Here is a 57,671-nt window from a genome sequence, read left to right as displayed (position 1 = left end):
ACCACCAACACCAATACCACCATTCATTTGCACCGTGAAGATATTGTATGCACCGGCAATGTTAGACTTATGGTTTACAGTAAACATGTACCCGTCACGATCATAGTTGCCTTCACCGACGTGCTCTTTAATGTCAGTATCGTCAACCACGACGGCATAGTTCACCCCAAGAGTTAAATTGCCGTTTAAAAAGTCGATCCCATGAACTCTAAACTCGGGCATCATTACTGCAGAGCGGCGAGTTTTGCTATCGTCTTGATAATCGGTGTACGCGACATTGTTGTACACCGTAGCAAAGTCGATCAGCACGTCACCAGCTTCGATGTCGCGTAAACCAAACCCACGACCACTATTATCCCAATATTTAAAATCCAACATGTCATCGGCAATATTTCGGGTGTAGCGCTGGCCGGCCCATAAACTGGTTTTCTCACCGCCCAGTATTCCGTACATTTGCCCCCAAGCCTGCATTATACTGAATGAGTTTGAACGTGTTTCTGGGTTATGCCATGTACCCATCATAAATCCAATCTCAGCGCGCTCAGTGCCCTCTTCATATAAGTCATGACGGACGCCCAGCTCAGTCCAATCGTCTTCATTACCTAAGCGGTATTTATTGGGTGCGCCCTCTGCTCTGATATAGCCAGGGTGACCATTACCTTTCGGACTATCGGGGGAAACATGGAGCCCTGCTCGGGCGTATCCAAAAAAATCTGTAGATGCGTGTGCTGAAAAAGTGCTGCCAATTGCTAAGGCTAATGCTGCTATGTTTATATTTTTAATTGTCATTATTTTTCCAATAATTATAGGTACAGAAATACTTACACCTTGATGGAAATTCAAGATGAAAACTGCTTTTTGTAGTAACTAAAATAAATCTAAATATCTTGGGGTTGTTTAATTTTCTATATACACCTCCTTATTTAACCACCAGTAATACAACCCTCACAATTACATTACTGATGGCTGGATTAACGTAACTAAATAATAAATGTTGATATTGAATTATTAGGCAACGATATATTGACTGCTTTTCCGTCCACCATTAATGTCATCTCAGCAATATGCCCTTCATTTTGAGCGACGATGACAATCTCACCATTGGGGTTTTTGTAGGCGACTGCAGAAACTGACTTAGCATTGGTTCTGGTTCCGGTACCACTGATCTCGACAGGCTTAGCCGTCGTTGTGGTTAAAACTCTTTTAGCACCTGTTTGGATATACTTAGAGAAGTGACCGATGTAGTAATAGGAGATGTTGTAGATCAGTTGCTGCTTTTTTCGATCATACATAATTGGTGCTTCACAGAAGTTACTGACGTGATTCGGCCCACCTTCTTCATTTAAGAACAAGTTCCAATCGATCCAGCCTCTCGACCAGTTATTGAAGTCGCCAATGATGTTGCGGCCATAATGCTCACCGTTTTCCCAAACAGGATCATTGCCATAAATCCCATACTCTACGCAGCCTTCGGTAAATAAAATGTGCTTCTCAGGGAATAGGTCGTGCAGTTTGCCCAATAACTCAAAGTCTTCACTGACATACCAATGATTACCCACCCCCCAAATGTATTTAGCCGCTTCGGGGTCAGAGTAAGCAGGGATAGCGCGCTCTAGGATAAGGTCTCGGTTGTGATCCCAAATCACGATGTTTTTATCCGCTTGATTGTTGATTTCAAGCGTTGGGCCTAAGTAGTCGCGAACAAAGTTTTTTTCTTCATTGGCGCTGTATTGGCATGAATCCCATGTTTGTGTGGCTGCGGGCTCGTTTTGTACGCTTACTCCCCATAAATTTATACCGCGATCTTGCATGCCATGAATAAATTTGGAGAAGTAGTTCGCCCAGGCTTGATGGTATTCAGGTAGGAGTTTTCCACCGTAGTTCATTTCATTGTTGTCTTTCATGAAAGCCGGGGGAGACCAAGGTGATGCGAGCAGAGTAAGTTCTTCACCGGCTATCTCTTGTGCCTCTTTGATCATTGGGATGATCAACTCATCGTCATGTGACATATCAAAAGTGTCGAGTGCTGCATCACCCTCTTCGATATAGGTGTAATTACCCAGTCCAAAGTCACAAGAATGAATGCTCAAGCGGCCAAGATTGTAGCCCAACCCTTCTGATTTAGAAAAATACGCGGTTAACGCTTCTCGGCGAATCGCTTCTGGCGCCTCAGATAGCGTTACCGCTGCAGCTTCAGTAAATGAACCACCGAATCCCATATGTTCTTGAAACTCTTTTGAAGAGTCTACTGCAATCAAATTTTGCGGCTTGAACTCAACTTCATTGAGATCTTTGAATATGACATCTGGCTGCGGAGTCCAAAACTCTTTACTCGCTTTTTTAGTTCTTACCAACTTAGCTTTCATCTTTCCACCTTAATAAACCTTGAACGTACTGACTCGAATATATAACGATGAAGATCGTTATTCTTCTATTACCCTACAACTTAATGATATATAAATAATTCAGTGATAATAAACACTGAGTTAATCAATGGCGTATTTTATTTGCTAACTCTAAAAGATCAGGGTAATTAGCTAGCATATGATTTTAAACACCAAAAAAAATGCTCAAAACAATATACAGCCAAGTGGTTACTTGGTTAAAAAGGGCCACCAGTGAGGATTTACACTGGTGGCATGGCAAATGGCCAATAATGTGAATATGTTGATGCTTGAGTTAGTACGACTCCTCGTCAAGCGGGTGAAGCACAGGGGGTTATTGAGACCAGCAACATCACTACTTATTGCTGGTCTTGTTGGTTAAACAAACAGATGGCAACGCGTAAAGTGATTAGGAGCCACTTCTACGGCATCTGGTAAATATTCGCTGCACTGTGCTTTCGCTTGTGGGCAGCGAGCCGCGTACGGGCAACCTTTTCTCTCGGGCGACCACATCGGTGTTTCCATCGAACGATGCGTGGGTAGCTTTTCGTGAATGCTGCGGCTTGGATCCGGAACGGCCGCCAGCAGCAATTGCGTGTAAGGGTGTTGCGGGTTTTGGGTGATCTCTTCAGTGGTTCCCCACTCCACCATATGCCCGCAATACAGCACGACGGTGTCTTCTGCGAAGTAACGAGCTGTGGCAATATCATGCGTGATATACATGAATGCCTTGCCCATCTCCTTCTTCATTTTGTTCATCAAGTTAAGCACGCCAATGCGAATAGAAACATCCAACATTGAGGTGGGTTCATCGGCCAAAATCACTTTTGCGCCAATGGCCAATGTTTTAGCAAGAAAGACACGCTGCCTTTGTCCGCCAGACAGTTGGTGAGGGAATTTACCTAGCACCTCTTTGGCAGGTGTAAGGCCGACCTCCGTGAGGATCTCAACCATTTTTTCGTCGGCTTCTGGTCCAGGCTTTAATCCATGATAAATCTGCAGCGGTCTCATCAAATGGTAACGGATCGTATGCAGTGGGTTTAATGAGCTGAACGGGTCTTGAAACACCATTTGAACGTCACGGCGATAGTCTGCAAGCTCTTCACCACCATCTATTTCATCAATGTTTTTACCACGGTAATAGATCGCGCCTTCTGTCGCTTTGTGAATTTTGGTCGCAATTTTTGCGCTGGTGCTTTTTCCACATCCAGATTCACCCACGACCGCTAAGCAGCGTCCTTCGCGCAGTTCAAAATCGAGGCCATTAACCGCTCGTAAGTATTGCTTAGGACCAAACCAGGAATCGCGTTTTTTTGAGAAATCGATGGTCAGGTTTTTCGCTTCTAAAACAACGGGATGCTGTTTATCAAAATCTTTTTCAGGAGTTGCTACAGACATTATACAGCCTCCAAAGTGGACGATGGTATTGACTCAATTGGCATTGGATCGTGACAAGCAACCCAGCGGTTGTCTCCCGCACCAACTAACTTAGGCTCTGTTTGGCGACACACTTGGGTCGCTTTGAAACAGCGCGGAGCAAATCGACAGCCCTGTGGAACGTTACTTAGATCCAATGGTGTGCCCGGTATGCCCTTCATCTCTTGAAGTTCGCCGTGCAGCGTCGGGAACGAGTCCCCTAAACCGTGCGCATAAGGGTGTTTAGGCTTACTCAAAATCTCTTTCGCTGGTGCCAACTCAACAAGTTGGCCCGAGTACATGATGCCGATTCGGTCACATAACTCGACCATCAAGCTTAAGTCGTGGGTAATGAACAGGATAGAGAACCCAAACTCTTCTTTAAGCTGATACACCTTTTGCAGAATTTCACGTTGAACCACAACGTCTAACGCCGTTGTTGGCTCATCCATGATCAATAACTTAGGTTTTAGCGCTAGCGCTAGTGCAATCACCACACGTTGGCGCATCCCACCCGAGAATTGGTGCGGATAGTCAAACAAACGCTCAGTAGGAATATCCACAATTCTCAGTAACTCTTTGGCTTTCTCTATCGATTCTTCTCGACTATTGACCACATTGTGAGCTTCAAAAATATCTCTAAACTGGTACTCAATCGTTTTCACGGGGTTAAGGCAGTTCATTGCACTTTGAAAAACCATCGAGGTATCTTTCCAGCGAAAGCTTCTTAGCTCTTCATCGTTCATGCCCAGCACGTCTTGACCTTCAAACAAGATCTCGCCGTCAGATATCATTGCTGGTGGACGGTGCAATCGCATCAGCGAGTAAGCTATGGTCGATTTACCACAGCCCGATTCGCCGGCTAAACCAAGGATTTCGCGCTCGCCAATGTGAAAGCTCACATCATTTACCGCGCGAACTCGGCCATCAAAGGTAATGTAGTCCACACACAGGTTTTTAACTTCGACTAGTTTTTTCATTACGCCTGCTCCGCGGTCTTAAGTTGTTCTTTTGCTGCTTGTTTAGCGGCTTTTTTCTCTTCTCGACGGAATCGAGCCATGATGCGCTGCGCTTTGAGTTTCGGGTTGGAAATCTCGTCAATCGAGAAGTTAATCAATGCTAAACCAATCGCAACCAGAGTCAGTGCCACACTTGGCGCTAGAATTTCCCACCATGCACCAATACGAATCGCAGAGGTTTGGCTCGCGTTGTATAACATGCCGCCCCAAGTCACACTGAGTGGGTCACCTAGACCGATGAACTCAAGAGTTGCTTGCGTCATCACGGCGTAGATAACGGTACCGATAAAGCTAGAAGCTAAAATCGACAGCATGTTTGGCATCACTTCAGCAAACAGCATGCGTTTTTTGGTTTCGCCCATCACTTCTGCCGCGTGAACAAAGTCTCTGTTGCGAATCGCCAATGTCTGCGAACGCAGTACCCTTGCGCCCCAAGGCCAAGAGGTAAGTCCAATGATCACGGCGATGACCGTCGGCGAAACCTGATTCAAGAATGCCGCGAGTACCAGCATCAAAGGCAAGCTTGGGATGACCATTACAATGTTGGTGATCAACGATAGGATGTTATCGACAATGCCACCAAAGTAACCGGCGGTAATGCCAACAATCATTGCCATAAGAATAACAAATGTACCGGCAATCAGCCCCACCATTAACGAAATACGACCTCCGTACAACACTTGTGCCCATACGTCTCGTCCCATACGTGTAGTCCCCATAATGTGGTCAGCACTTGGCGGCTGATGAGGACGACCTACACGGGCCGATGCTACATACTCGGTCAGTAGGGGTGCAAATGTGCACATCAATACCACGGTAAACACCAAGGCGATTCCGATGAATGCTTTTGGGTTATCCAGGAAAAACTGTTTTGCTATTTTTAGAAACTTCATTGTGTGTTTCTCCCAATTATTGTTCTAGTTCTGTACGAAGACGTGGGTCGAGGACAAACAGCAGACAGTCGGCAATAAAGTTAGCGCCAAGCACCATCGCTGTCATAATCAATAGGTATCCCTGCACAAGCGGGTAGTCACGAGCCAAAATGGCTTGATAAGTAATCTGTCCCAATCCTGGGTAGTTAAAAATGATTTCGATGATCAATGAGCCACCGAATATTCCACCAATAGACATCGCAAAGGTTGTGATCATCGGCAGTACAGCATTTCGCGCGCCATACTGAAGCATCACTTTGTCGTCTTTAACGCCTTTGGCCCAGCCCATTACGATGAAGTCTTCACCCAGCTGATTGATCATGTTAGAGCGCATTCCCATAACGTTACCCATGCCCAAGGCGACCATACAGGTCAGCGGCAAGGCGATATGGTGCATAACGCTACCGATAAACTCGAAGCTCAATGCTGGATCAAGTTGCGGATCGTAGGCATAGCCTGTTGGGAACCACTGTAAGTTTGATGCAAAAAGGAAATACATAGCTAACGCCATCACAACCGATGGTGTCGATGAAATAATGACCGAGCCTACCGTGATGACCGAGTCTGCCCACGTGCCACGTTTCCAAGCCACGTAAATGCCTAGTAGTGTGGTAATGGTGTACGACACGATAAGATAGACACCCACCAGTAGTAGAGTCCACAGCATGCCGCGACCTAGCACGTCAAATACGGGAGCAAAGAAACGTGTCGACATGCCCCATTCACCAGAGAATATTGCCCCAATGTAGGTAATAAACTGATTAAATAATGGAACATTGGTCGAGTAGCCATATAGAGCTTCCAACGAAGCGATCATTTCAGGGCTAACATTGCCACCGTTTTGCGCTAAGCGAGCCAAAAACGACTGTATCGGGTCACCCGGCATCATACGAGGCAGAAAGAAGTTAATCGTCACTGCCGCCATAAATGCGAGCATGTAGAAGCCAAAACGGCTCAGTATGTATTTCATAGATTGAATCCCTAAGATAAAGAGACCACCACAGATAGTGGTCTCTTAAACTGCATGGAGAACGGATTATTAGCTTCTTGGCTTGATATAGCGCACGTGCAGCAGTTTGTTTTCACTAAAGGTTGCAGGGTGTGCAACTGGATTATCGGCATTAAAGAAGCCCGTAAATCGGCTGTCGTTGTACGAGTACCACACCGCATTGAGATACAGAGGAATTTGCACAACGTTCTCGGCATAGTGTCGCTCGATTTCGCCAACGATCTCTTTTTGCTTGTCGCTGTCTAAGGTTTTGCTTAAGACCGCAATCGCTTCATCGATGTCCTGGTTGGCGTAGTTATGCATTGCCGTCGACCACCAGTTACCCGTTTTCGCGTAGCGAGAGTGCATGGTGTAGTCGTAAAACTTCCATACCGATGAGGCTGAGCTACCAGCGCCAATGTTGGCGTCAAAGTTGCCACCGTTCCAGTTTTTAGAGTAAGCAGAGGTTTCAGGGGTAATAAGATTGGCTTTAATACCTGCCTCGCGAAGGCCTTCAACCGCAATCGTCGCGTTGTTAACCATTGCGCCCCAACCACTTGGTACCTGGATCATAAACTCAAGCTTGCTGCCGTCTTTATTTTCAATGTACCCATCGCCAGTGACATCTTTGTATCCAGCATCAGCCAAAATCTGCTTGGCTTTGCTCATGTCAAACTGATTGAACTCAGCCCATGTTTTTTCAGCTGCGTCGTCTTTCCATGAGGACAACGATCCAGACAGGTTGGTTGCAGAGTTGCCCAGCTTAACGTAGCCATAGGCTCCAAGGTCACGCATCGCTTCTCGGTCCATCGCAAGACTTGCGGCCTTACGAAACTCAACATCACTGAACGCTTTTTTTGCGCCTTCGTTTTCTGTGTCGTAGTTGAAGGTTAAGCGCACGCCATCACCCGATGGGAACCAGTATTTGTTGCCGTCGGCAGAGTTCACGTAGAGGCGATCAATATCGGGTACAAAGATGTTGTGCCAATCGGTAGAACCTTTAGACATCATTTCTAATGCCGCGTCAGACGAAGAAAACTGTGGGAACTCCAAGCATCGAACTTCAATGTCGTCATTCCAGTAGTTCTCATTCACACACTGGGTATACACTTGAGGGGTAAAACGCTCTATTTCAGTAAACGGTCCCGTACCCACTGGGTTTTGAACTATCTCTCGCGTTGGATCTTCAACCGAAGACCAAATGTGCTGAGGGATGATGGTGGTCTTTAACACATTAAGGTGTACAAACGCATTTTGCTCAGCAAGGTGGAACTTGATGGTGTTTTCGTCGACTTTTTCGACACTGCTTACCGCAGTGTTAACCCCAGACAAATCAATAGATGGATTCTGCTTGGTGTACTCAAACGTAAACAAAATATCTTCAACGGTGAAGTCTTCGCCGTCAGACCATTTCACGCCTTCGCGAATATCTACGGTCAGCGTTTTAAGATCTTCGCTGATTTCATAACTGGTAGCCAGCCAAGGGTGCTCTTTTTGAGAATCTAACTGATTGAACAAAAACAGCGGCTCGTAAGCATAGCCAGTAGACGCTAGGCCGCCCAGCCAAGGGTTGAAGTTGCGCGTCCATGCCGTCGATTGCTCATCAAGTATGCGTAAGTTAGGGGTACTGTTGTCCGCAGCAAATGTACTTGATACCAGTCCGCCCGCCACCAGTGCAATAAGAGTCTTTTTCATCATTTGTCCTTTTGATTCAATATTTTTATTATTAAGTTGTAGGGTGAACACGGTACCGACTGATCAGTTGGTGCTTTCCTGCACTCAGCTTTGTCAGCAGATACGGTACGTGTGTTCTAGGGGAAACGACGTTCGTATGTATACGATATCCATCGCGAGATTCTTTTTCATAGCCATCGAGGCTAATGATTTGTGAGGTACCGTTGGCGCCTCGAATTTCTATATTGGCCTGAATGCCCTGTCGTTGGATTAAGGTTTCTTTAGGCTGATACCAGTTGCTCACAGCAAAGCCAGACTCAACAATCCATGCATCCTGAGGAAGCTCAATAGTGTGAGTGCGAATGGACTCGCCATTATCCAGCACGTCAATCACAGTAGTGATATTCAAGGTGCCTGTAGTCCATTCAATGCTCATCCGGTTTTGTGTCTCGTCAACAACGACGTGGTGATTATTCATGCGCATTTGCCAATTCACACCTTCATCGAAGCTTATTGCCAAAATGTTATCGCCAAATAACAGCTGATGGCTGTCTTTCAATGAGTCGAAATCTGCACCAAAGCAGGTGGAGTAGGCAAATTTGTTGTACTTATCGACCTGGAACTGCTGTTCGATGGTGCCAGAAAAATGTGCAATGCTGTGTCCACCAACGCGCTGAATAATGGTGTTCGCCGCTGGCATGGCATACACTTTTTTGCTCAGTGCCAACGGTTTTTCTTCAACCTGCCAAAATGGGTGTGAGTCTTCTAAGGCAAGAGGTAAAAATGCTTTAAATGCCCAATACGGGGACGTCGGTGAGTTGTACCCTTCACAGACTGTCAGAGTCGGGTAATCGTACCCCCGGGTTAACAGCCCTTCGGCAGTGAAAATAGGCTTGTCTTTCCATTGACGAAGATGACGTGCCCAAAGCCCTTTAATGGTTCCTAGCTCCATCGCCGACAAATCTGAAATTGCGGCACTTGCCCAAAAGCCTGCAGTCGCAAAGCGATAGGTAAGCGATCGCCCTTGAGCCATGCATTCGCCTGATTCGGCGAACCAATATGAAAACGGTTCACAAAACTCGTTCGCTCGCTCAATGAACAAATGTTTGAGTTCATTGTCGGCATCTTCAATCAAACTTGCATAGATTAAACTGTAATAATGGATTGCAAATCCACCATAGTGATCGATGTTTTTACCCGCACCATCGCCATACCAACCATCACCAAGGTAAAAACTTTTCAGTGTCTTTAGGTAACTGGCTTCTTTGTTAATATCAACTAGATCGCTGCGACCGACTTTTCTAAGCCCTGCTTGAACCAAAATGGTAAAAAATAGCCAGTTATTTTGCGGCATTTGCGCCTGTTGAATTTGAGCCAACCACTGCGCGAAATTCTCTTTAGTTTGAGGATCCAGTGGTGCCCAACCGTGCTCAGGTAACACCGCTAGCAACAAGCCAAATGCGGCTTTCTCAACGCTGGTTTGATTGATGGTATCCATCACTCCCCAGTAATTTGGGTGATTTGGATCCGTGCCTTGTGAAATAGCAGCATGAAAAAGATCCCAGTGTTCAAACTCCCCGCCACCTTTTACTAATGGAATGATTCCCCAAAGCAGACGAGCAACCCCTTCGAGTGCACTGGCACTCATGTCAAAGATTGCACCACCTTGATCAAAGTCCATTTTTGCACCTTGTGATGCCAAGTACGGACGAACAGGCTCAAATAGATCTAGGACCAATTGTTGATAGTCTTGCTTAGTGACCATCGGGTTTTCAGAAAACGGCTTATAGAATGGCATGAGAACGACCTACTTTTTCCAGAAGAAATTGGTATGCCCTTGGGCACGCATTACGGCTTCAAAATAGTAATAGTCGCCATACGGCAACATGCCATCGGAATAAAACTTGGTTTCAGCGCTATTGGTTCTGCGTACGTGTGACGCCCCACCCGATAACAACCCCTGAGCATGTTCAAACTTGGTCAGATCATGATTCTCATGCAGAGCCAGTAGCATTTTCTCTGCGAGTGCTTGATATTTTTCAGCTTGCTGCCCGTTGTCCGCCTTTTTATAGACATCGGCAAGCATAAATAGCCCAGATGCAGTAACGGCACCCGCGGATGTATCTTTAAACGGTGTTTCACCTTCAGGCAGTAGGTAATCCCAAACAGGAACGTAGTCATCGGTAATATGCTCTACAACCCAATCCATCAATTTTGCACTGATGTCGGCATAACGCAGATCACCCGTGGTCTCTGCCAATTGTGCGTAACCATGAATTGCCCATGCTTGACCACGACTCCAGCAAGACTCATCGGCATAACCTTGCATGGTTTTTCCGCCAACCGGTTGGTTAGTACGTGGGTCAAAGTCAAACGAGTGATAAGTACTAAAGTCATCACGGATCAGGTATTTCAGTGACGTTTCTGCTTGTTGCATGGCTACTTGTTTGAAGCTTTCTATACAAGTCTCTTGATAAGCCCACAGTAGAAGTCCTAGATTTTGCATACAATCAATGATGATTTTGCCTTGCACAACTTCCGCATGTCCCGGGTTGCCTGCCTCTGCATTCCACGCAGGAAGATACTCGCCATTCCAGTTAAAACGGTTTCTTAGAGCTTCGGCAGCGCGTAATCCACGTTGGCGCGCCTCTTTGCATCCAGTGAGCTTGTAATCGGCTACAGCGGTAAGGCTGAACAGAAAGCCCATATCATGATCAATCCAAGTGGGTGTGCCTAACACACGCTCAAAGTGCTCATTTCGCATACGAGCGCTGTTCTTAAACTTCTCTTCTCCAGTCAGGCTATACGCCAGCCAGAGCTGCCCTGTCCAGAATGAGTCTGTCCAGTAGTAAACATTTGGGTAACGCCAATTGAAATCAGGGGCGCCATAACCGATTTCTGGGTTACGTGTGCCGACTCTTGGAATATTTCTCTCAAGGGAATGCAGAATATTGCTCTGCATTTTTTCGAATTTGGTCTGGTTATCCATATTTCACTCTCTAAATCTTTGTCGTTGTCGACTAACTGGAAATGATTATGCACGACGAGAAAAATCTCGACCGTGAACAAGATCTAATTTTGAGACATTTAATCCCATTCGTGAAATATTTCACAAATAGACCCATTCTGTGAAATTTACCTTTTAACTCAGAGAAAAATTATCTATAGTAATAACCGTAAAGAGTCGAATTAGATTGATAGTGATTTCAAGTAGAAATTAAGGATTACACTTTGAATGTTATGAAAAAAGTCACGATTTCAGATCTCTCTGAAATGACCGGGATCTCAAGAAGCACCGTATCTCGAGTCCTGAATAACAATCCAAATGTGCATACGGATATAAAGCGTCAGGTTGAAGAAGCCATTGAGAAAAGTGGTTACCAACGCAAAGCTGCAAAGCTAAAGCTGACTGCGCCAGTCACGTCAGTGAACATCGCGACCACGGTGCCTGTAGGTTCACCCGATCAGTTCTACACCATCATGATGAACGAGTTCCAAACGCAACTTAGAGATATGGGTATCGAACCAAAACTCACGCTCATCAACGGCAAAATAGACCAGCAGCTGATACTGAAAAAACTCGAAAGTGCGGAATCTGTACTGATGCTAGGGCCCGAATTACCAGAAGTTGCTCATAAGCTCGCTGATCAAGAAAAACCCATTGTATTGGTCAATGGCTACGACGATAAAATGCGTCTTTCTAGTGTCTCATTAGACTATGAACTTGGTGGGGAGTTAGCGGCAAAACATCTTATTGAGTATGGACATAAAAAGCTCGCCATGCTCACAGCGCAAACCCGTCCATCCATTCGAAAGCGCACCTATGGATTTGAACGTAAAGCTAAAGAGTTAGGCGCTGAGTCAGTGCAAATCATCGATATCATCGATATGTGCAATAAGCTTGATCACAAAGAGTTAGCTCAGAAAATAATGGTCGGTAAAGCCGGCGCTGACTTTGGTGCCAGTCTGATCCTTCCAGAGTTACTGGATTCGGGAATGCTTGATGACGCCACGGCCATTTTCTGTCTGTGTGACAGAACGGCCATTACCCTGATTGAAGAGCTAGACAATCGCGGAATCAACGTTCCAGACGACGTGTCAGTCATCGGCTTTGATAACTTGTCCATTAGTTCTATGGTCACGCCAACACTCAGTTCAATCGGTGGTGAAATTTCATACATGGTGAAGTCAACCATCGATGCACTATTCCACGAATTCAACAACACCAGTGATATTGCTACTCGAATCAACATAGGTGTGCAGTTATACAGTCGAGACTCCGTTAAGAAGCTCGAATAGACAACAAACGAATTACCTATCTAAAAAAAATTACCCTACGTATTCGACCATTTCGGTCGAGTACAAGAATTTTGCACCCAAAATTTACATTTTGGACGCTTTAAGCATCTTAATAAGGAACTCACAATGATTTTAGAACAGTTCGATTTATCTGGAAAAGTGGCCATCGTAACTGGCTGTAATACGGGACTTGGTCAGGGAATGGCATTAGGGCTTGCACAAGCTGGCTGTCACATCGTAGGTATTAATTTTGCCGATCCTGCCGACACTAAGCACCAAGTTGAAGCGTTAGGTCGCCGGTTTTTAGATATCAGAGCAGACTTAATGAAAACCGAATGCATTCCATCGGTAATAGATCAAGCCGTTACAGAGTTTGGTCGTATCGATGTACTGGTCAACAATGCTGGCATTATCCGCCGCAACGACGCCATTGAGTTTACCGAGCAAGATTGGGATGACGTTATGGATCTCAACATTAAATCGACTTTCTTCATGTCACAGACGGTTGCCAAGCAATTTATTGCTCAAAACAGTGGTGGCAAGATCATCAACATCGCGTCAATGCTCTCATTCCAAGGGGGTATTCGCGTACCGTCCTACACAGCGTCTAAAAGCGCTGTACAAGGTGTCACTCGTGCCATGGCCAATGAGTGGGCGAAACACAATATCAATGTCAATGCGATCGCTCCGGGCTACATGGCGACGGACAATACCGCAGCACTTCGTGCAGATGAGAAGCGAAATCAAGACATACTCGCGCGTATTCCGGCTGAGCGCTGGGGCAAACCTGAAGATGTTGCTGGCCCATGTGTATTCTTAGCGTCGAGTGCGGCTGATTATGTAAATGGCTACACCATCGCCGTTGATGGTGGCTGGTTAGCTCGCTAAAGCACCGAAATAATCTATTTAACTTTGGAGTAATACAATGAAAATCGCTTTAATGATGGAAAACAGTCAAGCGGGCAAAAATGCTACTGTGGTCAATGAACTCAATGCTGTCGCTGACCAACTAGGCCACCCTGTATTTAACGTAGGTATGCACGATGACAATGATCATCACCTGACCTATATCCACCTAGGCATTATGGCTAGCATCTTACTCAACACTAAAGCTGTAGACTTTGTCTTTACAGGTTGTGGTACAGGCCAAGGTGCTATGATGTCGCTAAACCTGCACCCAGGTGTAGTTTGTGGCTACTGTCTTGATCCGTCCGATGCGTTTTTGTTTAACCAAATCAATAACGGTAATGCCCTGTCTCTTGCCTTTGCTAAAGGGTACGGTTGGGGTGCTGAATTGAATGTCCGTTACATGTTTGAAAAAGCCTTGCTAACCGGTGAGCGCGGCTTAGGTTACCCACGTGAGCGTGCAGAGCCGCAGCAACAAAATGCCAAGTTACTGAACGATGTAAAAGCAGCCGTGACAAAAGATAGCTACCTAGATTCACTAAAAGCTATCGATCAATCATTGGTTGCTCAGGCAGTATCAGGAAAACACTTCCAAGAGTGTTTCTTTGAACATTGCCAGGATAAAGACGTTGCAGACTACGTTCGTACTCTTATAAGCGCATAAAGGCGAGAGCACCTTGTTGTCTAGTCTGGGCTATGACTTGATGCTAGGGCATTTGCTGCTTAGTCATGTATTCTAGACACACTATAGATTAGGGCAGTCACCGTGGGGCTGCCTTTTTGATCCTAGCTTTTACCTTAACCCCGCACAACTAAATTAAGTTCGATTTAATCGAGCAGCTATCAACTAGCCACGCAAAACAGTGCGCTGCTTTACTGGAAACTACGCCAAAATCGTTGGTTTTTTGCGCCAATGTCTGGAAATAGCGGCATGACTTGTGGCTAATAGTATTGCTCAGAAACACTATCGAAAGTGGTGAGTTTGCAAAGTTGAGGTTAAAAAAACGAGCTCTGCCTTTAAGTTGGCAGAGCTCGTACTGTATTGGGATGTCAGATGTTACTGTTCGATGTACTCAGCAATAGTAAGCACCCAGTTTAATTACTCCACGGTTACCGCTTTCGCAAGGTTACGAGGCTGATCCACGTCAGTACCTTTAATAAGAGCAACATGGTAGGCCAAAAGCTGCATAGGCACGGTGTAGTAGATAGGAGCAACGACTTCATCAACGTGTGGAAGCTTGATGATCTTCATGTTTTCGTCTTCTTCAAATCCAGCGGATTCGTCTGCAAACACATACAGTTGACCACCACGAGCACGCACTTCTTCAACGTTTGATTTTAGTTTCTCAAGCAATTCGTTACTTGGTGCAACCACTACAACAGGCATATCGGCATCAATCAGAGCCAGTGGGCCGTGCTTTAGCTCGCCAGCGGCGTAAGCTTCAGCGTGAATGTAAGAAATTTCTTTTAGCTTAAGTGATGCTTCCATTGCGATTGGGTAAAACTCACCACGACCCAAGAACAACGTATGGTGTTTATCCGCAAAGTCCGGTGCCAGAGCTTCAATAGCTTTGTCATAAGAGAGCGCGTATTCGATATGCGCAGGTAGCTCATGCAGTGACTTCACAATCTCAGCTTCACGTTTTTCATCAACGCGACCTTGAAGGCGGCCAATAGAGACAACCATCATCAGCATAGCAGCAAGTTGAGTGGTGAACGCTTTGGTCGAAGCCACACCAATCTCGGTGCCTGCGCGTGTCATGAAAGCAAAGTCTGATTCGCGAACCAATGACGAGCCAGCAACGTTACAAATGGTCATTGCTGACATGTAGCCTTTTTCTTTAGCAAGACGCAGTGCAGCTAATGTATCAGCGGTTTCGCCCGACTGAGAAAGTGTCACTAGCAAGCTATTTGGACGTACCACAAAATCGCGGTAACGGAATTCAGAGGCGATCTCAACATCACAGCTCACTCCCGCAATTGACTCAAACCAGTAGCGAGCAGCCATACCAGAGTTGTATGACGTACCACATGCGATGATTTGTACATGCTCTACTTTACTAAGAATCTCTTCAGCGCGAACACCAATAGCATTGGTGATCACAGACTTTTCAGAGATGCGGCCTTCCATTGTGCTAATAAGTGCAGCGGGTTGTTCAAAGATCTCTTTTTGCATGAAGTGGCGGTACTTGCCTTTATCGCCGGCATCGTGCTCGACCGTCGACTCAATGATTTCACGTTCAACACTTTCACCCAGTGCATTAAACACCGTCACATCACGGCGAGTCACTTCGGCAACATCACCCTCTTCTAGGTACATGAAGCGGCGCGTAACGCTAAGTAGCGCAAGCTGATCAGAAGCAAGGAAGTTTTCACCGACGCCAAAGCCGATAACAATCGGACTACCAGAGCGCGCAACAACAATGCGTGACGGGTCACGACGATCAACAGCTACCGTACCGTAAGCACCATCAAGCTGCTTAGCGGTTTTTTGCAGCGCTTCGAGCAATGTTTCTGAGGTGCGAAGCTCCCACTCCACCATGTGAGCGATGACTTCAGTATCGGTTTGAGAGGTGAATACGTAACCGCGGCTTTGCAGCAATTCACGCAACTCTTCATGGTTTTCGATGATGCCATTGTGCACAACAGCAATGTCACCAGACATATGTGGGTGAGCGTTGACTTCACTTGGCTCACCATGGGTTGCCCAGCGAGTGTGTGCAATACCAGTACCGCCCACAACTTTGGCTTCGTTTACCGCATCAGCAAGCTCTTGCACTTTACCAAGGCGACGCACCCGAGTTAGATTCGACTCAGCGTCAACGACGGCAACACCGGCAGAGTCGTAGCCACGGTATTCTAGGCGGCGTAAGCCTTCGACTAAAATCTCTGCTACATCACGTTGTGCTACTGCACCTACTATTCCACACATGTTTTTACTCCAAAAAGTTAGTTTGCCACTTATTTTTCAGCGCGAACGACGCGCACGGCATTAGATTCAATAGTTTGTTGTTGTTCTTGGCTGAGTTGCTCGTCAGTAACCAAGACATCAATAGCGTCCCAATCCAGTTCCAAGTTAGGCATACGTCGGCCAATTTTCTCGGACTCAATCATGACAATGACCTCTCGAGACACGTCGGACATGACGCGGCTGAGGCCGGTTAATTCGTTAAACGTCGTTGTACCACGGTCTAAATCCAACCCATCGGCACCAATAAATAGCTGGTCGAAATCATAGGCTCTTAACGTTGCTTCAGCGACTTGCCCCTGAAACGAATCAGAATGAGCATCCCAGGTCCCGCCGGTCATCAGCAAAGTAGGTTCACTTTCTAGTTCATTCAGTGCATTCGCAACATTGAGAGAGTTTGTCATCACAACAAGCCCTTTATAGGCTGCCAAGTGGGGAATCAAAGCCCCGGTTGTACTTCCGCAATCAACAACAATACGGTTGTGATCTTTGATCAGTTGTGCCGCTGCTTCCGCTAGGGACAATTTGACCGTAGAAACTAAGCTGTCCAACTCTTGATTTATTGCTTCCGTTGGTAAGGCCACGGCGCCACCATATCGACGAACTAGCTGACCACCACGTTCTAGCATGGCAAGATCCTTTCGAATCGTAACTTCAGAAGTTTCAAACTTGATCGCTAACTCTTCAACACTGACATCACCTTTTCGGGCAACTAGAGTCGCAATTGCGTTTCTTCGAATTTGAGTATTTCGTTTCGTCATGATCGTCTAAGTTTCGTTTCTATTTCACAATTCTTTCACACCGAAAGGTTATTGTCCAATGTAAATTCGTCTCAGAAGTAACACTTTTACTAGGAATCATAAGCGTAATTGCATATATACCTTTTTAGATAACCCTTGCGGGAAGCAGTAGGTCTAAGTAATAAGTTTCAATTCGAAATCTGGTTAGAAACCACAGTGTACTGACGATGCGAGAGAGCGCACAAAAGTGTAGAAATCTTAGTAGGGACTACCATTATTGTTTGGATAATCACCACACTTAATTTACAATGCAAAATAACTTAGTTACTTCCATTTTAAGAACATTTAAGAATAGGTAGAGTTATGAGACTGATTCCCGTAGCAAATGCGCAGCAAGTAGGAAAGTGGGCAGCACGCCACATTGTAGAAGCGATCAACAATTTTCAACCTACTGCTGATCGACCTTTTGTCCTTGGCCTACCAACCGGTGGCACACCATTAACCACGTATAAATACCTGATAGAAATGTACAACAAAGGCGACGTGAGCTTTAAACACGTGGTGACATTTAACATGGATGAATATGTAGGGATCGATCCAGAGCACCCAGAGTCGTACCGTTCGTTTATGTACAACAACTTCTTTAATCACGTTGATGTGCAAGAAGAAAACATCAACCTACTTGACGGACAAGCTGAAGATATCGACGCGCATTGTGCTGCGTACGAAGAAAAAATGCGTTCTTTTGGTCGCGTTAACCTATTTATGGGTGGTGTGGGCATTGATGGCCACATCGCGTTTAACGAGCCAGGTTCGTCATTGGCCTCTCGCACTCGTATCAAAACCCTCACCGAAGATACGCGCATTGCAAACTCACGCTTTTTTGATAACGATCTAAATCAAGTGCCAAAATATGCACTGACCATTGGTGTTGCGACACTGCTTGATGCAGAAGAAGTGATGATTCTGTCCATTGGTCACAATAAAGCGCAAGCACTGCAGATGGCTGTTGAAGGCAGCGTCAACCACTTGTGGACGGTAACAGCGCTTCAAATGCACAATAAAGCCGTTATTGTCGCTGACGAAGCGGCTCAGCAAGAGCTTAAGGTGAAGACGGTTAAATACTTTAAAGAACTGGAAGCCGAAAACATCCAGGATCTTTAAGCACTGTAAGTTGATCGCTCCCCTCAGCCATTCGATCGACTTTACATAGATTGCTTCTGAATAGAAAAGGCGGTTCAATCATGAACCGCCTTTTGATGTTTACTGCCTAGTGAATCTAATCGACTAACTGGTCAGCGCGTTCTCTTTACACAGTGAATGCATCAACGACGTTACCGCCAATACAATCGTTGAGCGCACTTTTAAAAAGTGTCTTTGCAAGAACATCTGTTTGGAGCTTTCATCCAAACCTTCAATGAGTGCATCAGAAAACTCTAATGGCATGACGCTATGAATTGCCTGCACTCGATTAAGCTCAAACAATACATTGGGATCTACAAAGCTCACGTTTGGCTCATGACGAGCCCACTCTTTTAAAGTGACAAAAACCTCGATATCGTCATAAGTTTGCTTACTGATTCCACCGAACCCCAACAACAACTTGCAGCGGATCAAAACGTCTCCAAGAGGCCCATCCGTGGTGAGCAATGGTTCAACAACGAACTTCACTGCATAGTCATCCTTGTGAAAAATAGACTTCAATACTGCATCCACAGTATCGTCTAGCACATCATAGGCACTAAGCAGGCACTCGTTGGCATTCTGTGATTCAGACAGTGCTTCGAGTAATTCAGTTTCATGTTCAGGAGATATTGGCATTCGTTCAAATACGATGGTTGATAGCGCCGCTTATGCAGCGCTATAGGTGTTATTATTTAAGTGCATTATATGCTTGCTCGGCAAGTGTAACAATTTCCGAGTCCGCTTTCAGCTCTGAATAATGAGCAAGTGTTTGTGCGAAGCCTTTTTCTGCAAACATGGCTTGTAACTCTACAGCTTGTGGGTCATCGTCATTCGTATACAAGAACGCTGCCGCAATACCCTTTAGTAGGTACTCATTGGGTAATCCGTACTCCAATGTTCCGTTTAATGGTTTAACTAAACGATCTTGCGGACTGAGTTTACGAATAGGTTGGCGCCCTACACGATCCACTTCATCGCGTAAGTATGGGTTGGCAAATCGGCCAAGAATTTTCTGAATGTAAGCAGCGTGTGCTTCAGGATCAAAACCATAACGTTTAATCAATACTGCACCACTTTCATTCATAGCAGCGGTCACATCCGCTCGAATCGCATCGTCTTCAATCGACTCTTTGATCGTTTCATGTCCAGCCAACACACCAAGATAAGCGGTGATAAGGTGACCCGTATTTAGAGTGAACAACTTACGTTCTACAAAGGCCATTAGGTTGTCAGTACACTCCATTCCTGGAATGTCTGGAATGTCTCCCTTAAACTGAGTTTGATCAACAATCCACTCGCTAAAGGTTTCTACAGTCACTGCAAGTGGATCGGTTTCGCCTTCTTCTGCAGGAGGGACAATACGGTCCACAGCTGAATCAACAAATCCAATATGTAGGTCTGAAAATGCTTTAGCTTGGTCACTTAAATGACTAAATACTGTCTCTTTAAGCTGACTTGTGCCACGCACCATATTCTCACACGCAATGATATTAAGTGGCACTGTGTTGTTGTTAGCAAGCCGCTTCTCAATGCCATCGGCAATGGTCTTAGCAATAATGTTTAGTACTGTTGGACCTACTGCCGTTGTGACCATATCAACGTCAGCGACTAAATCAGCAATACTTGGATCCAGTGAACTGATGGCAGTTACGTTACTGACTTCTTCAACAACACTGTCTTCACCCACTACTTTTACTGGGTACTGGTTACGCTCAATAAGCGCGTTGACCACTGTTTCATTTACATCTGCAAACGTCACTGCAATTCCTGCGTCAGAGAGCAGTTTTCCAATAAAACCTCGACCGATGTTACCGGCACCAAAATGTAGAGCTTTCATAATTTACCTAACCAATATTCAATGTTTTAGAAACAAAAAGGAGGCCAGAGCAATATAGGGGGAATGCTGGCCTCGTTCACTTAGGAGCGTTGACGAATCAAGTTCAACTTAACCGTTCAGAATTTTTAATACATCTTGTGGGTTAGTTGTTGTTTGAAGCAATGTCACCGCTTCTTCGTCATCTAGTGAATTTGTAATCGCCATCAGCACCATGTTGTGCTCATCGCCTTGCGCCGCAATACCAATGACCATCTTAGCGACATCATCTTCATCCTCACCCCACTGAATACCTTGTGGGTATTGGCAAAATACGATGCCTGTCGTCTTAACATATTGTTTTGCCTCGATGGTGCCGTGTGGCACCGCGATGGACTCACCCAAATAGGTCGAAACCATTTCTTCTCGGGCAAACATACCGTCGATGTACTCAGGCGATACGTAATCCAGCGCGGCCAGCTTTTCACCCGCAAAGCGGATTGCTTGCTGTTTATCTTTGGACTGTAGTCCTAGGAAGATGTTGTCTTCTGTTAATGTTAGCTTGTCTTCAGCTGGTTTTTTTTTTCCTTCAGCGCTTGGGGCTGAAGTAGTTTGAGACTGTGCTTGCTCTAACTCGGCCACCAGATTGTCATAGACGGCAGCGTCTAAGAAGTTACTGAGTGATATGTGGTGAGCACTTGCGACCACAGAGCGAGCTCTGTCAGTAAGGTCACGGTGTGTCACGACAATATCAACATCTTGAGGCAAATTGTTAATGGCTAAGTTTGTCACGCTAATGCCTAGACCAGCAGCTTCTACTTTCTTGCGCAGTAAGCTTGCACCCATTGCACTTGACCCCATACCAGCATCACAGGCAACGATGATTTTCTTCACGTTGCTCATGTTGAAATCTGCAGCAACTGGTGCACCTTTAGAGCCAGCTTTCATGTCTTTCATTTGACTCGCAGCTTGCTCTAGTGAATCTTCATCATCGGTTTGCGCTTGAGTTTTCATTAGCAGCGACGCGACAACAAAAGAGACAGTCGCTGATGCAATGACCGACAGGATTACACCGACGAACGCTGACTTAGGTGTCATCAACAATACTGCGAAGATTGAACCTGGAGAAGCAGGAGAAATTAGACCAGCATCAAATACAACCAGTGTGAATACACCAGTCATACCACCTGCAATTACAGCAAGGATAAGACGTGGGTTCATTAGTACGTATGGGAAGTAAATCTCGTGGATACCACCGAAGAAGTGGATGATTGAAGCACCCGCTGCCGATTGCTTAGCGCTACCACGGCCAAACACCATGTATGCCAACAATAGACCTAGACCAGGACCTGGGTTCGCTTCAATCAGGAAGAAGATTGAACGACCAAGCTCTTCAGATTGTTGGACACCAAGCGGCGTGAAGATACCGTGGTTAATCGCGTTATTTAGAAAGAGGATTTTTGCAGGTTCAACAAAAATGGACGCTAAAGGAAGCAGACCTGCATTCACCATGACGTCTACACCAGCAGCCAATGCGCCAGATAGCATCTTAACAGCGGGGCCTACAACGAAGAATGCAATGATGGCACAAATCATACCAACAATACCGGCAGAGAAGTTGTTGACCAACATCTCGAAACCACTCTTCACCTTACCATCGACAGATGCATCAAACTTCTTGATCGCCCAGCCGCCAAATGGGCCCGCGATCATCGCACCCATGAACATTGGAATGTCAGTACCAACGATAACGCCCATTGTGGTAATTGCACCGACGACCGCACCGCGATCTCCGCCGACAATTTTACCACCGGTATAACCGATTAGTAGTGGCAGTAGATAGGTAATCATTGGCCCAACTAGGGCGGCGAGTGTTTCGTTTGGCCACCAGCCAGTTGGAATGAATAAAGCAGTAATGAAACCCCAAGCGATGAACGCTCCGATGTTTGGCATTACCATGTTGGATAGAAAACGACCAAAGTTTTGTACCTTGATCTTCGCTTCAGGAGAAAGCATAGGGCGACCTCTTGTCTTTTTTGTTATGTTATAAGTTGTGGTAATCGCAATCTTTCGCGATTTCGATTTACCAAAAATCTAACACAAGCATTAGATTTTGCACGTTGCTGGGTTTCTTGTGACTCATATCACATATAAAAAGACACCTAGAAATAAAAACATTGATAGCCATCACAACAAATGAACGTCATAAAATTACACGCCAATTTTAATGACAATGAGAATCATTCATAAGTGACCCAGGTCTCATTTCGGTGCCGAGCGGATAAAAATATAACGTGACAAGCGTCACATAATATTAAAGTCACTTAAAAATAACGCCAATATTGGGTGCTTATTGAGCGATATCTGGCTGTTATTCACCCAAAAACTGATTGAGCAGGCAGGAGTGTAATTTAATTACACAACTATTAACGCTAAATAAAGGAGGTACTGATGTATCGTGCTGCCCTATTTGATATGGACGGTTTGATCTTTGATACTGAGCGAAACATCAAAAGTGCTTGGCAAAAAGCGGCTCAATTGCAGAGCCTCAATATTGAAGACGAATTTTATTCCAACTTCATTGGTGTGAAAGATGTTGAGTGTGAAGGCATGCTTAAGGAATATTTTTTAAACGCCGACTTTAGCCTAGATAAGTTTATTGTAGATAGAGATGGACTCATGGTAGCTCAAAAAAACAACGCTACCGAAGTAAAACGTGGTTTTGATGCGCTTTTTCATCACCTTTTGAACCAACAAATAAAATTAGCCTTAGTAACTTCGTCATCTTTAAGCCAAGTTCAACACCATTTTAAGGGTTACCACTACCTACCTGACTTTAACATGGTCGTAACCGGCGATGACGTGGTTAAAGGTAAGCCCAATCCAGAATGCTATATCCGTGCAATACAGGGATTAAACGTAAAGGCAGAACACTGTGTGGTACTTGAGGATTCTAATAATGGCATGCGTGCGGGTCTCGCCGCTAAATGTGATTGCGTCATGGTCCCGGACCTCACCACACCCAACAGCGCAATTCGCGAGAAAGCAACAGCAATACTCAGTTCTCTAGAACAAGCCATTGCACTGTTTCCGGCTACCCCTAAATAGGTATCACTTCATCAAAATTACACACGGAATGGCTTCGTGCTAACCAGATGATTTATTTCATTAAGAAAAATAATATTTTGAACCAAAACCTTGTTCTATGACAACTCTTAAACCGTGTAATCCTCGGTTTTAAGTGTTAGAATCCGTCACGCTAAGAAATTAAATTACAAAAGACATCACACAATAGCGCCGTAATCTGGTCAAAAATTGCAAATGCTTGCGTGTAATGTTGAAATAGTGGACAGAAATAGGTCACCGTTATGTAATTTAATTACCAAAAAACTGAAAGGGTTACGATACACCAAGACATCATAGTGAAGGCCCCGTGGTACCTCTAAATGGGATTTTTCAGCACAACTGAAAACTTCAACTATGCTGTTTTGGACAGCCCATAAATTTGAATTTATCACTTTGTAAATACTGGAGAAGCACTTCCATGAAAAAGACCAAAATCGTATGTACGATTGGCCCTAAAACCGAATCTGTAGAAAAGCTAACTGAACTTGTTAACGCTGGCATGAACGTAATGCGCCTTAACTTTTCTCACGGCGACTATGCAGAACACGGTACTCGTATCGAAAACTTCCGTAAAGTAATGGAAGGTGCTGGTAAGCAACTGGCTATTCTTCTCGATACTAAAGGCCCTGAAATCCGTACTATTAAACTAGAAGGCGGCAACGACGTTGATCTAGTGGCTGGTCAAGAGTTCACATTTACTACTGACATCTCTGTTGTTGGTAATAAAGACGTTGTGGCAGTAACTTACGCTGGTTTCGCAAACGACCTTTCTGCAGGTAACACCATCCTAGTTGATGATGGCCTAATTGAAATGGAAGTTATCTCAACAACGGATACTGACGTTAAATGTAAAGTTCTAAACAACGGCGCACTAGGCGAAAACAAAGGTGTAAACCTTCCTGGTGTTTCTGTTCAACTTCCAGCTCTTTCTGAAAAAGACAAGAACGACCTTAAATTTGGTTGTGAGCAAGGCGTTGACTTCGTTGCTGCATCTTTCATCCGTAAAGCAGCAGACGTTAAAGAAATCCGTGAAATCCTAAACGCTAACGGCGGAAGCAACATTCACATCATTTCTAAAATCGAAAACCAAGAAGGCGTTGATAACTTTGACGAGATTCTTGAGCTTTCTGACGGCATCATGGTTGCTCGTGGCGACCTAGGTGTTGAAATCCCAGCAGAAGAAGTTATCTTCGCTCAAAAAATGATGATCGAGAAATGTAACCGCGCACGTAAGACGGTTATCACAGCAACTCAAATGCTTGATTCTATGATTCAAAACCCACGTCCAACTCGTGCAGAAGCGGGTGACGTTGCAAACGCAATCATGGACGGTACTGATGCAGTAATGCTTTCAGGCGAAACAGCTAAAGGTAAATACCCTGTTGAAGCGGTAACTATCATGGCTCAAATCGCAAACCGCACTGACTCAGCTCTTAAAGCAGAGCTAGGCTCTCGTCTAGATAGTCCACGTCTGCGCATCACTGAAGCAGTATGTAAAGGCGCTGTAGACACGGCTGAAAAACTGGCTGCACCACTTATCATTGTTGCAACTGAAGGTGGTAAATCTGCTCGCTCTGTACGTAAGTACTTCCCAACGGCAAGCATTGTTGCACTAACAACTAACGCAAAGACTGCTGCACAGCTTGTTCTAACTAAAGGTGTTCGCCCTGTACTTGTTGATTCTATCGACAGCACTGACGAATTCTACAAAAACGGTAAAGAGTACGCTCTTGAGTCTGGTTTTGGTAAGAAAGGCGACATCGTAGTAATGGTTTCTGGTGCTCTTGTAGCGTCAGGCACAACTAACACTGCGTCAGTACACGTACTATAATCGCACCTCGATTACGCTAGATAATAAAAAAAGACTTCTTACGAAGTCTTTTTTTTTGCTTAATATTCAGCAGCTTTGGCAATCCGTTGTAGCTTAATATTTCTTGGCTAGTCCAACACGAGCCCACTAATTAGCCACTCAGTTTGACCTGATTTCGCCCTTGCTCTTTTGCGAGATACAACGCCTTATCGGCACTCTTATAGCAATGGTCCGCGCTGTCCGTCATATCGGCAACACCAATACTCACGGTCACTGCTGGCAACCCCTCTTCCTCAAGGCTCAGATGCTCGCGCAATCTATTTAACACGTTACCAGCCACAGTTTTATCAGTATGAGGCATGATCACCGCAAACTCTTCTCCCCCGACTCGGGCAACAAAGTCAGTGACTCTAAGATTGTCGACAAAATACTTCGCCACTTTCTTTATTACATTGTCGCCAACGTCGTGCCCAAACTGATCGTTGATCGCTTTGAAGTGATCAATATCGATGATCGCTAGCGCTGCAGGTTCTTTAGTTGGGTAGCGCATTTTAAGTGATGCGTATTTATGAAGTTCGTTATCAAACTTACGACGATTCCAAATATTCGTGAGCCCATCATGCTCGCTAAGATAGAGCAGCTTTTCTTCTAGCGCTTTTTGAGAACTAATATCGATGAGAGAAACAATATTAAAACGATAGTTTTTCTCAATAACCCCTCGTTGCTCTCTCACTTGAGTAGGTATTAAGTTCCCATCGGCGCACACAGCCATTAATTCGCCTTGCCACACACCGTGTTTTTTTAATGCCGACTCTCTTTGAGCAAGAACTTGTTCCACACTTGAGGGGACCACCAATTTTTCGTATTTTGTGCCAATCACTTTGCCCGGTGAGTAGCCTGTCATATTGATGAACTCATTGTTTACCTTGACGATGCGCCCTTCCTCATCAGCAATTATCACCGCTGACATACCTTCAAGAGCCGCTTTAGCCAACGTGCTATCGAGCAGCCTCATTTGATACTGGCTTAAGAAATAGACGCCTGGCACCAGCATCAACACACCAATTAAAACAAAAGTAAGAGACTGGGAAATTAAGGCTTCACGCTGATACTTTAGACTGCTTGCGACGATATCATCAGTAATTCGAACGATCCCAATAATCATCTCGTCTTTAGGTAGGTTGTTCAGACGTTTATAAACAATGGTCGTATTATCTGCATACGACACACCCTCTAACTGGTTTTGCATCGCCTTCCAAGTATCTGGGTACAGCTTTGCTACATTGTGGTGAGCGTGGTCAGGTATAATGCCGCCGAACAAAACATTGGTATCTTCTGAAGCAAAAAAGAATCCATGCTCATCGATAACCTCTGCTTCAATGTGATTAAGTGGAGAGTAATTTAGGGCCGATACAAGTCTCCACAAGTTAAACGTCACTACAATGTACCCTTCACGAACACCTTCGAGGGACAGCGGAAAAGAGACGTACATTCTTGCACCTTCAGCAAGAAGTTCTTCATCGACAATGTTAATGCCCCAAGTGCTTATGGTATCGGTAATCGAGTGCGCAAAGTCCTTAAAAGAGGGGTCATCCAGAAAATTGTTGAGCAGTTCTGCCGATTCAAAGCTAATGGTACCCGAGTTCTCATCCAACATAGCAACGACTAACTCTTGACCTTTTTCGTCAATTAGGCGTATTTCGTCAAACCAATGCTGATTTTCGATAACGCTAAACCAGGCCTCTTCAAGCCGCTGTTTATTATCTTTGGACGGCCGCTCTAGCATCTCTGCCACACGATAGTCGGACGCTATAACCTTGGTCAAACTCACAAGCTGCATTCTTACATTGGAAAACTCGCGCCTTGTAAATTCCAGTTGATGCTGTGCCTCGGCAATATATTGTTGCATGAGAGCATCTTCTTTTGTATCCATACGAGTAAAATAAGAAGCAACTACAATGGCAATAAGCACCATCACTGCCAGTACTGAAAAGCGCAACAGTTGAGTGGTTTGAATAAACTTGGTCATCAATAGTTTTAAAACTCGTATAAAAAATGCGCCTCTATTATAACCAAAAGGCGCATTCACACACTGACAAAAAAATAGCAACGATTACGCTTTTAGCGCCCGCTCTCCACGTGCAATGCCTACGACACCACTCCTTGCGACCTCAATCACCTCGGTGTTCTCTGCGATTGACGTTAAAAATGCATCTAACTTATCGCTAGGCCCTGTCAATTGCACGGTGTATTGCTTCGCGGTTACATCGACAATCTGCCCTCTAAATATATCGGCAGTTCGCTTCACTTCCGCGCGTTGTTCGTCTTTGCACGCTTTCACTTTCACCATCATTAACTCGCGTTCGATATGATCAATCTCGGTGACTTCTTGCACTTTTAGTACATCAATTAACTTGTTCAGCTGCTTCTGAATCTGCTCTAGTTGCAGCGTATTGCTTTTAGTCGTGATGTTTAGACGAGATAAGGTTTCATCATCCGTTGGCGAAACAGTAAGTGACTCAATGTTATAACCACGTTGAGAGAACAGCCCTACAACACGTGACAATGCACCGGGTTGGTTTTCCATTAACAAAGAAATGATATGTCTCATTAGGTTCTCTCCGTTTTGCTTAACCACATTTTGTCCATACCTTCGCCTTTAATCTGCATAGGATAAACATGCTCTGTCTCGTCTACATTAATATCAACAAACACCAGTCTGTCCTTCATATCCAGTGCTTGTTTAAGACCGCTTTCGAGATCGCTTGGAGAGGAAATACGAATACCAACATGGCCGTAAGCTTCCGCAATTGCTGCAAAATCTGGTACCGAACTCATGTACGAGTTGGAGTGTCTACCTTGATAGATAATGTCTTGCCACTGTTTCACCATGCCAAGGAATCGGTTATTCAGGTTGATGATTTTCACCGGTATTCCGTATTGCAGTGCGGTAGAGAGCTCTTGAATATTCATTTGAATACTGCCATCCCCGGTCACGACAACCACTTCTTCTTGAGGATGGGCAAATTTAACCCCCATACCCGCAGGTAACCCAAATCCCATGGTGCCAAGCCCACCACTGTTGATCCATTGGCGCGGCTTATCAAACGGATAATACAAAGCCGCAAACATCTGATGCTGCCCAACGTCCGATGCCACGTACGCTTTACCATCGGTTGCTTTATACAGAGCTTCAATGACTTGTTGCGGTTTGATTTTGTCCTCTGAGGTTTCGTAGGCAAGGCAGTGACGATTGCGCCATGCTTGAATCTCTCCCCACCAAGTGTTCATCGCATCGTCATCATTAGTGATGGATTGCTCTTCTAGCAGCTCTACCATAGTGGTTAGAACTTGATCCGCGGAGCCCACAATGGGTAGATCAACGCGAACGTTTTTAGAAATTGAAGAAGGATCGATATCAATATGCGCCACTTTGGCATTTGGACAATATTTTTCTAGGTTATTGGTGGTACGGTCATCAAAACGCACACCAACCCCAAAGATAAAGTCTGCGTTGTGCATCGTCATATTCGCTTCATAGGTACCGTGCATTCCCAACATACCAACCGAGTTTTTGTGCGTTCCTGGAAATGCACCTAGCCCCATTAAAGTGCTCACTACCGGAAGGTTAAGCGCATTTGCCAACTTAATCAGCGGCTCACTGGCATCGGAAATCACCGCGCCACCACCCACATAAAGAACCGGCTTCTTAGCTTCAGAAAGAGCTTTAAGCGCTTTCTTAATTTGCCCTTTGTGCCCCGAAGTTGTGGGGTTGTACGAACGCATTTTCAGCGTTTTAGGGTATTGATAAGGAAACTTAATCAGTGGGTTTAAAATATCTTTGGGTAAATCAATGACCACAGGTCCTGGTCGCCCAGTATTGGCAATGTAGAATGCTTTTTTGACGGTTTCAGCGATGTCTTCGGCTTTTTTCACCAAAAAACTATGTTTGACCACCGGGCGAGAAACGCCAACAATGTCACACTCTTGGAACGCATCGTTACCAATTAGACTGTTGGGGACGTTTCCAGAAATGACGATCATTGGAATGGAATCCATATACGCAGTCGCAATACCGGTGATGGTATTGGTTGCACCCGGCCCTGAACAGACTAAAACCACGCCTGTCTTTCCTGTCGAACGAGCATAACCATCGGCCATATGAGTCGCCGCTTGCTCGTGTCGAACTAAAACATGTTTAATGTGATCGGTTTTGGCATGAAGTGCATCGTAGATGTCTAGAACAGAGCCACCAGGGTAGCCAAAAATTTGTTCGACACCTTCTTCGATGAGGGATTGAACGACCATTTGTGCGCCAGATAGCATTTCAGCACCAGCTGTAGCATCTGGTGTAGGGGGTGTTTTCATATTGTCTCCTTACCCAAGTAATGACTCAATTTCCAAGACATTGCTGTGGTAGTACATAGTAGGACTTATGGTTAGCCTGACCGAGATTCCTACTCGGTGTGCTATGTCAGCGGTGTGGGTTCACACTGCTTCTAACGCCACTGTACCTTTATTGGACAAATTAGATCAACCGTATTTGCATAAAAAAACACCTGCAATGTAGCATTACAGGTGTTTCAGTTAACAATTTGTTATTTTAAGCAATTACTAGCTCTTTTTCTCGTTGTACATCTCTTCGATTTCGTCTTTATAACGTTCATTGATTACTTTACGACGAAGCTTTTGAGTTGGCGTCAACTCGCCTTCATCCATAGAGAATGATTTTGGCAACAGCTTAAATTTTTTCACTTGCTCAAATCGTGCTAATTCATTTTGCAGTGCATGGACACGCTTTTCAAACATCTCAACCACTTCACTGTGCTTAATCAGCTCTAATCGATCGTGATACTTAATGTTTAACTCTTTCGCGTACTCTTCTAGCGCTTCAAAACTTGGCACAATCAAAGCCGACACAAACTTGCGGGTATCCGCAACTACGGCAATTTGCTCGATAAAGTGGTCTTTACCCAGGGTACCCTCGACCATTTGAGGTGCGATGTACTTACCGCCAGAAGTCTTCATCAGCTCTTTAATACGGTCAGTAATGAACAAATTACCCTGCTCGTCAAAGTGACCAGCATCACCCGTTTTCAAGAAGCCATGCTCGTCGAACGTTTTTTCAGTCTCTTCGGGCATTTTATAGTAACCGCGCATGACCATAGGGCCGCGGACTAATATTTCGTTGTTCTCACCGATTTTAACTTCCGCACCAGGCATAACGGTGCCAATAGAGTCAGGGTTAAATTGCTCATCATCCCAACAGGTCACCGTCGCCACCGTTTCGGTCATGCCGTAGCCGAGCTTTACGTTGATTCCTATTGCATGAAAGAAACGACCAATAGTTTCATCCAGTTTTGCACCGCCACAAGGCATGAATTTTATGTTCCCACCAAGTCCAGCTCGCAATTTAGACAGTATCAATTTGTCTGCTAAGGCATAGTTTTTCTTCAATAACCAACCCGGCTTACGTTGCTCTTTCTTGGCTGCAGCCACTTTTGCGCCCATATTTACCGCCCACGTAAACATCAGTTTCTTTACAAACGATGCTTTGGATACTTTTTCGTGGATGGTAGAGAACACTTTCTCATAGAAACGAGGAACTGCCGCCATGATGGTTGGTTGCACTTCCTTTAAAGCTTCTGCCACTTGCATTGTGTCTTTTAAGTAGACATTGGTTGCGCCGGTATACAACACATAGAAAGACCATGCTCGCTCAAATACATGTGATAGCGGTAAAAACGCGAGTGACACATCCTCAGGTGAGAGGCTTAAACGCTCATCATGGGACTTTAATTGGCTGGCAAAGTTAGCGTAATCAAGCATAACGCCTTTTGGTTGCCCTGTAGTACCAGAGGTGTATATCAAGGTAAGCAGGTCATCAAAATTAGCGTCATTTAAACGCTGTTCAAGTTGATCGTTGTTAACCGACCCTTGCTCGAGAAACTCAGCCCAATGATAGCTGTTTATCTCGTTACTAAGCGTAATATTCTCATCCATAGCAACCACAAGTTCTAATTGCGTGCATTCATCGAATATACTTAGAGCAGCGTCATATTGCGCTTGTTCACCCACAAACAAAATCTTAGCGTCAGCATCTTGGATAATGTAAGACGCTTGTTTTGGGGTATTGGTTGGGTAAATAGGTACGGTAACGGCTCTAACTTGCAGCGCGCCGACATCAGCGATGCTCCATTGGGGCATGTTGTTTGAGAAGATAGCGACTTTATCTTGAGGCGCAATGCCGTTCACTATCAGTGCTCTAGATACTGCATCTAACCGTTCACCAAATTCACTCCAACTTATGTCTAACCACGAGCTATCCTGCTTGTAGCGTAGTGCGGGTTTCGTTTTGCCCGCAACTACCTGTTCGCGGATTCTTTTGACAATATGATAAGAGGAATTTTGCATAGACTCACCGGTTGGGCTTACACTTGTAAGCTAATAATCGCCACAAGTGTACAACCGTTCGCTCAAAACGCAATCAAAATCTTACCGCTTAGAATGTAACCAAACATTGCTAGTTTATCCGTTGAACAAAACAGGGCTTCTACTGCTAACTAAGTCCCCACAGTGTTGCAAATCAATCCCTTTATTGCGGTGCTATTTTAACTGTTTTAACGTTGCGATACCGACTATCTGTTCCTTTAGCCAACTAAGCGCGGAGCTTTGCTGAGTCGTTTCATGCCAACTCCAGTACGTGATGATTTGTCTAATGTTAAGAGGCCATTCAAAGACTTACAAAACATAAAATTAACATAAACTAGAATACTGGTGTATCTTGGGGCCTAAAACGATAAGTTTGAGTAATAGCCTTACGCACTCAACTCTACATAACTAGGAAAAACAACCTGGCTCCACAGCGAGTCAACCAGCTCATTTTGATTAGACCAATTCGCTTTCAGCAACCACTTAACGATGTCTTGCGCAACGTTGGGATAGTACACTGGCTCTCCCAAATCCTCTTTCACCCATTGGCTCATGATGGAGCTGTCCAAGTGTTGCATTGTGGTCGCTAACCCAAGAGCTTCCAGCGTCGCTACATTACTCTGTTGTTCAAATTGACCTTTTAAAGGTTTCAAAAGAAGTTTCTTACCCAGTGCCAAAGCTTCTGAGGGCAGTTCAAATCCACCATTACAAATAACGCCTCTGCAATGAGCTAGGTCTTGTTTGAACCCTTGTAGGCTTAATGGCTTATAAACAACGTTCTCACTTTGATACTCCGACTGGATGCTTGGGTGATAACAGACGAATTGCACGCCATCAAAACGAGTAAGCAAACGCGTAATATGTCCTAAAAGTTCAAACGGAAGGTACACCAGAAAGGCCTCGCCAAACTCAGGGGATTGCTCAGTTGAGTGACTGATTATGGGGGGCAAAATGGGTTGATCATAATGATACCAATGCAAACCTAACTCATAGTCACATGGCGCAAACTGATGGATCACCGCGCGATCGACAAGCCCAAAGGTCGCTTTAGGCACATCATAGCGAAAAGCATTTTGGTGGCTAACGCCAATGCATGGGACACCTTGGTATTTAGCCGCCCAAGCAGACACGGGTTCAAAATCATTTAATACCAGATCGTAGTCTTTTAAGTCTAATGAGCACGCTTCACTGACAAAACGCAGTGGATTATTGCTGAGTGCCGTACGCGCGTAACTCACGCGACCTTTATGAGTTACAAAGCTTAAGCCTTGCCTCAGGCTGAAGTCACCAAAAGACTCCATCGCAAAGTACCCATTCTGCGATCGGCCAGAAAACAAAAAATCGACGTCCACGTTGGTTTTTTCGAGCTCACTGGCTATCGCTCGTGCTCGAGAGATATGCCCATTACCTGTGCCTTGTACACCATACAAAATTTTCATCTTAGCTCACCATCAATAATGCAGCATTAGCGCAAGCTGCGCCCAACAACATTCCAACAATCACATCACTCAAAAAGTGAACACCTAATAAAATCCTTGATAGACCAACGGCCATAGCCCAAAGCAACGCTACTATGGCAAAAGCCGGGAAGAAATAAGCAATCAGTGTCGCCATCACCATTGCGGCCGCAGAATGTCCAGAAGGTAGGCTATAGCGATCTGATGGGGTAATGAATGCAGGGATCACACGTGTTAGTTCGGCTGGTCTTCGGCGCCTAACCGCGTTTTTTGTGAGCCAATAGATAGGCAGTTCAATGGCAAAGGCCAGTAAGCCTGCACAAAGAAAGCTCCACCCTAGCGTTGGACTTAGCCACAGCAGCGCCATCGCAAGTACCACATAGAGTGGGCCATCACCACTACGCGATATCCAGCGACACACTTTTGCGACTTCAATACTAAATCGGTGATCCAAACAGAGTATGGAAAAGTTAAGATCAAACTGTGCAATACGAGCGATTGGTTGGAGTAACATTCTCGCCTCCTTGGCTTTCACATCTTGAAGTTAAAAATTAGCCTCCAAAAGTGACAAGTAAGTGAAGCGTGGATGTCTTTTGTATGAAAAAAGAAGGACCTTAGGGCCCTTCTTTCAAAACGTGGGGTTAAAGGCAATATTACTCGGAACCTTTAATATCGTCTTCCCACTCTTCGTGACGTTTATGCACCAGCCCAAAGTCCGCTAAAATGGCATAAGCCGATGGGATCATAAATAGCACCAACAATGTCGAGGCAAAAATACCAAACACCGTCGAGATCACTAGCGGTTTGATCACCTGAGCTTGCAAGCTGGTTTCAGCAAGCAATGGTAGTAGGCCTGCTGCAGTGGTAAGTGACGTTAAGAACACGGCTCTAAAGCGCTCACGACTGGCTTTTACAACCGCTTCATAAATAATGTCCCCTTCTTCAATATGATGTCGAATGTATTGCACCAACAAGATTGAGTCATTGACCACAATCCCAGCCAACGATATGAAACCAAGCATGCTCGGCATACTCATTGGATGTCCCCAAAGCAAATGACCATAGGCCACCCCAATAAAGGCAAGAGGTATTGCGATCATCACCACAAATGGCTCCACATAGCTGCGGAACTGATAACTTAAGATCATAAACACGCCAAACAGACCGATCATGAACCCTTTGGCCATTGATGAACCTGTCTCGGCGGCATCCTTGGACTGACCTTCAAAATCGAATCGTAACCCAGGATAGTCGTCTTTAAGGTCAGGAACGATGTCACGTCGGAACTGCCGCTCAATCTCCGCTGTGTTGGTCTTGCTGGTGTCTACATCCGCAAATACCGAGACCGTACGCAACCCATTAATTCTTTGTATGCGCACATAGTTTCGCTGAAAGTCCAAGGTTGCAACAGCGCCCAATGGGATTTGACTGCCATCCGCCATCATGATGGGAAAGTTAGCCAGCTGCTGCAGATCGCCCGCTTCTTGCTTATCCAAGCGAACATCAATCTTTATGTTTTCAACACCGACTTGGATCTCATCGGCAGTTTGACCATAAAAGGCCGAGCGTAACTGATTGGCAATCATTTGGCCGTTAACACCAAATGTTTCTGCGCCCGGACGAAGCTGAACCAATACCTCTTCTTTACCTAAGCGCATATCGTCCATCACACCGGTTACGCCATTGAAACCAGAAAAATAGTCTTGGATCTCTTGGGAAGCAGCCTTAAGTTCATGCACATCATCGTGCTGAATCCGCACTTCCAAGGCTCGACCTCCCGGTCCCATCGACGGCTGCTTAAACACCAGTGAAACCGGATCCGTCAGCTCCCCAACTTCATCTCGCCACGCGTCAATAAAACGATCTATGTTGCTGTTGCGAATTTCAGCACTAAGCAGATCCAAACGTACAGTAGCAATGTGTGGCCCAGTTTCGTTAGCATCGGCGTTAGTATTAAATTGGCTTGTGATCTGCCGGACAAGTTGCTCACCACCTTCTTGTTCGTCACTCCATTGCGTATTGAGTTTCTCGGCTGCGGCTACGATGGTATCGACGACGATTTCCGTCTGTGACAACGACGAGCCTGGGGGCAATATGACGCGAGCTTCAGCAATATCACCATCCAGATCAGGAAAAGGAACAAACTTCAGCATACCACTGGCAAGCAACGCAATGGACGACAACATTAACGCCAGGACAAAACCAACAAAGGCGTAGCGGTAAGCCACGACTTTGGTGACCGCAGATACTAAATGAACATTGCGAAAGTGTTCAAACTTTTCTAAAAAACGGCGTTTGAAGGCGAGTGGCTCTCGCTCCTTGCGTTGACGGTGCAATGAGTGTGCAAGGTGGTGAGGTAAAATTAAGAACGCTTCAATCAGACTGACCGATAATACTAAAATCAGCACTTGCGGCACCGCGCGCAGTACAGCACCCATTTCCCCTTGCAGAAACAGCAAGCTACCGAAAATACAGATGGTTGTGAGAAATGAAGACAATACGCCAGGAAGAACTTTTTTAACGCCTTTGTATACTGCTTCGTCAATGCTATAGCCGCGTTCAAGGTGCGAGGCAATGGATTCGGCAATCACGATGGCATCATCCATCATAATACCAATCGCCATTAGTAAGCCGACCAGTGACATTATGTTTATCGACAGCCCTAACTGCGCCATCATAAACAGGCCACCTAAGAACGCCACCGGTAGGCCTGCTGCAACCCAAACAGAATATCGTAAACTAAAGAACAGCCACATGGTGATAAAGACGAGAACGATACCTTGCCAGCCGTTTTTAAGCATCATGCTTAATCGATCCCACAACAGTGAAGAGAGATCGTTAGTCATTTCAAGCACAACACCGTCGGGTGCCATTGCTTGGTGGTCAGCCACAAACAGCGCTACTTGATCTTTTATTCGCAACGCATCGTCTTGTTTGTTTTTACTGATCTTTAGTACTGCGGACGGAGAGCCATTAAACAAGATTTTTTGCTCATCGAGTTCAAAGCGATCGGTTATGGTTGCGATGTCTCTCAGGCGGATCACTGAACCGTTTTCGCCCGACCCAACCACAATGGTTTCAAGTTCGTGAGGGGTCACGCGACGCTCATCAAAACGTATCAGAAAATTCTTCTGCTCCGTTTCGATATTACCACTAGGCAATTTAATATTTTGCCGACCAATTTGCGTTGCAATATCGCCAACACTTAAACCAAGCTGTCTTATGGCATGAGTATTTAACTCAACTTGATACTGGTGATCCGAAAAGCCTGCAATATCGACTAACGAAACACCATAATCGAGTTTTAAGCTGCGCTTTAACTCTTCGGTATAGGCTTTTAACTGTGGGAGGGGCATATCTGCCACAACGGCTACATCAACGACCGGCTCGTTCCAATCTAACTCTTGCACCACGGGCGACTCAATTTCATCTGGAAAGTCGTTAATTGAGTTAATTTGGGTCTGAACATCCACCAACATTCGACCGATGTCTGCTTCATCATTCAACTTCAACACAAGTCGAGCCGAGCCTTCAATCGCTTCACAACGCGTTTCGACAATATTGGACAATCCATCGACGGCATCTTCAAGGCGAACACAGAGACTCTCTTCCACTTCTTGCGGAGACGCTCCGGGGTAAACGATCCCTGCCAAAATGTACGGGGGACTGAACTCAGGAAAGGTTTCTCGTTTGATGTTACCCAAAGAGGTTAAACCCACCAACATGATCCCTAACATGAGCAGGTTAGCCGCTGTTGGGTGGCGAGCAAAAAAGCGGATCATAACTGATCTCCTTCAGCCGCTCTCAATGCCATTCCTTCGACCGCTGGCAACAAATCATTGAGCACTAACATATCACCAGCCATTACATCACCTTCGATGATCACTTGCCCTTGTTGACGATAAAGCACTGTGACTGGACGAATATCGAGTTTTCCATTGTCGTCCATGAGGTAAATTCGGTCACCATGTAACGCGCGCTCAGGCACCATCAGCAACTCTTGTTGCGCCCCTGTAATGGACGCTTTAACGAACATACCATTGACCAACAGGGGTTTGCCTTGCGACAAGTTAGCCTGTAAGTCTTGGTCAATTTCCAGTATCACACCGACCGTTGCTTGGTTGACATCAACCGTGTCACTTAGCCTTGCAACTTTCGCGGGGTATTCAGCCGTTAACTGCCCACTAGATAAGGTAACGACGGCGTTCATTTTATCTAAGTTAGGGATAGCTTGAGGATTGCCCACAGCGGCAATAGCGCCTGCACTGCTCGCGATGGTTTGCAGATCATGAATGGACAACTGAGCCTCAACTTCAATGGCTTCAATTGAGTGCCCAACAAACATGGTTTGCTGCATGTTAACCACTTGATTCTTCTCAATATCCACCGTGGATATTCGCATAGTTGCCGGCAGGGTAATGCTGGTTTTAGCCAGTAAGTTTTTGGCCTGTTCCACATTCGCCTGACTCACATTCACCGCCGCTTGCGCTGCGCTTTTTTCTTCTGGGTACAGGGTTAATGTATTGCGCATATCTTGAACCAGTTTTTGCTGCGAAAGGTAGCTTTGCTGCTGTGAGTCCACATCAGATTGCGAGGCCAAGCCTCTCGAAACCAGGTTTTGAATCCGCGATAACTCATTCTCACTCAGTTTAAGCCTGCTTTCTTCAATTTTGATGGTTTGCTTTAAATTGGCGTTCTCGAGGGTGAGCTTTTTAAGGCTTGTCTTAGACTTACTCAAATCGGCTTCTGCCTGAGCAAGCTGCAATTCGTAATCAATAGGATCAATACGCAGTACTTGTGTACCGGCTTCTACGATCTTTCCTTTCTCAAGATCAGGGTGTCGGTACAAAACCTGACCGGTCACTTCGGCTATAGCCTTCCACTCGGTTTTAGGGCGAAGTTGTCCGTAGCCTATCACGGTAGGGGCTATTGACGTCCTTTCAAGTGGAATCACATCGACAACTCGCGCACGCTCCGAAACAGGTTCGACAGGAAGATCTTTTTGCGATTTTACGGCGATCACTAAAATTGCGATACCTGCCGCAAGGAATGGGAAGAAAAGCAGTTTACGAGACAGAGACATTAACGTTCCTTAGTCAATTGTAGCGCCGGGTTTCATGAACCCTTTGGTGATTAAATCAATATTGTGCGACAAGTACCCTTCTAGAAACTCATCGTCTAACTCAATACCGTGCAGCTCCAACATTGGTGCAGGAGCCAGAAATGGAAACATAAGTAAACTGATCACAGAAAGTCTTGCCATTTTAGGATCCAGTCCTTCTCGCAATAATGCACTTTTAGACATTTTGGCAAAAATACGATGATGGTCTGTATCCATCATTTCGGAAAAGACTTTGACCATTAACTGTCGTTGAACGGCAGAGGCAGGCATGTGCATACTTTGGAAGACCAGCTTTGGAAAGTCTGGCATTTGTCTCATTTGATTCATATGCATTGACATAATGTCTAGCAGCGAAACTTGGTCGTGGCGCTTCCGCATCTCTTGGATATTATGCCTAATAGGCTCCATGGTTTCTCTCACCATGGTTTCAAAAAGCCCCTCTTTATTGCCAAAGTAGTAACGGATCATCGCGGAATTCACTCCCGCTTTTTCTGCAACTAACCGTGTGGACACTTTGTCGTAAGGCATGGAAATAAAGAGTTCACGTGCTCGCAAGATTAACTGCTCTCGAGCATCGGATTTCCCTGTAGGACGACCGACACTTTTTTTGTTTGCCTGTTCGGACATTGTACTAACACTCTTTGTCATAATTATTTAATAATTACTCGATTGGTGAATTTTATTCAAATTATAGGAAACTTAATAATAGTTTAATTACTCACATTTACCCAATTGATTAATTAACTGACTTTTAATCTGGATATCATTCTGTATGCACGGAATTGTTTAAAAATATGATTTTATCCTTGACGCTGCTGGTCATTTTGGGTACTAATTTGTTATCAACTTTTTGTGGACATAAAATATGCACCGTTTTGTCTCTTCACTGCTCCTCCTGCTTATCGTGAATCAATCGCGCGGGTAGGCTGTGGAAGAAACATAAACACCACAAAATAGATAACCCGCACTAGGCGGGTTTTTTTGTACTTATCGCCCTAGAAAAATGCTAGAGCAAACGATTCACTCTTAAGAGGATTCTAAAAATGAAGGATCAGGTCATTATCTTCGACACCACGCTACGCGATGGCGAACAAGCCCTTTCAGCCAGTTTGACGGTGAAGGAAAAGCTGCAAATAGCCTTTGCGTTAGAGCGTCTCGGCGTTGATGTAATTGAAGCTGGTTTTCCTATCTCCTCACCAGGTGATTTCGAATCAGTACAAACCATCGCCAAACACATTAAGAACAGTCGTATCGCTGCATTATCTAGAGCCGTTGCCGCCGACATCGACGCTGCCGCTCAAGCACTGAGCGTTGCTGAGCAATTCCGAATTCATACCTTTATTTCTACCTCAACGATCCACGTACAGGACAAATTACGTCGCAGCTATGACGACGTCGTTGAGATGGCGGTGAAAGCGGTAAAACATGCGCGTAACTATACCGACGATGTGGAATTTTCTTGTGAAGACGCGGGTCGCACACCCATCGACAACCTATGTCGTATGGTAGAAGCAGCGATTAACGCCGGCGCAAGTACCGTCAACATCCCAGATACCGTCGGCTACACCGTTCCCAACGAGTTTGGTGGCATCATTCAAACCTTGTTTGATCGCGTGCCTAATATCGATAAGGCGGTCATTTCTGTGCATTGCCATGATGACTTGGGCATGTCAGTGGCCAACTCTATTGCGGCTGTACAAGCCGGTGCTCGCCAAATTGAAGGCACCATCAATGGTATTGGTGAGCGCGCCGGAAACTGCGCCCTAGAAGAAGTGGCGATGATCCTAAAAACTCGTCAGAATTTAATAGGTGTTGGCACCAACATTAAACACGATGAAATCTCTCGCACCAGTAAGCTTGTTAGCCAATTGTGCAACATGCCGATTCAGGACAACAAAGCGATTGTGGGCGGCAATGCCTTTAGTCACTCTTCAGGTATCCACCAAGATGGCATGCTTAAAAATAAGAACACCTACGAGATCATGACACCTGAGTCTATTGGTCTTAAAAATCAAGCACTCAACTTAACCTCTCGCAGCGGTCGTGCAGCGGTGAAGAGCCACATGGACAGCATGGGCTATAAAGAGGAAGAGTATAACTTAGACGCTTTATATGAAGACTTCTTGAAACTTGCCGATCGCAAGGGCCAGGTATTTGATTACGACCTAGAAGCCTTGATGCACTTCTCAAACTTGCGTGATGAGGACGACTTCTATAAGTTGAATTACCTCAGCGTGCAATCAGGCAGTGTGATGGCGACCACCAGCATTAAATTGCAATGTGGCGATACCGAAACCTCTGAAGCGGCTGTGGGTAACGGCCCTGTAGATGCGCTTTACCAATGTATTTACCGAGTCACAGGTTATGACATTGTATTGGACAAATTTGACCTCACTGCGAAAGGTGAAGGTGAAGACGGATTGGGTCAGGCTGATATTATCGCCAACTATAAAGGTCGTAAATATCACGGTACGGGTATTTCAACCGATATTGTTGAGGCCTCAGGGCAAGCATTGCTGCATGTCATAAACAGCATTCATCGCGCCGACCAAATCGCCGAAATCAAACAAAAAAAAGTGGCGACGGTTTAGTAACAAAAGCGAGTTGATGACGAAGGAGATAACGGTGCTATCAACTCGCATTTAAAAGAATTAAGCATAAGAAAACTATTAAGGAAGATCATGACAGACAAGAATTACACCATTGCTGTATTGCCAGGTGATGGTATTGGCCCAGAAGTGATGGCGCAAGCCAACAAAGTCCTCGACGCAATTGAACAAAAATTTGGCTTTACTCTTACTCGTAGTGAGCATGATGTTGGTGGGATCGCCATTGACAACCATGGCTCACCGCTGCCCCTTGCGACGCTAACGGCATGTGAAGAATCAGACGCGGTTCTGTTTGGCTCTGTTGGCGGTCCTAAATGGGAGAACTTACCGCCTAACGAGCAGCCAGAGCGTGGTGCGCTACTTCCGCTACGTAAGCATTTCCAACTGTTTTGTAACCTACGCCCTGCGCAAATTCACGCAGGTTTAGAAGACTTCTCTCCTCTGCGCGCGGACATTTCTGGTCGTGGTTTTGATATTGTGGTAGTGCGTGAACTCACTGGCGGTATCTACTTTGGTCAGCCTAAAGGTCGTGAAGGCGAAGGAAAAGACGAAAAAGCCTTTGATACCGAGGTGTACCATCGCTACGAAATCGAACGCATTGCAAAAATTGCCTTTGAGTCTGCGCGCTTGCGCGATAAGAAAGTCTGCTCAATAGACAAAGCCAATGTGCTGCAAAGCTCCATTCTATGGCGCGAAGTGGTCGAAGAGATTGCTAAAGACTACCCAGACGTAGAGCTTTCTCACATGTACATCGATAACGCGACCATGCAGCTGATTAAAGACCCAGCGCAATTTGATGTGATGCTGTGTTCTAACATCTTCGGCGATATCATTTCAGATGAGTGCGCCATGATCACAGGCTCCATGGGTATGCTTCCGTCGGCCAGCCTCAATGAAAGCCAGTTTGGTTTGTATGAACCAGCCGGTGGCAGTGCTCCTGATATCGCAGGTAAAAACATCGCCAACCCAGTGGCTCAAATTCTGTCGGCCGCACTGATGCTGCGCTACAGCCTAGGTGAAGAAGACGCAGCGCAAGCCATCGAAAAAGCGGTGAGCCAAGCGCTATCTGCAGGTGAGCTCACTGCAGATCTTGCCGCTAAAGGACAAGCCCTGACGACATCGCAAATGGGCGACACCATCGCAGCGTACATCAGCAACGCATAATCAAGCCGCTGGCTAAAAAGAATTGTTATAACAAAATGGAACTCTAGATTAGGCGGGCCCGCCCGCCTACAAGGAACACAACATGGCAAAAACACTATATGAAAAAGTCTACGATGCGCACGTTGCGGTCGAGGCTGAGGGTGAAAACCCAATTTTGTACATCGACCGTCACCTTGTGCATGAAGTCACGTCACCACAGGCGTTTGATGGATTACGTGAAAAAGGTCGCACGGTTCGCCAAGTAGGCAAAACATTTGCCACTATGGATCATAACGTATCAACCACCACCAAAGACATTAATGCCTCTGGTGATATGGCACGCATCCAGATGCAAACGCTGGCTAAAAACTGTGAAGAATTTGGCGTCACCTTGTATGACATCAACCATAAATACCAAGGTATTGTGCACGTTATGGGGCCAGAGCTAGGCATAACTCTGCCGGGCATGACCATTGTGTGTGGTGATTCTCATACCGCGACGCACGGAGCATTTGGCTCACTAGCCTTTGGTATTGGCACCTCAGAAGTTGAGCATGTTTTGGCAACCCAGACGCTAAAACAGGGCCGTGCCAAGACCATGAAAATTGAAGTAAAAGGTCACGTAAACCCAGGCGTAACCGCCAAAGACATTGTACTTGCCATCATTGGTAAAACCACCGCTGCAGGCGGCACGGGATACGTGGTTGAGTTTTGTGGTGAGGCGATAGAAGCCCTCTCTATGGAAGGTCGCATGACGGTGTGTAATATGGCCATCGAACTAGGCGCGAAAGCCGGTCTTGTCGCCCCAGACCAAACCACCTTCGACTACATTCAAGGACGTAAATTTGCACCTAAGGGCGACGACTGGGATGCAGCAGTAGCCTACTGGTCGACGCTGAAATCGGACGATGATGCTCAATTTGACGCGGTTGTCACCTTGCAAGCCGCTGACATCAAACCACAAGTAACTTGGGGAACCAACCCAGGTCAAGTGATTGCGGTGGATGAGCCAATTCCTGCACCAGAGAGCTTCAATGACCCGGTCGAAAAAGCCTCCGCCGAAAAAGCCTTGGCTTATATGGGATTGGAAGCTGGCAAAGCGCTGTCAGACTACAACATCGATAAGGTGTTTGTTGGCTCTTGTACCAACTCACGCATCGAAGATATGCGCGCGGCCGCAGCCGTTGCCAAAGGCCGCCAAGTTGCCTCTCATGTTCAAGCCTTGATAGTTCCTGGCTCTGAACAAGTTAAAGCGCAAGCTGAAGCGGAAGGCTTGGATGAGATCTTCAAGCAAGCGGGTTTTGAATGGCGCCTGCCGGGTTGCTCAATGTGTCTTGCTATGAACAATGACCGCCTTGGTCCAAAAGAGCGCTGCGCGTCTACATCAAACCGCAACTTTGAAGGGCGACAAGGTCGTGAAGGGCGAACTCATTTGGTTAGCCCAGCGATGGCCGCAGCAGCTGCCATTGCAGGTCACTTTGTTGATATTCGTACGTTGGACTAAGGAGATAACTCATGACTGGATTTAAACAACATACCGGTATTGTGGTCGCTTTAGATGCTGCCAACGTCGATACCGATGCCATTATCCCAAAACAGTTTTTGCAAAAAGTCTCTCGCTTAGGCTTTGGCAAACACCTGTTTCACGACTGGCGCTTTTTGGACGATGCGGGTCAACAAGCAAACCCAGAATTTGTCTTAAATTACCCTCGTTACAAAGGGGCAAGTATTCTACTCGCGCGCGAAAACTTTGGCTGCGGATCATCGCGTGAGCACGCACCTTGGGCACTGGCCGACTACGGCATTAAAGCGATGATTGCACCAAGTTTCGCCGACATTTTTTATGGTAACTCCATCAATAACCAGATGGTTCCGGTTCAATTAACCGAAGCTGAAGTGGATGAACTATTTGAGTATGTCGAAGGAAACGAAGGGGCAACCGTTGAAGTCGATCTAGAGGCATTGAAGGTGCGCGCTAATGGCAAAGAGTACAGCTTTGAGATTGACTCTTTTAGACGCCACTGCCTACTTAATGGCTTAGACAACATAGGTCTAACCCTGCAACATGAGCAAGCAATCTCTGATTTTGAAAGCAATATTCCTAGCTTTCTAAAATAACGCTATCTTATAGACAAAGCCGCAATACTCGCCTTCGATGAGTGTTGCGGCTTTTTGTTTTTTTTAGTGAAAGTAAATGCCCAGCCATGGGGTCTTAATTAACGTACACTTAACCAAAATATTGACAGGGAAGATTCAATGTTCACCTTTGTAAATCGACTACTTACGCTTACCGCTGTTGTTTTTTCTTGCTCACTGTTCGCCGCCCCCAAAGCGGATCTTTGGGAGTACTGGCAACCCTTTGCTGATGCCAAGGCTGTAGAAATCGATCATCGGCCCTATCAAGAGTTTCTGGACAGCTATTTAGTTGTTCAAGGGCAGCACACCTTGGTGAAATACAATCAAGTCACTTCCCAAGATAAACAATCATTAAAAGCGTATTTATCAAAGCTGAGTCAGGTCAACCCCCACCAGCTCACGCGTGGGCAGCAATACGCGTTTTGGGTGAACCTGTATAACGCCTATACCATAGATATTATTTTGGATAACTACCCGACAAAATCAATTACTAAGATTGGCGGGCTATTTAGCTTTGGTCCTTGGGACAAAGAGATTACAACCATAAATGGTCAAGCGCTGACACTGAACGATATTGAGCACAGAATTTTGCGCCCGATTTGGCAAGAACCGCGCACCCACTATGCGGTGAACTGTGCCAGTCTCGGCTGTCCCAACCTACAGCAACGTGCATTTACTGAGGCCAATACCGAACAGTTATTGCAACAAGCGATGCAAAGCTATATTTCTAGCGACAAAGGCGTGCTCTTGTCCAATGGTCAACTTACCTTATCATCCATTTACGAATGGTTTGAGGTCGACTTTGGAGGAAGTGATGGTGTCATTGAGCATCTTTCTGAAGTACGACCAGAGTTGGCGGATTTCTCAGGTAAGGTGAAATTTGACTATGACTGGTCGCTGAACGAAGTGAAATAACAGACTCGACTCATCGCAGACGAAAACGCCCTGTTACGGAGTGGACTTATCCAATCAATAGCAGGGCGTAAAACTTTATGAGCCTGTGTGTACTCTTGTTGAATTGAACTATTCTTCTATCAATTCAATACTAACGAGCATTTTATTTAAACCCTTTCTCTTTCTTAATCAAATCATACGCATTCTGAATTTCTTGAGCTTTTTCTTTAGCCATCTCCATCATTTCTGGTGGTAAACCTTTCGCCACCAGCTTGTCTGGGTGATGCTCATTCATCAGTTTACGGTAGGCTCGTTTGACTTCACGCGAATCCGCATCCTCACTCACACCAATAAGCTCAAACGCATCCTTTAATTGGTCAGCGCTAGGCGCTTGTTGCCATTGCCCACCTTGATGTTGCCCTTGGTGATGGCCACCAAAGCCGCCTTGCTGGAATCGAAATGCTGCTTCTTGCATACGAAGACGTTGTTCAAGTTGCGCTGCACTGAACCCAAGCCCTTGAGCAATGGTGTGTAAAATCGCGCGCTCTTTGGGATCTAAACTGCCATCCGCGAACGCCGCCGAGACTTGAACCTCAAGAAAGAATTGCAGCAAATCATAACGACCAGCCGTTACCGTGCGAACTTTTTGCAGTATCTCGTCTAAAGGAAAGTCGCTCTCCTTACCGTCGCGAAACGCCGCCTGTGCCGCACTAGTTTGCTCTGGGTCTAGGCGCATGCGCTGCATAATGTTGCTAGCGAGCTCAATTTCTTGACGAGTCACTTGCCCTTTGGACTTTGCAACATGCCCCATTACTGCGAAAGTCGCTTTAAAAAACTCGCTTTGTCGCTGCTGCTGCGAGGCGGTGCCTCGATATCCTCCAGAAGTACCACCGAATGGGTGGTTGGCGCGGGCACGGGCGCGATCAAATCGATGGCCAAGGTATAAGCCGATGAGCGCGCCTAAAAAACCGCCAAACATCGTACCAAATAAAACCCCAATCAACTTGCCAAAATAATGCATGCTATTTGCTCTCAATCGACTAATTTATCTATAGAACTCGGCATCAAAATTCGCTTGATGACACAAATTCCATTATTATAAGGAACATTTCCTCACGGACTCGGTCAACCATTCTAATGGACCGAAAATCTAGTTACATAGGATAGTACTACTCAATGCATAATGATTCCCGCACAAAAGTTGGCACCCTACTCTTTGCCATACTGTGCGCGTTGCCAAATTTTGTGGCTGCAGAGTCTGACACAACCAAGAATACCACAACTGATGGCAGTCATGCTCTCGGTGATAACTTTGATCAATGTTTGGTCAACAGTGATGAAAATCAAGACATTGAGTCTCAAACCACCTATGTTGAGGCAGACTCATTGGCTGGACAGCGCGGTGATAAAGCTCGCTATGAAGGTGATGTAGTTGTTACGCAAGGCGTCAAAGTTTTAAAAGCCGATACCGTCACCTTCCACGAAACCGATAATATCGCAGTTGCAGAAGGCAATGTATTTCTGACTGATGGTCAAATCAAGACTGACGCGACGCGTGTCACAACGGATCTCGATACCAACAACAGCTCGATTGAAAATGCCGACTACGAAATGCTGTGCGAGCAAGGCCGTGGCACCGCTAAACTTATCTTTTCTGAAGGTAAAAACTATTACGAGTTAGAAGACGGTACAATAACCTCTTGCCCCGAAGACGATAAATCGTGGCAATTTAAGGCAAGCTCGATCGAGATTGATCAAGATAAACAGACAGCCACGTTGCATAACCCACGCTTTGAGATCCAAGAAGTCCCTGTTTTTTGGATGCCATATATGACTATCCCTACCGGGGATGAGCGAAAAACGGGTTTTCTCTACCCATCGGTAGCGTTCGGTTCTCGAGACGGTTTTGAAGCGGAAATCCCATTTTATTGGAACATTGCGCCAAATTACGATCTCGAAACCAACATCAAATATATGCAAAACCGCGGGTTGCAACTTGATAACCAATTTCGCTTACTCAGCGACTTTGGACGATCTCAAGTCGACTTTCAGTGGTTAAGTGAAGACAGACTATATGAAGACCTTGGTGACCGTTGGGGGGTGGGTTTACAGCACAATGGTATATATAATAGCAACTGGAAGTTTGGTATCGATTACGGACAAGTAAGCGACATTTACTTTTTCCGCGATATCGACTCGAGCATTGGTGAACGTGAAGACGGTCAACTGCTTCAAGATGCCTATACCTCTTACCGCAACCAAAATTGGGATACCACATTAAGAGTTCGTAGCTTCCAGCTTTTGTATGAGCCAAACGCTGAAGATGGCCTTCCCTATGAAATGCTGCCACAACTAGAAGCCAACTACTATCTACCGCAAGTATATAAATACCTCGACTTAGATGTCATTTCTCACATAACGCGCTTTCAAACAGATGGCACGACCAGTGTGCAACCTGAGGGGGCGACAAGAATCCATATAGAACCTGGTGCCACTATCCCATTCGTAACCACTTGGGGATCGTCGATAACAGAAGCGCGGATACTAGGAACCTACTACAACCAAGATATTGAAAACTATGTTGGAGCAGACGAACTTGAAGAGGAAGTCGTCAGGATTGTCCCGCAATTTCGCTCGATCGGCACACTCATACTAGAGCGCGATACCTCATTGTTTGGTGGGTATACACAAACGCTCGAGCCCACAGTGCAATACCTATACGTTGGTAGAGTTGATCAATCAGGGGTCTACGGCAGTTACGATACAACAACATTGCAAGGCGACTACTACAGTTTGTTTAGGCCGCATAAGAAAAGTGGTGTCGATGATATTGTCGCTGCAAACCAAATCAGTTATGGCGCATCGACTCGCTTCTACGACGATGAATACCGAGAGCGAGCCAGCTTGTCATTCGGGCAAATCGTTCACTTAGACGATCGGTATGACACCCCTAACGACGATCAGTTGGCTTGGGCAATGGAAGGTGATTTTAACTTTAACGACTACCTCTACTACCATGGTGGTCTCTATTATTCTGTTGACCAAGGGGAACTTGCGACGGCAAACAGCAGTCTAGAGTACAGACACCGCCGAGGGTTTATTCAGGGTAACTACCGATACGTCACAAAAGATTACATCGACAGCACCGTAGATTTTGATACCGAAAACATCACTATTGAGGGTATCTCTCAGCTCGGTCTTGTTACTGGCTATTCCATTAATCGTAACTGGCAAGCCAACATACAGTACTACTACGATACAACAGAAAGTATCCCATTGGAGTTGGTTGCCAGTTTACGGTACAACTCGGATTGCTGGTATATTGGTTTTACTTATTCCGACTTAATCCGCTCTTACGAAAACCTTGGTGTCGACAACAGCGAACCTGAATATGAACAAAACCTTGGTATAAATTTTGGTATTGTTGGGTTTGGACAAGCACTAGGCTCAGATTCAGGCTCTGACAGTGGTGCTCTGGGTTATGGCCGACCATTTAGATTAGATAATTAACATATTTTGGACAATGTAATGATGAGTTTTAAACGGCTGCTTGCGGTGTCACTAACTGTGCTGCTGAGTTCACACAGTATTGCTGCAACGCAACAGCTAGATCGCGTTGCTGTCATCGTCAATGATGGCGTCATCCTACAAAGTGATATTGATGCATCACTAAAATCAGTTCGTATGGGTGCCGCTCAAAAAGGGCAAGCACTGCCCGATGAAGATGTGCTGAAAGATCAAGTGCTGGATAAATTGATCCTAGATACGCTACAGGCACAAGAAGCAGAGCGCATTGGCGTTCGAATTAACGACCAACGGCTTGATGAAGCCATCTCGACCATTGCTCGAAACAACGATCAAACTCTCCTTGAACTGCAGCAAAGCGTGGCCGACCAGGGGTTATCCTATGCAGAGTACCGTGAACAGATCCGCGATGAAGTCGCGGTATCTGAAGCACGTAATGCACTGGTTCGACGTAGAATAAGTATATTACCTGCGGAAGTGGAAAACCTCAGCAAGCTGTTGTCTGAAGAGACCAACAAGAGTGTTGAGTATCACATTGGGCATATCCAATTTAGATTCAACAGCAATCAATCCAAAGAAGATGTTGAAGCTCAGGCGCTAGAAATTAAGCAGATGCTTGACGATGGTGAGGACTTTACAAAGTTAGCACTTACTTACTCCAAAGGACCAAAAGCCTTGGAAGGTGGTGACTGGGGTTGGCTGCGAAAAGAAGAAATGCCGACCATATTTGCCGATCAAATTACGACTCAAGGCAAATCGGCCATTATCGGTCCATTTAGAAGTGGAGCAGGATTTCATATTCTTAAAATCAAAGACGTCAAAGGTCTCGAAACGGTTGCAGTTACAGAGGTCAACGCTAGGCACATACTGATCAAAACGTCGGTGATACTTAGCGACGATGGTGCCAAGCAACAATTGGAAAACTACATTCGCCAAATAAACAGTGGTGAAGCGACTTTTTCCGACCTGGCACAACAGTTTTCGGCAGACCCTGGATCGGCATCGCGCGATGGTGAGTTAGGTTATCAAACACCCGATCTATACGTCCCAGAGTTTAAATACCAAGTCGAAACCTTACCCATTGGCCTGATTAGTGATCCATTCAAAACTGTCCATGGCTGGCATATCGTCGAAGTGCTCGACCGCCGTGAAGTCGATAGAACGGACTCTGCGCTTAGCAATCGCGCTTATCGAATACTATTTAACCGTAAATTCAATGAAGAAGTCAGTACCTGGTTGCAAGAGCTTCGAGCCAGCGCCTATGTCGAATTTATCGAAACCGATGAGGAGCTCGACGTTGTCAACTAAGCGTATCGTAATAACCCCAGGAGAGCCTGCAGGAATAGGCCCAGACTTAGTGCTATCACTGTCTCATCAAAGCTGGCCACATCAGATTGTCGTCTGTGCCGATCGAGAGCTGTTGAAACAGCGTGCAGACCTTTTGGGTATTGAGGTTACGCTCAAAGAGTATGACGCCACAGCGCCAAAAGCACCTGCGCAAGCGGGTGAATTAACGGTCGACCACATCGAGATGTCATCACCTTGTGTTGCAGGCAGTTTGGATGAAGCAAATGGGCATTATGTGCTAAAAACGCTTGAGCGGGCCGCGATGGGCAACCTTAGTGGTGAATTTGATGCTTTGGTTACGGGTCCAGTCCATAAAGGCGTGATCAATCGCGCTGGTGTTGCGTTTAGCGGTCACACTGAATTTTTCGCCGAAAAGTCTCAGACACCTCTCGTGGTTATGATGCTGGCAACTGAAGGTTTACGAGTTGCACTGGTCACAACGCACATTCCACTGGCTTACGTCTCAAAGGCAGTAACGTCAGAACGACTGACCAGCATTGTGGAAATCTTACACGCCGATTTAGTGTCTAAGTTTGCCATAGAACGTCCAAAGATCTATGTGTGTGGTTTAAATCCACATGCGGGAGAAGATGGGCATTTAGGAAGAGAAGAAATTGACGTCATCACTCCAACCCTAGATCGCTTACGTGATCAAGGGATGGATATTGTAGGGCCATTGCCTGCTGACACCATTTTCAACCAAAAATACCTAGAAGATGCCGATGCCGTGTTAGGTATGTATCACGATCAGGTCCTTCCCGTGCTAAAATTTAAAGGATTTGGAGAGTCTATCAATATTACGCTAGGCCTTCCGTTTATTCGTACATCAGTTGATCATGGCACTGCCCTTGATTTAGCTGGTACAGGGCTTGCCGATACAGGAAGTTTACGCACTGCGCTTGCTCACGCAATAGAACTAGTAGAGAACAAACAATGAGAAATGACGTCCACCAAGGACATAAAGCCAGAAAACGTTTTGGCCAAAACTTCCTAAATGATCCATACATTATCGATGGCATTGTGTCATCGATTAACCCGCTTCCAGGCCAAAATTTGGTTGAGATTGGCCCTGGCCTTGGCGCGATCACTGAACCTGTTGGCAAAGAAGTCGACAAACTTACGGTAATTGAGCTAGACCGAGATTTGGCAGAACGCTTACGCAACCATCCGGATTTAGCTGACAAGCTTACTATCCACGAAGGAGACGCAATGCGTTTTGACTTTACTCAGCTAGTCAAGCCTGACAATAAGTTGCGCATCTTTGGTAATCTGCCATACAACATCTCTACACCATTGATGTTTCACTTGTTTGAGTTCCACAAAGACATCCAAGACATGCACTTCATGCTACAAAAAGAGGTCGTAAATCGTCTTGCCGCAGGTCCTGGAACCAAGGCCTATGGCCGTTTAACGGTCATGGCTCAGTATTATTGTAAAGTTGTGCCGGTGTTGGAAGTCCCACCAGAATCTTTTGTTCCACCACCAAAAGTCGATTCAGCGGTTGTTCGCCTCGTGCCATATGAAGTCTTGCCGCACAAAGCAAACAGCCTTAAATGGTTGGATCGCGTGTGCCGTGAAGGGTTTAATCAACGTCGCAAAACCGTTCGCAACTGCTATAAAGCGCTGTTAGATAAAGAGCAATTGGAAGCGTTAGGAATTAACCCGAGCATGCGACCTGAAAATCTTACTCTCGAGCAGTTTGTGGCAATGGCTAATTACCTAGACGCTAACCACACGGTTTAATACTACCTCAATGGAGTGATGATGAGTGACCCTTGCATAAAGTGCCAAGTACTGACTAAGTATATTGAAAGCCAGTCCAACCCTGAGCAAAAGCGCTATGTGTTTGCTTATGTCATCACCATTAAAAATTTAAGCACCGAAACCGTACAGTTGATCAGCCGTCGCTGGCTGATCACCGATGCAAACGGCAAGCAAATATCGGTAGAAGGCGAAGGCGTTGTCGGCGAGCAGCCTATTATTCCTGCCAATGACGAGTACACTTATACCAGTGGCACTGCTATTGAAACGCCTATGGGCACAATGCAAGGCAGTTACATCATGCTGGATGCGAAGCAACAAGAGTTCTCTACCAACATTGACCCATTTACTCTCGCCATTCCAAATATCATCAATTAACTGTGGCTAACTATATTGTAGGTGACCCACAAGGGTGTAGTCGCGAGCTGCAGATGCTGTTAGAGCAAGCTCAGTTTGATCCCAAACTCGATACGCTGTGGATTGCTGGGGACTTGGTCGCCCGTGGCCCTGACTCACTTGAAGTGTTGCGATTTGCCAAATCTTTAGGCGAGTCGGTAAAAGTGGTGCTAGGCAATCACGATCTTCATCTGCTCGCCGTTGCCAATGGCATTCACCGTATTAAAGACAAAGATCGCACCAGAGCGATACTTGAAGCCTCTGATCGCGATGAACTTCTAGACTGGCTAAGACAGCAACCTTTGATGCAAGAGCATGCAGAGTTTGTGGTTTGTCATGCTGGGATTTCTCCCCTGTGGGATTTAGCAACCGCGAGAGCAAATGCCCTGCATGTTCAAGAGGCATTAAGTGGCTCTCACTGGGTGACTCTGCTCGAAGAGATGTACGACAATCAACCCGAACTATGGGACAGTTCGCTAAAGGGTTATGCAAAATTGCGCTACATTATTAATGCGTTTACTCGAATGCGCTATTGCTACGCTAATGGTGGGCTTGATATGGCGTGCAAGCAGCCGCCCTCAGAGGTCTCTGACCCCAACTTAGTGCCTTGGTTTGAATGGCCTAACCGCGTAGAACTAAGCAAAACCGTGCTGTTCGGACATTGGGCTGCCCTCGAAGGCTATCAAAATAGTAATGTAATTGGACTCGACACTGGCTGTGTCTGGGGTGGATCACTGACGATGATCCGCTGGGAAGATCAGCGCTACTTTGTTCAAGCAGCGCTGTAATTAGAAGAGCTCGAACTCCGTCAATTAGAATTTGTAGCCAAAGCTGATAGAAAACTGGTCCAAATCACTGTACTCAGTCATCAGGTAGTCGAAGCGCATATCGGCATAAAAGTTGTGCATAAAGGTAGCCCGCGCGCCAAAACCAAATAGAAATGATGAGTCGCTCAGGTCGCTAGAGCCTGGTATACCGTTCAGCGACCACTCTTCGTTCACCAGTGCGACACCCAACGCCACATAAGGCTTAACCGAGAATTCTTGAAGATCAAACGCATAGCCAATATCTGCATCTGCTTTAAAGACGGAACCATCGACTTTTAGTCCTGACCAAGATTCGCCAAAGCCCTGATATGAAAGGTTAAAACCAATAATATGGTTAAGCTCATAACCATATTCAAGCTTCAATCCCCCCCCTAGGCCTAAGTCAAAACCCGTTGTCACGTCTTTAGTTTTGGAGAAGCCGGCACCAACACGGTGTCCTTCAACATAGGCTGGGTTAGCAAGAGCTGGAAGGCAAGCTGCTGCGGCAAAAGTGGCTAATAGCGCAGAAAAACATTTTTTCATTGGAATACTCTATAGAAATTAAGAGGTCATCCTTGATACAAAAACCGTCGTCCTAGACACACTGCGACTATAAGGTGCATTTATACTAAGTAAAATCAAATTAGGTTATCAGAGAAATAATCAATGCTTATCAGACTGTTGCTTGAGCACCTCTAAAATCACCGAGTTCAGCCAACTGACAAGAGGATTATTGCGATCTTTAATATGGTAGTAACTATGAAGGTCAACTTGCTTTCGCGTAATCGGAATGTCGACATCAATGAACCTGAGATGCGGGTACCGCTCGATTGGGAACAATGTAGAATGTGCAAATACAAGATCGCTTTGACTCACGACATCGATAACCGCATCTAGGGCCTCTGAACGGAAACTGACATGAGTATTCACACCAAATCCTTTTAATACTTCTTTTGCGTAGCTAAAGTGGTCATTCCAACCCGGCGTAACAAAAGAAGCCAACTCAACGCCTTCCAGCCTTTCTGGCTTAACGATCGCTTCCGCAATGGGATGGTCTTTTCTAACGATAAAACGTCCCGTCACAGGCATAAGAAAGTTGCCGTATAGCTCTCTCGGCGCCTCTTTATCGACTGTCACTCCAAGCAGCGTACGTCCATACTTAATTTCTTCAAAGGTCTGGGATCCCCATGGTAGAAGCTCTAAGGTCGCATTAGGTGCTTGTTCTCGCATTACCCTAAATAGTGGACCCGCAAGAAGCGTTTGTACTGTAGCCACCAATGCAATTCGTATTGGATGATCAATTTTACTTGGGTCAAATTGCTGGTGACTGTTAACTGCGGTCTTTAGTGCATCAAAATGTGGGGTAATCGAAGCCGATAGTTCCAATGCAAAGGGGGTAGGCTCAAGCCCATGTGTTACCTTTACAAACAGATCGTCAGCAAAATGAAAGCGCAGTTTTTGCAGTGATTGGCTAATTGCAGGCTGCGAAACATGCAATAGAGCCGAAGCTTTACGCATGTTTCTTTCCTGCATGAGAATTTGAAACACCTTGAGCAGGTTTAGGTCTAAGTTCTCAAACCGATCTTTCGCCACTGGCTATTACCCCGACTTTTCTAAGACGACAAATTCCATGTCAAAGGCGTTTTTATCATCCGCTAAGTAATGTTCGCTGTGTGTTTTTGACCACTGTTCTCCCCATTCAGGAAAACAGGTGTCACCGTCAATATTAGCATCAATGAATGTAAGGTACAGAGTATCCGCTAAAGGTAAGCAGCGCTGATATATGCTACCACCGCCGATGATCATCACTTCATCCACATTGCCTGCAGCTGCAATCGCGTCTTCAATTGAGGCACAAAATTGCACGCCATCAATCTGTCGTGTAGCGTCGCGGGAAATAACAATGTTTTTACGCCCTGGTAGTGGCCGACCAATCGACTCGAACGTTTTGCGACCCATAATAATGGGTTTCCCCATAGTACTTCGCTTAAACCAAGCAAAATCCGCTGGGAGGTGCCACGGCATTTGATTGTCTTTGCCAATAACGCGGTCGTTGGCCATTGCGGCAATCATACTAATTTTCATATTAATCCTTGATCAGACAATCGGTTTTCGGCGGTAGAATAGCAGTCCCGGTACTGCAAGGCCAACCGCTAACCCGGTAATAATAAACATCGCTTTTAAGAAGTTTTCTAAACAACTTGAAAGCAGTTCAGGGGTATACCCAAGATGGTTAATTTCTACCAGAGCGATCATCGCTTTAAACGCAAATACTCCGGGAACCATAGGTATCAACGCGGCTACCGTAAATACTTTGGGGTGCGCCAAAAATCGATGAGACCATTTTACCCCGACCAGACCCACTAATGTCGCGGCAAAAAACGTCGCCCATTCAATGGGGACGCCATAATGCATCATCAGAAAGCGACTTCCATGCCCTAGCGCACCGCCAATCGCACAGTATTTGAGGGCGTTTTGAGGAACATTAAATACTAATGCAAAGCCAATAGCAGGGATCGCGGCAAATAGCATATCGTTAGCTAAACCAAGCAGTAAATCCATCATACCCATCCCCAACTTCCAGTCACTAACATGGCACCCACAATACCTAAACAAGTCGCTAAGGTTAGTAAGCTGGCCATAACAAATCGCGCGATGCCCATATTAATGTGCCCTTTCAACATGTCGGCGACCGCATTGATTAATGGGAAGCCAGGTACCAGCATTAATACCGATGACGCCATTGCGATTGTTGGCTGATTTCCGAGTTCAAACAGCACTGCTTGCGCAGAAATAAGGGAAGTGACAAAGGCTGTCGCGGAAAAATTCACTAAAGGGTTAAAGTGTCGATGCCCCAACTCTTGACGAACGAGCATACCGCCACTTGAGGCCAAAAATGTCATTACAAACACTACCCAATCGCCACCGGCTAAACGCGAGAAGCTGGCGCACGACAGGCCAATCATGACTAACACTAACCAACGATTGTAGCGCTGTGGCGATAGGGTTTTAAGCCGTTGTTGGGCCATTTCAAAATCTAGGATCTGGCGCTCCAACAGTATGCATATCCGTTGAATTTGGGTCACTATACGCATATTAATACCGCGATCTGCACAACTGCGAGCAGTGGTAATACAATGCTCGTCCATAACCGTAGTGACGACTAACGCGTTGGCAGAAAGCGCAATTTCTACTTCCTGAACACCACAGGCAAGCCCCATACGCCGCATGACATCACTCACTAAGGTACTCTCGGCGCCGTGAGCAAGAAGCATTTGGCCAGCTTGTGCGATAAATCTTGATACTGCTCGCTGTTTAGACATGACAGCTCTTCCTTGACTAATGTTTTATTCCCAACACTACACAAAATAGTGCCTTAGCTTGTTGGGTATACTGATTCCCTATTGTGCCTTAGCAATGCTTTCTCTCAAACAAAAAAACCGCTCCATCTGGAGCGGTTTTCAAATATTATACAGACTGTTAACTAGTCACGAACATAAATGACGTGACCATCATCTTCTTCGTCATCCCAGTCATCGAAATCATCATCATCTTCAGTGACAACACCTTTACCAGACATTGCTTCTTTGTGGTAATCGTCCCACATGAAGTCGACTTTTTCTTCTTCGGTTTGCACTTCTTCACTACGAGGTAGAGTCTCCATGAAGTCTGCAAGTTTATAGCAAAGCTCTTTAGTCCCTTTGCGGTTGATTGCAGAAATCTCAAAGTACTCGCCTTCCCAACCTAAAGCATCCAAGATCTCTTGGATCGTTTGCTTGGCATCTTCTTCAGGCATGAGATCCACTTTATTGAACACCAACCAGCGTGGTTTCTCTGCAAGTTTCTCACTGTACTGCTCGAGCTCGTCAATGATCGTCAGTGCATTTTGCACCGGATCCGATTGATCAACCGGCATAATGTCGATCATGTGCAGTAATACGCGACAACGCTCCAAGTGCTTCAAGAAACGAATGCCCAGACCTGCACCATCAGCAGCGCCTTCGATAAGCCCTGGGATGTCAGCAACCACAAAGCTCTTTTCTGGTACCACACTGACCACACCAAGACTTGGAATCAATGTTGTAAATGGATAATCAGCCACTTTTGGCTTAGCTGCGGAAACTGCGCGGATAAAGGTCGATTTACCCGCATTTGGTAAGCCAAGCATGCCCACATCAGCCAGTAGAAGAAGCTCTAAACGCAACTCGCGCATCTCGCCTTTGGTACCCATGGTTTTTTGGCGAGGCGCACGGTTAACAGACGATTTAAATCGTGTATTACCTAATCCATGCCAGCCACCTTTTGCGACCATGACTTTCTTGCCATGCTCAGCCACTTCACCCACGATTTCGTTCGTGTGGATATCCACAGCACGGGTACCGACAGGAACGCGCATGACTTTGTCTTTACCGCGTTTACCGGTACAGTTACCACCGCGGCCATTCTCACCACGCTCTGCATCGTAAAAGCGTTGGAAACGATAGTCGATCAGCGTGTTAAGGTTCTCATCGGCCTGAATATACACATCACCACCGTCGCCGCCGTCACCGCCATCAGGGCCGCCTTTAGCAACAAACTTTTCGCGCCAAAAACTGACCACACCGTTGCCACCGTCACCGGCTTGTACTTTTACCGACGCTTCATCTACAAATTTCATTTTACTCTCCACATTACTAAGTGGCTCTATAGCCTACAGGCTGAATAACAGAGTTTAGGTAGTAAGTATAAACCCTGATAGCGAGTTTACGCACTGCACTGCCTTGCCATTACTACCTAAAGCCTG

Annotated in this window: 47 protein-coding genes (1 of these 47 only partly in view); 17 read left to right on the top strand and 30 right to left on the bottom strand. The window is 45.7% G+C overall.

The features are described from left to right. The 9 genes from ST37_RS18845 to ST37_RS18805 form a co-directional block, all read right to left on the bottom strand. Positions 1–789, bottom strand: partial view of a carbohydrate porin gene (locus tag ST37_RS18845; protein WP_084889089.1) — the 5' portion only. 456 nt of this gene lie to the left of the window's left edge; the window shows 789 of its 1,245 coding nt (coding positions 1–789); its start codon is at positions 787–789; its stop codon lies beyond the left edge, outside the window. Positions 790–980: 191 nt separating this feature from the next. After that, positions 981–2,366, bottom strand: coding sequence for a glycoside hydrolase family 30 protein (locus ST37_RS18840; RefSeq protein WP_084889088.1), 1,386 nt, complete (start codon positions 2,364–2,366; stop codon positions 981–983). A gap of 396 nt (positions 2,367–2,762) precedes the next feature. After that, positions 2,763–3,782 carry an ABC transporter ATP-binding protein gene (locus ST37_RS18835; RefSeq protein ID WP_084889087.1) on the bottom strand — a complete coding sequence of 340 codons (1,020 nt, stop codon included), beginning with the start codon at positions 3,780–3,782 and terminating at the stop codon, positions 2,763–2,765. Then, entirely contained in the window at positions 3,782–4,780 is a 999-nt protein-coding gene (locus ST37_RS18830) for an ABC transporter ATP-binding protein (protein ID WP_084889086.1), read from the bottom strand. The genes ST37_RS18835 and ST37_RS18830 overlap by 1 nt, the downstream gene beginning before the upstream one ends. Continuing rightward, positions 4,780–5,712, bottom strand: coding sequence for an ABC transporter permease (locus ST37_RS18825; protein ID WP_084889085.1), 933 nt, complete (start codon positions 5,710–5,712; stop codon positions 4,780–4,782). The genes ST37_RS18830 and ST37_RS18825 overlap by 1 nt, the downstream gene beginning before the upstream one ends. Before the next feature lie 16 nt (positions 5,713–5,728). Beyond that, a complete protein-coding gene (locus ST37_RS18820) occupies positions 5,729–6,721 on the bottom strand; it encodes an ABC transporter permease (RefSeq protein ID WP_084889084.1) in 993 nt (330 codons plus the stop codon). Between the two features lie 69 nt (positions 6,722–6,790). Further along, on the bottom strand, positions 6,791–8,434 hold the full coding sequence (locus tag ST37_RS18815; RefSeq protein ID WP_084889083.1) for an ABC transporter substrate-binding protein: 1,644 nt from the start codon (positions 8,432–8,434) through the stop codon (positions 6,791–6,793). Positions 8,435–8,465: 31 nt separating this feature from the next. Further along, positions 8,466–10,211 carry a DUF2264 domain-containing protein gene (locus ST37_RS18810; RefSeq protein ID WP_084889082.1) on the bottom strand — a complete coding sequence of 582 codons (1,746 nt, stop codon included), beginning with the start codon at positions 10,209–10,211 and terminating at the stop codon, positions 8,466–8,468. A gap of 9 nt (positions 10,212–10,220) precedes the next feature. After that, complete coding sequence (locus ST37_RS18805) at positions 10,221–11,402, bottom strand: glycoside hydrolase family 88 protein (protein WP_084889081.1); 1,182 nt, start codon at positions 11,400–11,402, stop codon at positions 10,221–10,223. A 251-nt stretch (positions 11,403–11,653) separates the two neighbouring features. On the opposite strand from ST37_RS18805, the gene ST37_RS18800 reads away from it, so the two are divergent. From ST37_RS18800 to ST37_RS18790, 3 genes are all read left to right on the top strand, one after another. Continuing rightward, positions 11,654–12,712, top strand: coding sequence for a LacI family DNA-binding transcriptional regulator (locus ST37_RS18800; RefSeq protein WP_084889080.1), 1,059 nt, complete (start codon positions 11,654–11,656; stop codon positions 12,710–12,712). A 126-nt stretch (positions 12,713–12,838) separates the two neighbouring features. Then, positions 12,839–13,600, top strand: coding sequence for a 2-dehydro-3-deoxy-D-gluconate 5-dehydrogenase KduD (kduD, locus tag ST37_RS18795; protein WP_084889079.1), 762 nt, complete (start codon positions 12,839–12,841; stop codon positions 13,598–13,600). 37 nt (positions 13,601–13,637) lie between these two features. Further along, positions 13,638–14,282, top strand: coding sequence for an RpiB/LacA/LacB family sugar-phosphate isomerase (locus tag ST37_RS18790; RefSeq protein ID WP_084889078.1), 645 nt, complete (start codon positions 13,638–13,640; stop codon positions 14,280–14,282). Positions 14,283–14,717: 435 nt separating this feature from the next. Here ST37_RS18790 and glmS read toward each other — a convergent pair whose 3' ends face one another. Both glmS and ST37_RS18780 read right to left on the bottom strand, forming a co-directional pair. Continuing rightward, positions 14,718–16,550 (bottom strand): glutamine--fructose-6-phosphate transaminase (isomerizing), encoded by a 1,833-nt coding sequence (gene glmS, locus ST37_RS18785; RefSeq protein ID WP_084889077.1) that lies wholly within the window; start codon positions 16,548–16,550, stop codon positions 14,718–14,720. A 29-nt stretch (positions 16,551–16,579) separates the two neighbouring features. Then, the gene (locus ST37_RS18780) at positions 16,580–17,347 is read right to left on the bottom strand and encodes a DeoR family transcriptional regulator (protein WP_084889076.1); all 768 of its coding nucleotides are present in this window, start codon (positions 17,345–17,347) and stop codon (positions 16,580–16,582) included. A gap of 342 nt (positions 17,348–17,689) precedes the next feature. Between ST37_RS18780 and nagB the strand changes: the two genes are divergently transcribed. Continuing rightward, positions 17,690–18,490, top strand: a complete 801-nt coding sequence (gene nagB / locus ST37_RS18775) for a glucosamine-6-phosphate deaminase (RefSeq protein WP_084889075.1) — start codon at positions 17,690–17,692, stop codon at positions 18,488–18,490. 123 nt (positions 18,491–18,613) lie between these two features. Here the strand turns inward: nagB and ST37_RS18770 are convergent, their stop codons facing one another. From ST37_RS18770 to ST37_RS18760, 3 genes are all read right to left on the bottom strand, one after another. Beyond that, positions 18,614–19,147 (bottom strand): MltR family transcriptional regulator, encoded by a 534-nt coding sequence (locus tag ST37_RS18770; protein WP_084889074.1) that lies wholly within the window; start codon positions 19,145–19,147, stop codon positions 18,614–18,616. A 52-nt stretch (positions 19,148–19,199) separates the two neighbouring features. Further along, positions 19,200–20,348, bottom strand: a complete 1,149-nt coding sequence (locus ST37_RS18765; protein ID WP_084889073.1) for a mannitol-1-phosphate 5-dehydrogenase — start codon at positions 20,346–20,348, stop codon at positions 19,200–19,202. Positions 20,349–20,456: 108 nt separating this feature from the next. After that, on the bottom strand, positions 20,457–22,340 hold the full coding sequence (locus tag ST37_RS18760; protein ID WP_084889072.1) for a PTS mannitol transporter subunit IICBA: 1,884 nt from the start codon (positions 22,338–22,340) through the stop codon (positions 20,457–20,459). Positions 22,341–22,775: 435 nt separating this feature from the next. Here ST37_RS18760 and ST37_RS18755 point away from each other — a divergent pair, with 435 nt between their 5' ends. Further along, complete coding sequence (locus ST37_RS18755; protein WP_084889071.1) at positions 22,776–23,432, top strand: HAD family phosphatase; 657 nt, start codon at positions 22,776–22,778, stop codon at positions 23,430–23,432. A 436-nt stretch (positions 23,433–23,868) separates the two neighbouring features. Next, positions 23,869–25,281 carry a pyruvate kinase PykF gene (gene pykF / locus ST37_RS18750; protein WP_084889070.1) on the top strand — a complete coding sequence of 471 codons (1,413 nt, stop codon included), beginning with the start codon at positions 23,869–23,871 and terminating at the stop codon, positions 25,279–25,281. A gap of 130 nt (positions 25,282–25,411) precedes the next feature. Here the strand turns inward: pykF and ST37_RS18745 are convergent, their stop codons facing one another. The 9 genes from ST37_RS18745 to ST37_RS18705 all read right to left on the bottom strand — a co-directional run bounded on the left by ST37_RS18745 (position 25,412) and on the right by ST37_RS18705 (position 38,898). Continuing rightward, on the bottom strand, positions 25,412–27,289 hold the full coding sequence (locus ST37_RS18745) for a sensor domain-containing diguanylate cyclase (RefSeq protein ID WP_084889069.1): 1,878 nt from the start codon (positions 27,287–27,289) through the stop codon (positions 25,412–25,414). Positions 27,290–27,373: 84 nt separating this feature from the next. After that, positions 27,374–27,871 carry an acetolactate synthase small subunit gene (ilvN, locus tag ST37_RS18740; protein ID WP_084889068.1) on the bottom strand — a complete coding sequence of 166 codons (498 nt, stop codon included), beginning with the start codon at positions 27,869–27,871 and terminating at the stop codon, positions 27,374–27,376. Beyond that, on the bottom strand, positions 27,871–29,586 hold the full coding sequence (locus tag ST37_RS18735; RefSeq protein ID WP_143698256.1) for an acetolactate synthase 3 large subunit: 1,716 nt from the start codon (positions 29,584–29,586) through the stop codon (positions 27,871–27,873). The genes ilvN and ST37_RS18735 overlap by 1 nt, the downstream gene beginning before the upstream one ends. 288 nt (positions 29,587–29,874) lie before the next feature. Further along, positions 29,875–31,674 (bottom strand): long-chain fatty acid--CoA ligase, encoded by a 1,800-nt coding sequence (locus ST37_RS18730; protein ID WP_084889066.1) that lies wholly within the window; start codon positions 31,672–31,674, stop codon positions 29,875–29,877. Between the two features lie 404 nt (positions 31,675–32,078). Further along, positions 32,079–33,131 carry an MJ1255/VC2487 family glycosyltransferase gene (locus ST37_RS18725; protein WP_084889065.1) on the bottom strand — a complete coding sequence of 351 codons (1,053 nt, stop codon included), beginning with the start codon at positions 33,129–33,131 and terminating at the stop codon, positions 32,079–32,081. Between the two features lies 1 nt (position 33,132). Then, entirely contained in the window at positions 33,133–33,663 is a 531-nt protein-coding gene (locus ST37_RS18720; protein ID WP_084889064.1) for a phosphatase PAP2 family protein, read from the bottom strand. 139 nt (positions 33,664–33,802) lie between these two features. Further along, complete coding sequence (locus ST37_RS18715) at positions 33,803–36,931, bottom strand: efflux RND transporter permease subunit (protein ID WP_084889063.1); 3,129 nt, start codon at positions 36,929–36,931, stop codon at positions 33,803–33,805. Beyond that, positions 36,928–38,232, bottom strand: a complete 1,305-nt coding sequence (locus ST37_RS18710) for an HlyD family secretion protein (protein WP_084889062.1) — start codon at positions 38,230–38,232, stop codon at positions 36,928–36,930. Before ST37_RS18710 ends, ST37_RS18715 begins: the two co-directional genes overlap by 4 nt. Before the next feature lie 9 nt (positions 38,233–38,241). Then, the gene (locus ST37_RS18705) at positions 38,242–38,898 is read right to left on the bottom strand and encodes a TetR/AcrR family transcriptional regulator (protein WP_143698252.1); all 657 of its coding nucleotides are present in this window, start codon (positions 38,896–38,898) and stop codon (positions 38,242–38,244) included. 416 nt (positions 38,899–39,314) lie between these two features. On the opposite strand from ST37_RS18705, the gene leuA reads away from it, so the two are divergent. From leuA to ST37_RS18680, 5 genes are all read left to right on the top strand, one after another. Beyond that, positions 39,315–40,862 (top strand): 2-isopropylmalate synthase, encoded by a 1,548-nt coding sequence (leuA, locus tag ST37_RS18700; protein ID WP_084889060.1) that lies wholly within the window; start codon positions 39,315–39,317, stop codon positions 40,860–40,862. Between the two features lie 90 nt (positions 40,863–40,952). Further along, positions 40,953–42,044 (top strand): 3-isopropylmalate dehydrogenase, encoded by a 1,092-nt coding sequence (gene leuB / locus ST37_RS18695; protein WP_084889059.1) that lies wholly within the window; start codon positions 40,953–40,955, stop codon positions 42,042–42,044. A gap of 82 nt (positions 42,045–42,126) precedes the next feature. Further along, a complete protein-coding gene (gene leuC, locus ST37_RS18690) occupies positions 42,127–43,527 on the top strand; it encodes a 3-isopropylmalate dehydratase large subunit (RefSeq protein ID WP_084889058.1) in 1,401 nt (466 codons plus the stop codon). A gap of 11 nt (positions 43,528–43,538) precedes the next feature. Next, on the top strand, positions 43,539–44,141 hold the full coding sequence (gene leuD, locus ST37_RS18685; protein WP_084889057.1) for a 3-isopropylmalate dehydratase small subunit: 603 nt from the start codon (positions 43,539–43,541) through the stop codon (positions 44,139–44,141). A 138-nt stretch (positions 44,142–44,279) separates the two neighbouring features. Then, entirely contained in the window at positions 44,280–45,074 is a 795-nt protein-coding gene (locus ST37_RS18680; RefSeq protein ID WP_084889056.1) for a DUF547 domain-containing protein, read from the top strand. 142 nt (positions 45,075–45,216) lie between these two features. Here the strand turns inward: ST37_RS18680 and djlA are convergent, their stop codons facing one another. After that, entirely contained in the window at positions 45,217–46,074 is an 858-nt protein-coding gene (djlA, locus tag ST37_RS18675; protein WP_084889055.1) for a co-chaperone DjlA, read from the bottom strand. Between the two features lie 155 nt (positions 46,075–46,229). Here djlA and lptD point away from each other — a divergent pair, with 155 nt between their 5' ends. Genes lptD through ST37_RS18645 form a run of 6 tightly spaced genes read left to right on the top strand, consistent with a single transcriptional unit; the run spans position 46,230 to position 52,870 of the window. Continuing rightward, entirely contained in the window at positions 46,230–48,563 is a 2,334-nt protein-coding gene (gene lptD, locus ST37_RS18670) for an LPS assembly protein LptD (protein WP_084889054.1), read from the top strand. An 18-nt stretch (positions 48,564–48,581) separates the two neighbouring features. Next, on the top strand, positions 48,582–49,886 hold the full coding sequence (gene surA / locus ST37_RS18665; protein ID WP_084889053.1) for a peptidylprolyl isomerase SurA: 1,305 nt from the start codon (positions 48,582–48,584) through the stop codon (positions 49,884–49,886). Continuing rightward, entirely contained in the window at positions 49,861–50,862 is a 1,002-nt protein-coding gene (pdxA, locus tag ST37_RS18660) for a 4-hydroxythreonine-4-phosphate dehydrogenase PdxA (RefSeq protein WP_172401046.1), read from the top strand. Before surA ends, pdxA begins: the two co-directional genes overlap by 26 nt. Continuing rightward, the gene (rsmA, locus tag ST37_RS18655; RefSeq protein WP_084889051.1) at positions 50,859–51,668 is read left to right on the top strand and encodes a 16S rRNA (adenine(1518)-N(6)/adenine(1519)-N(6))-dimethyltransferase RsmA; all 810 of its coding nucleotides are present in this window, start codon (positions 50,859–50,861) and stop codon (positions 51,666–51,668) included. The genes pdxA and rsmA overlap by 4 nt, the downstream gene beginning before the upstream one ends. Positions 51,669–51,683: 15 nt before the next feature. After that, a complete protein-coding gene (apaG, locus tag ST37_RS18650) occupies positions 51,684–52,064 on the top strand; it encodes a Co2+/Mg2+ efflux protein ApaG (protein WP_143698251.1) in 381 nt (126 codons plus the stop codon). Positions 52,065–52,066: 2 nt separating this feature from the next. Beyond that, positions 52,067–52,870: a symmetrical bis(5'-nucleosyl)-tetraphosphatase gene (locus ST37_RS18645; RefSeq protein WP_084889049.1), complete on the top strand. Its 804-nt coding sequence runs from the start codon at positions 52,067–52,069 to the stop codon at positions 52,868–52,870. A gap of 24 nt (positions 52,871–52,894) precedes the next feature. Here the strand turns inward: ST37_RS18645 and ST37_RS18640 are convergent, their stop codons facing one another. The 6 genes from ST37_RS18640 to cgtA form a co-directional block, all read right to left on the bottom strand. Beyond that, positions 52,895–53,431: an outer membrane beta-barrel protein gene (locus tag ST37_RS18640; RefSeq protein ID WP_084889048.1), complete on the bottom strand. Its 537-nt coding sequence runs from the start codon at positions 53,429–53,431 to the stop codon at positions 52,895–52,897. A gap of 120 nt (positions 53,432–53,551) precedes the next feature. Next, positions 53,552–54,481 carry a LysR family transcriptional regulator gene (locus tag ST37_RS18635; RefSeq protein WP_084889047.1) on the bottom strand — a complete coding sequence of 310 codons (930 nt, stop codon included), beginning with the start codon at positions 54,479–54,481 and terminating at the stop codon, positions 53,552–53,554. A gap of 6 nt (positions 54,482–54,487) precedes the next feature. After that, entirely contained in the window at positions 54,488–54,973 is a 486-nt protein-coding gene (gene folA / locus ST37_RS18630) for a type 3 dihydrofolate reductase (RefSeq protein WP_084889046.1), read from the bottom strand. Positions 54,974–54,985: 12 nt separating this feature from the next. Next, complete coding sequence (locus ST37_RS18625) at positions 54,986–55,459, bottom strand: threonine/serine exporter family protein (RefSeq protein ID WP_084889045.1); 474 nt, start codon at positions 55,457–55,459, stop codon at positions 54,986–54,988. After that, positions 55,450–56,211 (bottom strand): threonine/serine exporter family protein, encoded by a 762-nt coding sequence (locus ST37_RS18620; RefSeq protein ID WP_084889044.1) that lies wholly within the window; start codon positions 56,209–56,211, stop codon positions 55,450–55,452. Before ST37_RS18620 ends, ST37_RS18625 begins: the two co-directional genes overlap by 10 nt. A 161-nt stretch (positions 56,212–56,372) precedes the next feature. After that, on the bottom strand, positions 56,373–57,545 hold the full coding sequence (cgtA, locus tag ST37_RS18615) for an Obg family GTPase CgtA (protein ID WP_084889043.1): 1,173 nt from the start codon (positions 57,543–57,545) through the stop codon (positions 56,373–56,375). Positions 57,546–57,671: the final 126 nt, after the last annotated feature.

The organism is Vibrio sp. qd031 (genome assembly GCF_002100145.1).
In the GTDB taxonomy this organism is placed as follows: Bacteria; Pseudomonadota; Gammaproteobacteria; order Enterobacterales; family Vibrionaceae; genus Vibrio.
This window is presented reverse-complemented; position numbering and strand designations above follow the sequence as displayed.

Bases quoted from the DNA above. Each gene is read 5' to 3' on its own strand.
- ST37_RS18840 (WP_084889088.1), bottom strand. From the start codon at position 2,366: ATGAAAGCTAAGTTGGTAAGAACTAAAAAAGCGAGTAAAGAGTTTTGG.
- ST37_RS18835 (WP_084889087.1), bottom strand. From the start codon at position 3,782: ATGTCTGTAGCAACTCCTGAAAAAGATTTTGATAAACAGCATCCCGTT.
- ST37_RS18830 (WP_084889086.1), bottom strand. From the start codon at position 4,780: ATGAAAAAACTAGTCGAAGTTAAAAACCTGTGTGTGGACTACATTACC.
- ST37_RS18825 (WP_084889085.1), bottom strand. From the start codon at position 5,712: ATGAAGTTTCTAAAAATAGCAAAACAGTTTTTCCTGGATAACCCAAAA.
- ST37_RS18820 (WP_084889084.1), bottom strand. From the start codon at position 6,721: ATGAAATACATACTGAGCCGTTTTGGCTTCTACATGCTCGCATTTATG.
- ST37_RS18815 (WP_084889083.1), bottom strand. From the start codon at position 8,434: ATGAAAAAGACTCTTATTGCACTGGTGGCGGGCGGACTGGTATCAAGT.
- ST37_RS18810 (WP_084889082.1), bottom strand. From the start codon at position 10,211: ATGCCATTCTATAAGCCGTTTTCTGAAAACCCGATGGTCACTAAGCAA.
- ST37_RS18805 (WP_084889081.1), bottom strand. From the start codon at position 11,402: ATGGATAACCAGACCAAATTCGAAAAAATGCAGAGCAATATTCTGCAT.
- ST37_RS18800 (WP_084889080.1), top strand. From the start codon at position 11,654: ATGAAAAAAGTCACGATTTCAGATCTCTCTGAAATGACCGGGATCTCA.
- kduD (WP_084889079.1), top strand. From the start codon at position 12,839: ATGATTTTAGAACAGTTCGATTTATCTGGAAAAGTGGCCATCGTAACT.
- ST37_RS18790 (WP_084889078.1), top strand. From the start codon at position 13,638: ATGAAAATCGCTTTAATGATGGAAAACAGTCAAGCGGGCAAAAATGCT.
- glmS (WP_084889077.1), bottom strand. From the start codon at position 16,550: ATGTGTGGAATAGTAGGTGCAGTAGCACAACGTGATGTAGCAGAGATT.
- ST37_RS18780 (WP_084889076.1), bottom strand. From the start codon at position 17,347: ATGACGAAACGAAATACTCAAATTCGAAGAAACGCAATTGCGACTCTA.
- nagB (WP_084889075.1), top strand. From the start codon at position 17,690: ATGAGACTGATTCCCGTAGCAAATGCGCAGCAAGTAGGAAAGTGGGCA.
- ST37_RS18770 (WP_084889074.1), bottom strand. From the start codon at position 19,147: ATGCCAATATCTCCTGAACATGAAACTGAATTACTCGAAGCACTGTCT.
- ST37_RS18765 (WP_084889073.1), bottom strand. From the start codon at position 20,348: ATGAAAGCTCTACATTTTGGTGCCGGTAACATCGGTCGAGGTTTTATT.
- ST37_RS18760 (WP_084889072.1), bottom strand. From the start codon at position 22,340: ATGCTTTCTCCTGAAGCGAAGATCAAGGTACAAAACTTTGGTCGTTTT.
- ST37_RS18755 (WP_084889071.1), top strand. From the start codon at position 22,776: ATGTATCGTGCTGCCCTATTTGATATGGACGGTTTGATCTTTGATACT.
- pykF (WP_084889070.1), top strand. From the start codon at position 23,869: ATGAAAAAGACCAAAATCGTATGTACGATTGGCCCTAAAACCGAATCT.
- ST37_RS18745 (WP_084889069.1), bottom strand. From the start codon at position 27,289: ATGACCAAGTTTATTCAAACCACTCAACTGTTGCGCTTTTCAGTACTG.
- ilvN (WP_084889068.1), bottom strand. From the start codon at position 27,871: ATGAGACATATCATTTCTTTGTTAATGGAAAACCAACCCGGTGCATTG.
- ST37_RS18735 (WP_143698256.1), bottom strand. From the start codon at position 29,586: ATGCTATCTGGCGCACAAATGGTCGTTCAATCCCTCATCGAAGAAGGT.
- ST37_RS18730 (WP_084889066.1), bottom strand. From the start codon at position 31,674: ATGCAAAATTCCTCTTATCATATTGTCAAAAGAATCCGCGAACAGGTA.
- ST37_RS18725 (WP_084889065.1), bottom strand. From the start codon at position 33,131: ATGAAAATTTTGTATGGTGTACAAGGCACAGGTAATGGGCATATCTCT.
- ST37_RS18720 (WP_084889064.1), bottom strand. From the start codon at position 33,663: ATGTTACTCCAACCAATCGCTCGTATTGCACAGTTTGATCTTAACTTT.
- ST37_RS18715 (WP_084889063.1), bottom strand. From the start codon at position 36,931: ATGATCCGCTTTTTTGCTCGCCACCCAACAGCGGCTAACCTGCTCATG.
- ST37_RS18710 (WP_084889062.1), bottom strand. From the start codon at position 38,232: ATGTCTCTGTCTCGTAAACTGCTTTTCTTCCCATTCCTTGCGGCAGGT.
- ST37_RS18705 (WP_143698252.1), bottom strand. From the start codon at position 38,898: ATGTCCGAACAGGCAAACAAAAAAAGTGTCGGTCGTCCTACAGGGAAA.
- leuA (WP_084889060.1), top strand. From the start codon at position 39,315: ATGAAGGATCAGGTCATTATCTTCGACACCACGCTACGCGATGGCGAA.
- leuB (WP_084889059.1), top strand. From the start codon at position 40,953: ATGACAGACAAGAATTACACCATTGCTGTATTGCCAGGTGATGGTATT.
- leuC (WP_084889058.1), top strand. From the start codon at position 42,127: ATGGCAAAAACACTATATGAAAAAGTCTACGATGCGCACGTTGCGGTC.
- leuD (WP_084889057.1), top strand. From the start codon at position 43,539: ATGACTGGATTTAAACAACATACCGGTATTGTGGTCGCTTTAGATGCT.
- ST37_RS18680 (WP_084889056.1), top strand. From the start codon at position 44,280: ATGTTCACCTTTGTAAATCGACTACTTACGCTTACCGCTGTTGTTTTT.
- djlA (WP_084889055.1), bottom strand. From the start codon at position 46,074: ATGCATTATTTTGGCAAGTTGATTGGGGTTTTATTTGGTACGATGTTT.
- lptD (WP_084889054.1), top strand. From the start codon at position 46,230: ATGCATAATGATTCCCGCACAAAAGTTGGCACCCTACTCTTTGCCATA.
- surA (WP_084889053.1), top strand. From the start codon at position 48,582: ATGATGAGTTTTAAACGGCTGCTTGCGGTGTCACTAACTGTGCTGCTG.
- pdxA (WP_172401046.1), top strand. From the start codon at position 49,861: ATGAGGAGCTCGACGTTGTCAACTAAGCGTATCGTAATAACCCCAGGA.
- rsmA (WP_084889051.1), top strand. From the start codon at position 50,859: ATGAGAAATGACGTCCACCAAGGACATAAAGCCAGAAAACGTTTTGGC.
- ST37_RS18640 (WP_084889048.1), bottom strand. From the start codon at position 53,431: ATGAAAAAATGTTTTTCTGCGCTATTAGCCACTTTTGCCGCAGCAGCT.
- folA (WP_084889046.1), bottom strand. From the start codon at position 54,973: ATGAAAATTAGTATGATTGCCGCAATGGCCAACGACCGCGTTATTGGC.
- ST37_RS18625 (WP_084889045.1), bottom strand. From the start codon at position 55,459: ATGGGTATGATGGATTTACTGCTTGGTTTAGCTAACGATATGCTATTT.
- ST37_RS18620 (WP_084889044.1), bottom strand. From the start codon at position 56,211: ATGTCTAAACAGCGAGCAGTATCAAGATTTATCGCACAAGCTGGCCAA.
- cgtA (WP_084889043.1), bottom strand. From the start codon at position 57,545: ATGAAATTTGTAGATGAAGCGTCGGTAAAAGTACAAGCCGGTGACGGT.